At 70.9% G+C, this 55,820-nt stretch carries 56 protein-coding genes and 1 tRNA gene (2 of these 57 cut by a window edge); 32 read left to right on the top strand and 25 right to left on the bottom strand.

Translation table 11 applies throughout. From position 1 onward, the window contains the following. Together BZB76_RS13980 and BZB76_RS13975 are read right to left on the bottom strand one after the other, a co-directional pair. On the bottom strand, window positions 1-718 hold the 5' portion of the coding sequence (locus BZB76_RS13980) for a PrsW family intramembrane metalloprotease (protein ID WP_121434812.1). It extends 371 nt beyond the left edge of the window; the window shows 718 of its 1,089 coding nt (coding positions 1-718); it begins with the start codon at window positions 716-718; the stop codon falls past the left edge of the window. Then, a complete protein-coding gene (locus BZB76_RS13975) occupies window positions 715-1,275 on the bottom strand; it encodes a hypothetical protein (protein WP_121434811.1) in 561 nt (186 codons plus the stop codon). The genes BZB76_RS13980 and BZB76_RS13975 overlap by 4 nt, the downstream gene beginning before the upstream one ends. A gap of 124 nt (window positions 1,276-1,399) precedes the next feature. On the opposite strand from BZB76_RS13975, the gene BZB76_RS13970 reads away from it, so the two are divergent. The 4 genes from BZB76_RS13970 to BZB76_RS13960 all read left to right on the top strand — a co-directional run bounded on the left by BZB76_RS13970 (window position 1,400) and on the right by BZB76_RS13960 (window position 4,004). Continuing rightward, entirely contained in the window at window positions 1,400-2,197 is a 798-nt protein-coding gene (locus BZB76_RS13970; RefSeq protein WP_121434810.1) for a putative protein N(5)-glutamine methyltransferase, read from the top strand. Between the two features lie 54 nt (window positions 2,198-2,251). Then, the gene (locus BZB76_RS34770; RefSeq protein ID WP_170180633.1) at window positions 2,252-2,401 is read left to right on the top strand and encodes an LPFR motif small protein; all 150 of its coding nucleotides are present in this window, start codon (window positions 2,252-2,254) and stop codon (window positions 2,399-2,401) included. A gap of 174 nt (window positions 2,402-2,575) precedes the next feature. Beyond that, window positions 2,576-2,647, top strand: a tRNA-Gly gene (locus BZB76_RS13965). A 190-nt stretch (window positions 2,648-2,837) separates the two neighbouring features. Then, a complete protein-coding gene (locus BZB76_RS13960; protein ID WP_121434809.1) occupies window positions 2,838-4,004 on the top strand; it encodes an acyl-CoA dehydrogenase family protein in 1,167 nt (388 codons plus the stop codon). Window positions 4,005-4,007: 3 nt separating this feature from the next. Here the strand turns inward: BZB76_RS13960 and BZB76_RS13955 are convergent, their stop codons facing one another. Both BZB76_RS13955 and BZB76_RS13950 read right to left on the bottom strand, forming a co-directional pair. After that, a complete protein-coding gene (locus tag BZB76_RS13955) occupies window positions 4,008-5,420 on the bottom strand; it encodes a sensor histidine kinase (RefSeq protein WP_246006941.1) in 1,413 nt (470 codons plus the stop codon). After that, window positions 5,410-6,102 (bottom strand): response regulator transcription factor, encoded by a 693-nt coding sequence (locus BZB76_RS13950; protein WP_121434808.1) that lies wholly within the window; start codon window positions 6,100-6,102, stop codon window positions 5,410-5,412. Before BZB76_RS13950 ends, BZB76_RS13955 begins: the two co-directional genes overlap by 11 nt. Before the next feature lie 108 nt (window positions 6,103-6,210). Here BZB76_RS13950 and BZB76_RS13945 point away from each other — a divergent pair, with 108 nt between their 5' ends. Continuing rightward, on the top strand, window positions 6,211-6,645 hold the full coding sequence (locus BZB76_RS13945) for a PepSY domain-containing protein (protein ID WP_121434807.1): 435 nt from the start codon (window positions 6,211-6,213) through the stop codon (window positions 6,643-6,645). Window positions 6,646-6,740: 95 nt separating this feature from the next. Continuing rightward, a complete protein-coding gene (locus BZB76_RS13940; protein ID WP_121434806.1) occupies window positions 6,741-7,520 on the top strand; it encodes an ArsR/SmtB family transcription factor in 780 nt (259 codons plus the stop codon). Between the two features lie 37 nt (window positions 7,521-7,557). Here BZB76_RS13940 and BZB76_RS13935 read toward each other — a convergent pair whose 3' ends face one another. Next, a complete protein-coding gene (locus BZB76_RS13935) occupies window positions 7,558-7,848 on the bottom strand; it encodes a hypothetical protein (protein WP_121434805.1) in 291 nt (96 codons plus the stop codon). Between the two features lie 149 nt (window positions 7,849-7,997). Here BZB76_RS13935 and BZB76_RS13930 point away from each other — a divergent pair, with 149 nt between their 5' ends. Beyond that, window positions 7,998-8,642 carry a YdcF family protein gene (locus BZB76_RS13930; protein ID WP_170180632.1) on the top strand — a complete coding sequence of 215 codons (645 nt, stop codon included), beginning with the start codon at window positions 7,998-8,000 and terminating at the stop codon, window positions 8,640-8,642. Window positions 8,643-8,663: 21 nt separating this feature from the next. On the opposite strand, the gene BZB76_RS13925 is transcribed toward BZB76_RS13930, so the two are convergent. Further along, entirely contained in the window at window positions 8,664-8,885 is a 222-nt protein-coding gene (locus BZB76_RS13925; protein WP_121435466.1) for a DUF5999 family protein, read from the bottom strand. Window positions 8,886-9,022: 137 nt separating this feature from the next. Beyond that, on the bottom strand, window positions 9,023-9,520 hold the full coding sequence (locus BZB76_RS35280; protein ID WP_211343009.1) for a hypothetical protein: 498 nt from the start codon (window positions 9,518-9,520) through the stop codon (window positions 9,023-9,025). A 418-nt stretch (window positions 9,521-9,938) separates the two neighbouring features. On the opposite strand from BZB76_RS35280, the gene BZB76_RS13915 reads away from it, so the two are divergent. The 3 genes from BZB76_RS13915 to BZB76_RS13905 are packed head-to-tail and all read left to right on the top strand — an operon-like array spanning window position 9,939 to window position 12,551. Next, window positions 9,939-10,757: a DedA family protein gene (locus BZB76_RS13915; RefSeq protein ID WP_121434803.1), complete on the top strand. Its 819-nt coding sequence runs from the start codon at window positions 9,939-9,941 to the stop codon at window positions 10,755-10,757. Further along, window positions 10,741-11,913 (top strand): sensor histidine kinase, encoded by a 1,173-nt coding sequence (locus tag BZB76_RS13910; RefSeq protein ID WP_246006940.1) that lies wholly within the window; start codon window positions 10,741-10,743, stop codon window positions 11,911-11,913. Before BZB76_RS13915 ends, BZB76_RS13910 begins: the two co-directional genes overlap by 17 nt. Further along, window positions 11,904-12,551: a response regulator gene (locus BZB76_RS13905; protein WP_121434802.1), complete on the top strand. Its 648-nt coding sequence runs from the start codon at window positions 11,904-11,906 to the stop codon at window positions 12,549-12,551. The genes BZB76_RS13910 and BZB76_RS13905 overlap by 10 nt, the downstream gene beginning before the upstream one ends. Window positions 12,552-12,561: 10 nt before the next feature. On the opposite strand, the gene BZB76_RS13900 is transcribed toward BZB76_RS13905, so the two are convergent. Then, on the bottom strand, window positions 12,562-13,680 hold the full coding sequence (locus tag BZB76_RS13900; RefSeq protein ID WP_147449432.1) for an FAD-binding protein: 1,119 nt from the start codon (window positions 13,678-13,680) through the stop codon (window positions 12,562-12,564). 36 nt (window positions 13,681-13,716) lie between these two features. Next, the gene (locus tag BZB76_RS13895; protein ID WP_121434800.1) at window positions 13,717-14,178 is read right to left on the bottom strand and encodes a MarR family winged helix-turn-helix transcriptional regulator; all 462 of its coding nucleotides are present in this window, start codon (window positions 14,176-14,178) and stop codon (window positions 13,717-13,719) included. 137 nt (window positions 14,179-14,315) lie between these two features. Here BZB76_RS13895 and BZB76_RS13890 point away from each other — a divergent pair, with 137 nt between their 5' ends. Both BZB76_RS13890 and BZB76_RS13885 read left to right on the top strand, forming a co-directional pair. After that, a complete protein-coding gene (locus tag BZB76_RS13890; RefSeq protein WP_121434799.1) occupies window positions 14,316-14,771 on the top strand; it encodes a DoxX family protein in 456 nt (151 codons plus the stop codon). Between the two features lie 392 nt (window positions 14,772-15,163). After that, complete coding sequence (locus BZB76_RS13885; RefSeq protein ID WP_121434798.1) at window positions 15,164-16,606, top strand: alpha,alpha-trehalose-phosphate synthase (UDP-forming); 1,443 nt, start codon at window positions 15,164-15,166, stop codon at window positions 16,604-16,606. Here the strand turns inward: BZB76_RS13885 and BZB76_RS13880 are convergent. Next, window positions 16,530-17,246, bottom strand: a complete 717-nt coding sequence (locus BZB76_RS13880) for an ATP-binding protein (protein ID WP_121434797.1) — start codon at window positions 17,244-17,246, stop codon at window positions 16,530-16,532. The genes BZB76_RS13885 and BZB76_RS13880 overlap by 77 nt on opposite strands. Before the next feature lie 198 nt (window positions 17,247-17,444). Between BZB76_RS13880 and BZB76_RS13875 the strand changes: the two genes are divergently transcribed. Next, entirely contained in the window at window positions 17,445-17,675 is a 231-nt protein-coding gene (locus tag BZB76_RS13875; protein ID WP_121434796.1) for a DUF397 domain-containing protein, read from the top strand. 57 nt (window positions 17,676-17,732) lie between these two features. Beyond that, window positions 17,733-19,307 (top strand): AMP-binding protein, encoded by a 1,575-nt coding sequence (locus BZB76_RS13870; RefSeq protein ID WP_121434795.1) that lies wholly within the window; start codon window positions 17,733-17,735, stop codon window positions 19,305-19,307. A 93-nt stretch (window positions 19,308-19,400) separates the two neighbouring features. Here the strand turns inward: BZB76_RS13870 and BZB76_RS13865 are convergent, their stop codons facing one another. The 4 genes from BZB76_RS13865 to BZB76_RS13850 form a co-directional block, all read right to left on the bottom strand. Next, window positions 19,401-20,951, bottom strand: coding sequence for a DHA2 family efflux MFS transporter permease subunit (locus BZB76_RS13865; protein WP_246006939.1), 1,551 nt, complete (start codon window positions 20,949-20,951; stop codon window positions 19,401-19,403). 242 nt (window positions 20,952-21,193) lie between these two features. Further along, window positions 21,194-24,451, bottom strand: coding sequence for an NACHT domain-containing protein (locus BZB76_RS13860; protein ID WP_121434794.1), 3,258 nt, complete (start codon window positions 24,449-24,451; stop codon window positions 21,194-21,196). Window positions 24,452-24,461: 10 nt separating this feature from the next. Beyond that, the gene (locus tag BZB76_RS13855; RefSeq protein WP_121434793.1) at window positions 24,462-25,274 is read right to left on the bottom strand and encodes an SAM-dependent methyltransferase; all 813 of its coding nucleotides are present in this window, start codon (window positions 25,272-25,274) and stop codon (window positions 24,462-24,464) included. A gap of 103 nt (window positions 25,275-25,377) precedes the next feature. After that, entirely contained in the window at window positions 25,378-25,968 is a 591-nt protein-coding gene (locus BZB76_RS13850) for a TetR/AcrR family transcriptional regulator (RefSeq protein WP_121434792.1), read from the bottom strand. Between the two features lie 55 nt (window positions 25,969-26,023). Between BZB76_RS13850 and BZB76_RS13845 the strand changes: the two genes are divergently transcribed. The 3 genes from BZB76_RS13845 (at window position 26,024) to BZB76_RS13835 (ending at window position 28,831) form a co-directional block, all read left to right on the top strand. After that, the gene (locus BZB76_RS13845) at window positions 26,024-27,220 is read left to right on the top strand and encodes a metal-dependent hydrolase family protein (RefSeq protein ID WP_121434791.1); all 1,197 of its coding nucleotides are present in this window, start codon (window positions 26,024-26,026) and stop codon (window positions 27,218-27,220) included. Window positions 27,221-27,261: 41 nt separating this feature from the next. Next, window positions 27,262-28,101 carry an SAM-dependent methyltransferase gene (locus BZB76_RS13840; RefSeq protein WP_121434790.1) on the top strand — a complete coding sequence of 280 codons (840 nt, stop codon included), beginning with the start codon at window positions 27,262-27,264 and terminating at the stop codon, window positions 28,099-28,101. Between the two features lie 73 nt (window positions 28,102-28,174). After that, window positions 28,175-28,831, top strand: coding sequence for a GNAT family N-acetyltransferase (locus BZB76_RS13835; protein ID WP_121434789.1), 657 nt, complete (start codon window positions 28,175-28,177; stop codon window positions 28,829-28,831). 322 nt (window positions 28,832-29,153) lie between these two features. Here the strand turns inward: BZB76_RS13835 and BZB76_RS13830 are convergent, their stop codons facing one another. Continuing rightward, window positions 29,154-29,612: a MarR family winged helix-turn-helix transcriptional regulator gene (locus BZB76_RS13830; protein ID WP_121435463.1), complete on the bottom strand. Its 459-nt coding sequence runs from the start codon at window positions 29,610-29,612 to the stop codon at window positions 29,154-29,156. A 109-nt stretch (window positions 29,613-29,721) separates the two neighbouring features. Between BZB76_RS13830 and BZB76_RS13825 the strand changes: the two genes are divergently transcribed. Continuing rightward, window positions 29,722-30,219, top strand: coding sequence for a MarR family winged helix-turn-helix transcriptional regulator (locus BZB76_RS13825; protein ID WP_121434788.1), 498 nt, complete (start codon window positions 29,722-29,724; stop codon window positions 30,217-30,219). Between the two features lie 14 nt (window positions 30,220-30,233). On the opposite strand, the gene BZB76_RS13820 is transcribed toward BZB76_RS13825, so the two are convergent. Continuing rightward, window positions 30,234-30,638 carry a MerR family transcriptional regulator gene (locus BZB76_RS13820; RefSeq protein ID WP_121434787.1) on the bottom strand — a complete coding sequence of 135 codons (405 nt, stop codon included), beginning with the start codon at window positions 30,636-30,638 and terminating at the stop codon, window positions 30,234-30,236. Between the two features lie 160 nt (window positions 30,639-30,798). Here BZB76_RS13820 and BZB76_RS13815 point away from each other — a divergent pair, with 160 nt between their 5' ends. From BZB76_RS13815 to BZB76_RS13795, 5 genes are all read left to right on the top strand, one after another. Further along, on the top strand, window positions 30,799-33,339 hold the full coding sequence (locus BZB76_RS13815; RefSeq protein WP_246006938.1) for an MFS transporter: 2,541 nt from the start codon (window positions 30,799-30,801) through the stop codon (window positions 33,337-33,339). Next, window positions 33,339-33,584, top strand: a complete 246-nt coding sequence (locus BZB76_RS13810; protein ID WP_121434786.1) for a hypothetical protein — start codon at window positions 33,339-33,341, stop codon at window positions 33,582-33,584. The genes BZB76_RS13815 and BZB76_RS13810 overlap by 1 nt, the downstream gene beginning before the upstream one ends. A gap of 57 nt (window positions 33,585-33,641) precedes the next feature. Continuing rightward, window positions 33,642-34,118 carry a MarR family winged helix-turn-helix transcriptional regulator gene (locus BZB76_RS13805; RefSeq protein WP_121434785.1) on the top strand — a complete coding sequence of 159 codons (477 nt, stop codon included), beginning with the start codon at window positions 33,642-33,644 and terminating at the stop codon, window positions 34,116-34,118. A gap of 84 nt (window positions 34,119-34,202) precedes the next feature. Then, a complete protein-coding gene (locus tag BZB76_RS13800) occupies window positions 34,203-35,117 on the top strand; it encodes an LLM class flavin-dependent oxidoreductase (RefSeq protein ID WP_121435462.1) in 915 nt (304 codons plus the stop codon). Continuing rightward, window positions 35,114-35,920, top strand: a complete 807-nt coding sequence (locus BZB76_RS13795; RefSeq protein WP_246006937.1) for an aminoglycoside adenylyltransferase domain-containing protein — start codon at window positions 35,114-35,116, stop codon at window positions 35,918-35,920. Before BZB76_RS13800 ends, BZB76_RS13795 begins: the two co-directional genes overlap by 4 nt. Here BZB76_RS13795 and BZB76_RS13790 read toward each other — a convergent pair. Then, on the bottom strand, window positions 35,917-36,666 hold the full coding sequence (locus BZB76_RS13790) for an FkbM family methyltransferase (protein ID WP_121434783.1): 750 nt from the start codon (window positions 36,664-36,666) through the stop codon (window positions 35,917-35,919). The two genes, BZB76_RS13795 and BZB76_RS13790, sit on opposite strands and share 4 nt — an antisense overlap. Window positions 36,667-36,733: 67 nt before the next feature. On the opposite strand from BZB76_RS13790, the gene BZB76_RS13785 reads away from it, so the two are divergent. Beyond that, complete coding sequence (locus BZB76_RS13785; RefSeq protein WP_246007015.1) at window positions 36,734-37,312, top strand: class I SAM-dependent methyltransferase; 579 nt, start codon at window positions 36,734-36,736, stop codon at window positions 37,310-37,312. Here BZB76_RS13785 and BZB76_RS13780 read toward each other — a convergent pair. Continuing rightward, window positions 37,309-38,130 (bottom strand): SAM-dependent methyltransferase, encoded by an 822-nt coding sequence (locus BZB76_RS13780; protein WP_211343008.1) that lies wholly within the window; start codon window positions 38,128-38,130, stop codon window positions 37,309-37,311. The genes BZB76_RS13785 and BZB76_RS13780 overlap by 4 nt on opposite strands. Window positions 38,131-38,750: 620 nt before the next feature. Between BZB76_RS13780 and BZB76_RS13775 the strand changes: the two genes are divergently transcribed. Then, window positions 38,751-40,118: an AfsR/SARP family transcriptional regulator gene (locus tag BZB76_RS13775; RefSeq protein WP_121434780.1), complete on the top strand. Its 1,368-nt coding sequence runs from the start codon at window positions 38,751-38,753 to the stop codon at window positions 40,116-40,118. Beyond that, the gene (locus BZB76_RS13770) at window positions 40,115-41,929 is read left to right on the top strand and encodes a CATRA conflict system CASPASE/TPR repeat-associated protein (protein ID WP_121434779.1); all 1,815 of its coding nucleotides are present in this window, start codon (window positions 40,115-40,117) and stop codon (window positions 41,927-41,929) included. The genes BZB76_RS13775 and BZB76_RS13770 overlap by 4 nt, the downstream gene beginning before the upstream one ends. Before the next feature lie 23 nt (window positions 41,930-41,952). On the opposite strand, the gene BZB76_RS13765 is transcribed toward BZB76_RS13770, so the two are convergent. The 6 genes from BZB76_RS13765 to BZB76_RS13740 all read right to left on the bottom strand — a co-directional run bounded on the left by BZB76_RS13765 (window position 41,953) and on the right by BZB76_RS13740 (window position 45,145). Further along, on the bottom strand, window positions 41,953-42,933 hold the full coding sequence (locus BZB76_RS13765; protein WP_121434778.1) for an ATP-binding protein: 981 nt from the start codon (window positions 42,931-42,933) through the stop codon (window positions 41,953-41,955). An 18-nt stretch (window positions 42,934-42,951) separates the two neighbouring features. Next, on the bottom strand, window positions 42,952-43,269 hold the full coding sequence (locus BZB76_RS13760; RefSeq protein ID WP_121434777.1) for a hypothetical protein: 318 nt from the start codon (window positions 43,267-43,269) through the stop codon (window positions 42,952-42,954). Next, on the bottom strand, window positions 43,266-43,703 hold the full coding sequence (locus tag BZB76_RS13755) for a hypothetical protein (RefSeq protein ID WP_121434776.1): 438 nt from the start codon (window positions 43,701-43,703) through the stop codon (window positions 43,266-43,268). The genes BZB76_RS13760 and BZB76_RS13755 overlap by 4 nt, the downstream gene beginning before the upstream one ends. Beyond that, a complete protein-coding gene (locus tag BZB76_RS13750; RefSeq protein WP_121434775.1) occupies window positions 43,703-44,179 on the bottom strand; it encodes a hypothetical protein in 477 nt (158 codons plus the stop codon). The genes BZB76_RS13755 and BZB76_RS13750 overlap by 1 nt, the downstream gene beginning before the upstream one ends. A 10-nt stretch (window positions 44,180-44,189) precedes the next feature. Beyond that, complete coding sequence (locus BZB76_RS13745; protein ID WP_121434774.1) at window positions 44,190-44,756, bottom strand: hypothetical protein; 567 nt, start codon at window positions 44,754-44,756, stop codon at window positions 44,190-44,192. A gap of 65 nt (window positions 44,757-44,821) precedes the next feature. Then, window positions 44,822-45,145 carry a CATRA system-associated protein gene (locus tag BZB76_RS13740; RefSeq protein ID WP_121434773.1) on the bottom strand — a complete coding sequence of 108 codons (324 nt, stop codon included), beginning with the start codon at window positions 45,143-45,145 and terminating at the stop codon, window positions 44,822-44,824. 176 nt (window positions 45,146-45,321) lie between these two features. Between BZB76_RS13740 and BZB76_RS13735 the strand changes: the two genes are divergently transcribed. The 6 genes from BZB76_RS13735 to BZB76_RS13710 all read left to right on the top strand — a co-directional run bounded on the left by BZB76_RS13735 (window position 45,322) and on the right by BZB76_RS13710 (window position 55,285). After that, a complete protein-coding gene (locus BZB76_RS13735; RefSeq protein ID WP_337959757.1) occupies window positions 45,322-45,669 on the top strand; it encodes a CATRA system-associated protein in 348 nt (115 codons plus the stop codon). Continuing rightward, on the top strand, window positions 45,656-47,122 hold the full coding sequence (locus tag BZB76_RS13730) for a CATRA conflict system CASPASE/TPR repeat-associated protein (protein ID WP_121434771.1): 1,467 nt from the start codon (window positions 45,656-45,658) through the stop codon (window positions 47,120-47,122). The genes BZB76_RS13735 and BZB76_RS13730 overlap by 14 nt, the downstream gene beginning before the upstream one ends. A 7-nt stretch (window positions 47,123-47,129) precedes the next feature. Continuing rightward, on the top strand, window positions 47,130-50,057 hold the full coding sequence (locus BZB76_RS13725; protein WP_170180630.1) for a CHAT domain-containing protein: 2,928 nt from the start codon (window positions 47,130-47,132) through the stop codon (window positions 50,055-50,057). 147 nt (window positions 50,058-50,204) lie between these two features. After that, complete coding sequence (locus tag BZB76_RS13720; RefSeq protein ID WP_121434769.1) at window positions 50,205-50,645, top strand: MoaF C-terminal domain-containing protein; 441 nt, start codon at window positions 50,205-50,207, stop codon at window positions 50,643-50,645. A gap of 74 nt (window positions 50,646-50,719) precedes the next feature. After that, window positions 50,720-51,838, top strand: coding sequence for a DUF6461 domain-containing protein (locus BZB76_RS13715; RefSeq protein ID WP_121434768.1), 1,119 nt, complete (start codon window positions 50,720-50,722; stop codon window positions 51,836-51,838). A 165-nt stretch (window positions 51,839-52,003) separates the two neighbouring features. After that, a complete protein-coding gene (locus BZB76_RS13710; RefSeq protein ID WP_121434767.1) occupies window positions 52,004-55,285 on the top strand; it encodes a CHAT domain-containing protein in 3,282 nt (1,093 codons plus the stop codon). 48 nt (window positions 55,286-55,333) lie between these two features. Here BZB76_RS13710 and BZB76_RS13705 read toward each other — a convergent pair whose 3' ends face one another. After that, window positions 55,334-55,820: the 3' portion of an acyl-CoA dehydrogenase family protein gene (locus BZB76_RS13705; RefSeq protein ID WP_121434766.1), read on the bottom strand. Its footprint extends 662 nt past the window's final position; only the last 487 of its 1,149 coding nucleotides appear in the window; its start codon lies beyond the right edge, outside the window; it ends in the stop codon at window positions 55,334-55,336.

Raw genomic sequence — 55,820 nt, 5'->3', positions numbered from 1 at the left:
CCGGCAGGACGGGCGCGTCCCACCAGGAGTGCAGCGCCATCGCGACGACGAACGCCCCGGTCGCCAGGGTGACGCTCGTCCGGGACGTCCGACCGAGCAGGCAGCCGAGGCCCGCGCCGCCGATCGCCGTCATCGCCCAGTGGCTCCACCAGGCTCCGCCGACGACCCGGCCGGCGAACGAGAAGAGCGCCGCGTTCACGTCCTGCGTCCCGCCCGTCAGGATGATCGTGTTCAGGACGTAGAGGAGGTTCTCGGCGATCTGGAACCCGAGACCGGTGAGCGCGCCGTAGCCCCATCCGTCCAGCGGGCCGCGGACCGCGGTCGGCGCCATCAGCGCCAGCGTCACCACCCCGAGCAGCTTCAGGATCTCCTCGTCCACGGGCGCGGCGACGGCCGCGCCCCAGGTGCTGTTGAAGACGGGCCCGGCCGTCTTGCCGAGCACCGCCTGGAACGCCGCGTTCGTCGGCAGCGCCAGGCCGAACGCGGCGAACGCGCCCCACGCCACCGCGATCAGCGTGTACCCGATCGGACGGGTCCGGACCGGATGCAACCGGCGCAGGGCCCAGACGCCCACGACCGTCGCCGGTGTCAGCAGCACGACCCCGGTGATGACGCCGAGGGGGAACTCACGGACCGCGGCGTCCATCGTGCGCACCGCGATCCACGCCCCGACCAGGCACGCCGCCGCCCACAGCCAGAACGCCGGACGGCGGATCACGGCTCGGAGTCCGAGGATTCGGACGTCCAGGGGGCCGCGATCGTCACGGTCCGCGCCATCGCCTGGACCTGCGCGGCCACGCTCTGGAAGGAGAGCGGCGGACCGGCCGCCGTCACCGTCGCGCCCAGCGTGTCGGTGGCGTAGACGGTGGCCGTGCCGACCCGGTTCCGACCGGTGATCGTCCCGGTGAGCCCGGTCAGGCCACCCGTCGTCTCGATCGGTTCCGGCCGTTCCCCGAGCCGCATGTGGCCGCCCATCGCGATGAGACGGCCTAGCCCGTGCCACAGGTCACGGGCGTCGAACGGGGTCAGCGGGACGGCCACGCTCAGGTTGAACACGACGTCCGCGCGGGTCAACTGGGCATAGCCGCTGAGTAAGGAGTCTTCCGCTTCGAGGAACCAGCCGTCGTGCCGGACCGTGATGGTCACCGGTCGAACACCGTTGCGTTCCACGCCGATCGACACGACCGTCCCGGGCGCGAGCGGCCTGGCACCGTTTCCGAGGACCTCGTTCAATAACGGCAGACCCGCGCACAGCACCGACAGCGTCAGTGCCACGAGTCCCGTTCCCCACCATTTCACGCGCGCCACACGAACCCCCCGAATGACCCGTCCTGCGGGAATGCCCCTTGACCGGGGCGCTAAACGGCGCCGGGCGCGTACGGGTAAGGTGGGCCGACCCATGACAGCATCTCTGACCCGGCCGGTCATCGTCTCCCGGCTGCGGGCCGCGGGCTGCGTGTTCGCCGAGGACGAGGCCCGGCTCATCCTCGCCACGGCCGCCACGGCGGACGACGTGTCGGCCATGGTGGAGCGGCGCGCCGCGGGGCTGCCCCTGGAACACGTCCTCGGCCGGGCCGAGTTCTGCGGCCTCCGCGTCGCCGTGGACCCCGGCGTGTTCGTGCCCCGCCGCCGCACCGAGTTCCTCGTCCGGCACGCCGCCGCGCTCATGCCGCCGCGTCCCGTCGTGGTCGACCTGTGCTGCGGTTCCGGCGCGCTGGGAGCCGCGCTCGTCTCCGGTCCGCCCCTCCACGGAAGGGACGGGTTCACCCTGCACGCCGCCGACGTCGATCCAGCCGCCGTGCGGTGCGCCCGCCGCAACGTCGTCCCGCTCGGCGGGCACGTCCACGAGGGCGACCTGTTCGGGCCGCTGCCGGACGGGTTGCGCGGCACCGTCGACGTCCTGCTCGCGAACGTGCCGTACGTCCCGGCCGCCGAGGTCGAACTGCTGCCCGCGGAGGCACGGCTGCACGAGCCGCGCGTGGCGCTCGACGGCGGCACGGACGGTCTCGACGTCCTGCGCCGCGTGACCGCGGAGGCGGCGGCATGGCTGGCACCGGGCGGACGGCTGCTGTTCGAGACCGGCGACCGGCAGGTGCCCGCCGCGGTCGCGGCCGTCGAACGGGGCGGCCTCACCGCGACGGTGACCGTGTCCGAGGAGTTCCACGCCACAGTTGTTACGGGCACCAAGCCTGTGTAAAACCCGATATTTGGGTAAATGGCGCTCTAGGACGACCCGAAGGAGTGAATTATCATGCGCCGCATCACCGCAGCGCTCAGCGCCATCGTCAGCACCGTCGTGGGCGTGGTCACCAGCATCGTGACGCTGCCGTTCCGGGTGCTTCAGCGACTGTTCACCCCGTCGCGCCGCCGCTCGATGCGTTCCCGCCGTAGGGCGGTCTGACCTGCGGACGCCGCACCGGGACCGGACGCTGGGCAAGGTCCCGGTGCGGTCCGGGCCGGGAAAAGCAATTGCGCGTGCCCACCCTATGCCGCACCCTATGAGTAACGAGCGGCACGGCCGAACGCGGAATGGCCGCGCCAGGGCCGTCGGATGTTCTCTGACGGCTCTTCTCATGCCGCACAGGCCTAATCGGTGAGGCACCCGGCTTCCACCCGGGAGAATCGAGTTCGAGTCTCGAGTGCGGCTCTGGACTGGACTGGCGGGAGTAACGACCCCCGGCCGGTCCACCGTGTGTCCAGGCGGGCGGACGCCACCGCCCGCCGGGGGCACCCATCGGCATGCCCTCGACTTGACTCGGTCTTGTCGTCTCGCTTATTTTGGCGTTCAAATATTGGTCGTCAAAGTAACGGTCGTCGAGCGGCCGCGCGGAGGAACGATGAGCGACTTTCCCGCCTACGCCCCGTCCGAGGAGCACGAGCTGCTGCGGCGCACGGTGCGCGAGCTGGCCGACGACAAGATCGCTCCCTTCGCGGCGGACGTGGACGAGGAGTCCCGTTTCCCTCGTGAGGCCCTGGACGCGCTGGTCGCGGCCGACCTGCACGCGATCCACGTCCCCGAGGCGTACGGCGGCGCGGGCGGGGACGCGCTGGCCACGGTGATCGTGATCGAGGAGGTCGCCCGCGCGTGCGCCTCGGCCTCGCTGATCCCGGCGGTGAACAAGCTCGGCACCGTCCCGCTGCTGCTGTCGGGCTCGGAGGAGCTGAAGCGCCGCTACCTGGGGCCGGTCGCCCGCGGCGAGGCCATGTTCTCCTACGCGCTGTCGGAGGCAGACGCCGGCTCGGACGCCGCGGGCATGAAGACCCGGGCCGTGCGCGACGGTGACACCTGGGTGCTGGACGGCACCAAGATGTGGATCACCAACGCGGGGGAGTCGGAGTTCTACACGGTGATGGCGGTCACCGACCCGTCCGCCGGAGCCCGGGGCATCTCGGCGTTCGTGGTGGAGAAGAGTGACCCCGGCGTGTCGTTCGGGCCGAAGGAGCGCAAGCTCGGCATCAAGGGCTCGCCGACCCGGCAGGTGATCCTGCAGGACGTCCGCATCCCCGGCGACCGGATCATCGGCGCGGAGGGCACCGGCTTCAAGACGGCGCTGGCCACCCTCGACCACACGCGCATCACCATCGCGGCCCAGGCCCTGGGCATCGCGCAGGGCGCGCTGGACTTCGCGCTCGGCTACGTCAGGGAACGCCGCCAGTTCGGCAAGCCCATCGCCGACTTCCAGGGCGTTCAGTTCATGCTGGCCGACATGGCCATGCGGCTCGAAGGCGCCCGGCAGCTGACCTACCACGCGGCGATCAAGTCCGAACGGGCGGCGCACGGGGAACGGATCCCCGACCTGACGTTCGTGTCGTCGGCGTGCAAGACGCTGGCCTCGGACGTGGCGATGGACGTGACCACCGACGCCGTCCAACTGCTCGGCGGGTACGGCTACACCCGGGACTTCCCGGTCGAGCGGATGATGCGCGACGCCAAGATCACCCAGATCTATGAGGGCACCAACCAGATCCAGCGCATGGTCATGGCACGCCAGCTTCTCAAATGACCGTCACACGGCGGGCAGGCGCAGCTCGAAAAGCGCGCCGCCCTCGGGTGCCTCGCCGACCGTGAGGTCCCCGCCGTGCGCCCGCGCCAGTTCCCGGGCGAGGGGCAGGCCGAGGCCCGCGCCTCCCTCGTCGCGGCTGCGGGCGTCGTCCAGCCGGACGAACCGCTCGAAGATGCGTTCCCGGTCGGCGGGCGGCACGCCCGGCCCGTCGTCGGCGACCCGCAGGACCGCCGCGCCCGCCTCCGCGCCCAGTGACAGCCGTACGGCCGAACCCGCGTGCCGTTCGGCGTTGTCGAGAAGGTTGCCGACGATCCGCGCGAGCCGCCCTGGCACGCCCATGACGGTCGGATCGGCTTCGATGGACGCCTGGACGGGGACCCGGTCACCGCCCGCGCGCCGGTCGAGGACCTCCCGGACGAGGCCGCCCAGCGCGACACTCCGCTCCGGTGGACGGTCCCCCGCGTCGATGCGCGCGAGGAGCAACAGGTCGGCGGCGAGATCCTGAAGGCGCACGACGTCCTCGGTCAGACCGTCCACGTCCAGCGGCCCGGGATGCGCCGCCGCGACCTCCAGTTGCGTGCGCAGCGACGCGATCGGGCTGCGCAGCTCGTGGGAGGCGTCCGCCACGAACGCGCGCTGCCGCGCCACCGAGTCCTCCAGCGCGGCGAGCGTCTCGTTCGTCGTGACCGCCAGCCGGGCGATCTCGTCCCGCGAGTCGGGCACCGGCACCCGCCGGGCCAGGTCGCCCGCCGCGGTGATCTCGGCCAGCTCGGTCCGGACGGCCTCCACCGGCCCCAGCGCCCGCCGGGTGACCAGCCATGTCACGCCCGCGACCACGCCCAGCAGCAGCGGCAGCCCCGCGAGCAGCGCCCGGGAGACGGTGCCGACCGCGTCCCGCGCCGCGGCCAGGTCCGCGCCCGCGTACACGGTGACGGTCTCGTCCTCGGGCGTCGTCACCTCGACCGCCGCGAACCGGTACTGGGCGGTGCGTCCGTCCACGGTCGCGGTGCCGGTGAAGATGCGCGGGCCGTCGTCCGACACCTCGCCGCGTCCGGGGCCGTCGTCCGCGTCGCCGGAGTCGGAGTCGCGGTCGTCGGCCGGAGGCGGCGTCCCCTCGACGGACTCCAGGTCGTCGTTGGCCGCGCGGACGCGACCGCTCCCGTCCACCACCCGCACCGGGTGATCGTCGCCGTCCGGAAGGTCCAGAGAACGGTACGGGACGCCCGTCGCGAGCTGCGACGCGATCTCCCGCGCCGCCACCTCCGCCTCCAGATCGGTCTGACCGCCGAGGTTGGCGCGCAGCAGCAGTACCAGCGCCGTCCCGGCCGCGACCAGCGCGACCGCCACCACGGCGGTCGCGCCGAGGGTCGTCCGCGCCCGGACCGAGGTCGGACGCCGGATCCTGTCACGGATCACGCGGCACGCCTCCGTCCCTGGCCAGCCGGTATCCCGCCCCGCGCACCGTGACGATGGACCGGCGCCCGAACGGGACGTCGAGTTTGCGGCGCAGGGCGCTCACGTACACCTCGACGATGTTGGGATCGCCCTCGTAGGCGAGGTCCCACACCGCTTCGAGGATCTGCGTCTTCGACACCACCAGGCCCGCGTTCACCGCCAGATGCTCCAGCACCGCGAACTCCTTGGCGGTCAGCTCCACCTCCACCTCGCCCCGGAACACGCTGCGCGCCCCCGGGTCCACGGTGAGATCGCCCAGCACGATGGTCGGCGCCGCGCCCCGCGTCCGGCGGCGCAGCAGCGCGCGGATCCGGGCGACCAGCACCACGTACGAGAACGGCTTGGTGAGGTAGTCGTCGGCGCCCGTGTCGAGGCCCTCCGCCTCGTCGTACTCGCCGTCCTTGGCGGTCAGCATCAGGATCGGCGTCTCCTCGCCCGCGGCCCGCAGCTCCGCGCACACCCGGTAGCCGTTCATCCCGGGGAGCATGATGTCGAGGACGATCAGGTCGAACTCGCCGCCGAGCGCGCGGTCGAGTCCCTCGGCGCCGTCATGGACGGTCTCGACCACGAACCCCTCGGCCGTCAGACCCCGGGCGAGGGACGCGGCCAGGCGTTTCTCGTCCTCCACGAGCAACAGGCGCATGCCCACAGCGTGCCAAACCGTTCCTGAAGGCGGCTTCAGGTCATTTCAGGAACCGCACAGGAACCCCCGGCATCGTCGAGGGCAGAACACGACGAACTGGAGGATGTCATGAGGTTCGACACACGGCGCCTGGTCCCCGGGCGCAGGCTCTCGGGACGCGGCGTGCTGGTCGCGGTGGTCGCCGCGGGCGTCCTCGCGGGCGGGGGAGCGGCCAGCGCGTTCGCCGCCGACCCCGACGACGGTCCCCGCGGCACCACGCCGACGGCGCCCTCCACGGCGCCCACCACGGCGCCCACCACGAACGCTCCCGAACCCTCGGTCACGGCGGCGGAGGCCGCGCAGGCGGCACTCAAGGCGGTTCCGGGCGGCACGGTGACGGAGATCGAGCTGGACGACGAGAACGGCAGGACCCTCTGGGAGGTCGAGGTCACCGACCGGAACGGGGCCGAGCGCGAGCTGGTCGTGGACGCCGCGACCGCCAAGACCCAGGAGGCACCCAAGACCGACGACCGCGACGACCGCGACGACCGCGACGGCGACTGAGGGCGCTCGAGCCGCGCGGAGCGGCGCCCTTGACATGCAGCCATCCGGCTACCTAAACTTTAGGCAGCTGGATGGCTGCATTTTTGGGACGGTACATGGACATGGTCTTCAAGGCGCTCGCCGACCCGAGCCGCCGACGCCTGCTGGACAGCCTGAACGCCCGCAACGGGCAGACCCTGCGGGAACTGTGCGCCGGGCTGGACATGGCCCGGCAGTCCGTCAGCAAGCACCTGGCGGTGCTGGAGGACGCGGACCTGGTGACGACACGGCGCCGGGGACGGGAGAAGCTCCACTACCTCAACGCCGCCCCGATCAACGCGATCGCCGACCGCTGGATGAGCCGGTACGACCGGGACCGGGCGAGTGCGCTCGCCGACCTCAAGACCGCATTGGAGCAGGACGAGATGGCCGCAGACGAGTTCGTCTACACGACCTACGTCAAGACCACACCGGAGCGGCTGTGGCAGGCGCTGACCGACCCGGCCTTCACCCGCCGATACTGGGGCGTCACCTTCGAGACCGACTGGTCACCGGGCTCTTCGATCACCTGGCACGAGGAGAACGCGACGATGACCGACCCGGAACAGGTCGTCCTCGAAGCGGACCCGCCCCGCCGCCTCTCCTACACCTGGCACACGTTCACCACGGGCTGGGCGAAGGCCGTGGGCGTGGACGAGGAGAAGCGCGCCGAACTGCTGACCGAGCCCCGGTCCAAGGTGACGTTCGAGATCGAGCCGGTCGGGGAGACGGTCAAGCTCACGGTCGTCCACGAAGGGGGCGAGATCCTCCTCGGCATGTCGCGTCATGGCTGGCCTCAGGTCGTGTCCGGCCTCAAGACCCTGCTGGAGACAGGCGAGCCCCTGCCCGCGGGTTGAACCGCCCGCCGGTCGCCCCTGGGCGGGATGGTCGGGGTCAGCGGCGCAGGCCGGTGCTGCCGCCCGACTCCTCCTCGCCGTCGGTGGAGGGCTCCGGTTCGAGGTACTCGTCGTCCGGCCACAGCCTGTCGGCGAGGAAGGCGAGGTACTCCTCGTCGGCGGGGTCGAGTTCGGCCGTCATCGACTCCGGATGGACGGCGAGCGGTCCGTGCGGCGGTGGGTCGGGGCTCGGGGCGCGGGACGGGACGTGCGGCATGGGACGAAGCAGTCTCGGCAGGCAGAGGCCGAACAGGGCCGCCAGTGACACGAGGACCAGGACCGTGGTCACACCACACCGTCCTTCCGCGGTCGAGTCCGCACGATTCCTATGTAAGGAGCAAAACAGTTGAACGCTATCTGGAAGGCCGTTCGGATGGGAGTCCGACATGCTGACCGCGCGCAGGACGTCCGAAGGACATGTGGAGGACAATCGGCTTCGTGCTACCTCCTGTGGACGCGCGTGCGCGTGAACTGGCCCGGGTCGTCTGGGATCACCTCGTCCAGTCCGATCCCCTGACCAAGGCGGACGTGATCCTCGCGCTGGGCAGCCACGACACGCGGGTCGCGGCGCACGCCGCGCGGCTGTGGCACGAGGGCCGGGCGCCGCTGGTGGTCATGTCGGGCGGGCGAGGGAAGGTCACCTCGGACTGGGCGCGCACCGAGGCGAGCGTGTTCGGACGCGTCGCGCGCGAGCACGGTGTGCCGGACGACGCGCTTCTCCTGGAGGAGACGGCGACGAACACGGGGGAGAACATCACCGCGTCGCGGCGGTTGCTGGCGGAGAGGGGCATCGCGGTCGGCCGTGGGATTCTGGTCGCGAAGCCGTACATGACGCGCCGGGCGCTCGCCACGGCGCGGTGCCAGTGGCCGGACGTGGAGTGGACGGCGTCCGCGCCCGAGGTGGGGTTCGACGCGTTCGACGAGGACGAGCGTCAGTTCGTCGAGCTGATGGTGGGGGACCTGCAGCGTATGGTCGTCTACGCGGAGCGCGGCTTCCAGGTGCCGATGCCCGTACCGGACGCGGTGTGGGCGGCGTACGAGGAACTGGTGCGGCTCGGCTACGACCGGTACGTGATCAGATGATCGGCCGGGGCCGGGGCCGGCTCAGCCGGCCGGGGCGGCGGCGGTGATGGGACGGTGCGGGGCGATGACCCGCCCGTCGGGCAGCAGCTCTCCCGTGTCCTCGAAGACGACGACGCCGTTGCAGAGCAGGCTCCACCCCTGCTCGGGGTGACGGGCGACGGTGCGCGCGGCCTCGCGGTCGAGGTCGTCCGGAGTCGGACAGGTCGGCTGGTGCGGGCAACAGGTCGAGTGTTGAGCGGTCACGGGGTCCTCCACGGTGTCCTCGTGATTAAGGACATAGATTCAGCCTGCCGTGGGCCGACCGAAATATGCAAGTGGATGGGCGATTCTTTACCGTTCAATGCGTGTAAAGCCGGACAAGTCGGGCAGCCAGCGGGTTTTCACCGCAGAAGGCCCTCGCCGGGCTCGTCGCCGTGGTCCACGTCCAGCCCCACGACGGAGGCACAGCCCGTGCAGATCCACTCGGCGATGACCGCCTCCGGGTTCGTCCCGTGCGTGCGGTACGGGCGCTCCACCCGCCGACGCCGCATCCCGTGACCGCAGGACGAGTGCAGGACCCGCCCGCAGGTGGGGCACGGCCAGACGTCCTCGCAGCGCAGGTCACAGCGCGGGCACAGCGGAGACTCGTAGGGTCCGCCCGGCTCCGCGGGCTCCTGTTCGCCGAGCCACTCGTTCTCCAGGTCGAGGTACTCGTCGCCGGGCCAGTGATGGTCGGCCAGCCACGCGAGGTACTCCTCCTCGCCCGGGCCGAGGACGGCCGTCAGGGACTCGGGATGCTCGGTGTCCGAGCGGTGGGGGCGCCTGCCGTGCCGCGCCGTGGCCAGGAGCGTCAGCAGGCCGAGGAGCGCGGCCGCGGCCAGGCCTGTCGCCAGGGGCATCGCGGCGTCCTTGTGATCGTGCGGCGGGAGATCCCGATCATGAATTCACTTCGCAAAACCCTGCGAACGCTACAAGAAAGGTTCTTTACTGAAAAGTCGATCAAAATGATTCCTTACAGGGATCATGACCCTCGGGGTGTCCGAAACCACGGCCTGGCACGGTCCAGAACGGGTTCAGCCTGCGGGAACCGACGTCCGGAGCACCTCGCCGCGGCCTTCGGACGGCCCTCGTGTTTCACTCTCCGCTGAATCCGCCGCGGCCCCTTGCGCTCGGGCGCGAACTCCGCTCACGGAGTCCCGGCCCGGTGACGACCTCCCGGGGTGCGGTTTTCCGCAGGGTCGGGGTGCGGCATGCGGCCGGACGGGTGGGCGGTGTTCTCCATGGTGGCGGTGAGCACGGGTTTCTAGCGTCGTCAACATGATCGAAACAGCCGGTACGACGTCCGCAGGCGAGCCCCTCGGCGGCATCGCGGGCTGGGCGACCGACCTGATGGACACCTTGGGCGCCCCGGGCGCGGGGCTGGCGATCGCGCTGGAGAACCTCTTCCCGCCGCTGCCGAGCGAGGTGATCCTGCCCCTGGCGGGGTTCACCGCGGCGCAGGGACGGATGAGCCTCGTCGCCGCCCTCGTGTGGACGACGGTCGGCAGCGTCGTCGGAGCGCTCGCCCTCTACGGGATCGGCGCGCTGATCGGGCGCGACCGGATCCGCGCGCTCGTGGCCCGGCTCCCCCTGATCAAGCTGTCCGACCTCGACCGGACGGAGGCCTGGTTCGCGCGGCACGGCGCCAAGGCGGTGTTCTTCGGCCGCATGATCCCGATCTTCCGCAGCCTGATCTCCGTCCCGGCCGGGGTCGAGCGGATGCGGATGACGACGTTCCTGCTCTACACGGCCCTGGGCAGCCTGCTGTGGAACGCGGCGTTCGTGCTGGCCGGGTACAAGCTCGGCGACAGTTGGCGGACGGTCGAGGAGTACGTCGGCATCTACTCCAAGGGCGTCCTCGCGCTCGCCGTCCTCGCCGCCGCGGTGTTCGTCGCCGTACGTATCGTGAAGGCCCGCCGTGACGGGCGGCGAGGGGACGAGCGGCAACGGGACGAGCGGCAACGGGACGAGCGGCAACGGGACGAGCGGCGGGAGGTCCAGGGGGAGTGGTACGGGCAGCAGTGGACGGAACAGGGGCGGTGGGCGGACGGCCGTCTCGCGGAGACAGCGGAATTCCAGCGTGACCGTCCCTACTGACGTGTGGAGACCACGTCGCCTCGTCCGTGCCGCCGTGGGCCTGACGCTCGGCGCGGTCACGGCGGTCGTGGAGATCGCCCTGCTCACCGTGGCGGCGCTCCTCATGGCCTACTCGCTGGCTTTCTCGCGCGGGCAACGCACCGTCCCGGCGGTCGTCGCGGACGCCGCGCGGGCCGCCACCGAGCTGGAACGGCGGCGGCTCAGAAGGTTCCACGGCGAGGACCGGGCCGTCCGGTACGGGCCGCTGAAGGCGCTGGCGTACCTCGTCCTGCGCGTGCCGGTGGGGCTCCTCGGCGGCGTGATCCTCATCATGGTGGTCTACGGCGCGGTGATCGTGACCGCGCTGGCCGTGAGCTGGTGGATCACGGGCGACTATATGGACGGCATCCCCCCGAGCCCCCTGATCGTCGTCTACACGGCGATCCTCGGGAGCGTCCTGCTGTTCCTTGCGGTGCAGGGCCTCGTCGGGGTCGTGGCGCTGGAGAAGACGGTGGTGCGGCGCTGCCTGGGCCCGAGCCCTCTGGAGGCCTACGAGCGCCGCATCGCGCAGCTGGCAGTCACCCGCGCGGAGGTCGTGGACGCGGTGGACGACGAGCGCCGCCGCATCGAGCGGGACCTGCACGACGGCGTCCAGCAGCGCCTCGTCGCGCTCGGCATGCTGATCGGCCGCGCCCGCCGCGCGGGGGACCCCGACAGGTCGGCCGAACTGCTGCGGCAGGCCCACGAGGAGTCGCAGCGGGCCCTTGAGGACCTGCGGGAGGTCACCTGGCGCGTCTACCCGGCCGCGCTGGACCGCGAGGGGCTGCGCGTGGCGCTGGAGACCGTGGCGGAACGGTCCGCGGTGCCGGTGACGATCGACTTCGACGTGCCCGGACGGCTCCCGCACGCGGTGGAGACCGTGGCGTACTTCGTCGTCTGCGAGGCCGTCACCAACGCGGCCAAGCACTCCGGCGCCCGCCACGTGCGGGTGGAGGTCACGGGATCGGCGACACTGGTGGGCGTGCGCATCGAGGACGACGGCGGCGGCGGAGCCGACCCGGGCGGCGGCGGGCTCGCCGGGCTGGCCCGCCGGGTCGCCGCGCTGGACGGGACGTTCGGCGTCGACAGCCCGCCCGGCGGCCCGACCGTGATCACCGCGGAACTGCCGTGCGGGTGATGCTGGCCGAGGACTCGACCCTGCTCCGCGAGGGCCTGGTCCGGCTGCTCGCCGAGGAGGGGCATGTGGTGGAGGCGGCGGTCGGCGACGGGGACGCGCTGATCGCGGCGGTGGCGGCCGGTCCACCCGACGTCGTGGTGGTGGACGTGCGGATGCCGCCCACCCACACCGACGAGGGGCTGCGCGCCGCGCTGCGGATCCGGGAGCGCTGGCCGGACGTCGGCGTCCTCGTCCTGTCGCAGTACGTGGAGAAGCGCTACGCCACCGAGCTGATCACCTCGGACACCACCGGCGTCGGCTACCTGCTGAAGGACCGGGTCGCGCAGGTCGACGAGTTCCTCGACGCCCTCGACCGGGTCGGCGCGGGCGGCGCCGCGTTCGACCCCGAGGTGGTGCGCCGGCTCCTCGCCGCGCACGGGCCGCGCGCCGACCCGCTGTCCCGGCTGACCCCGAGGGAACGGGACGTCCTCGACCACATGGCGCAGGGTCATACCAACGCCTCGATCGGCAAGAACCTGCACATCTCGCAAAGTGCGGTGGAGAAGCACGTCAACGCGATCTTCGACAAGCTCGACCTGTCGCACACGACCGGCTACAGCCGCCGCGTCCTCGCCGTCCTCCGCTACCTCGGAACCTGAGTTCGACCGCTCAGGCGGGTACGGAGTCGACGGCGTAGCGGGTGCCGCCCGCGGCGCGGGCCCGGTCGAGGAGGACCCGGTTGGCGGCGAGCATCTCCGCGACCGACGCGCAGCCCGGCGACGCGGTCCGCAGGACGCTGAACAGGACGGGGTCGTCCGGCACGTCCAGCATCGGCACGCGCCCCACCCGCAGCGCCTTGACCAGTACGACGCCGCTGAGCCCGAGCCCCGACGGCGTCAGCTCCGCCAGCGTCGCCTCGATCACGGACGCGGCGCGGGTCGCGGGCAGGAAGACCATCCCCCAGGGATGCGGGCGCGCCCACTCGCCGAACGCGATCAGCTCCTCGACGTCGGGGCGCAGGCGGTCACAGAAGTCGAGATAGGACAGTTCCTCGACCTCGACGGCCTCGGGCGGGGGCGCCACGGCGCGGCCGGACCCGTCGCCGTAGCGGACGGCCTTGACCTCGTACGCCCACCCGTGCGGAGCCGGTTTCGCCTGCGCGGAGATGTGGTCGGCCCGGACGTCGCGCTGGACGCGGAGCACGTCCGCGGCGTCCCGGCACGGGATGGTGCAGCACAGCACCCGTTCCGGGGCCGGGACGAGCGGGATCGTCGCCTCGGTGATGACGCCGTGCCGGCCGAGCCCGGCGCGGACGGCGTCGAACAGTTCGGGGTGCGCGTCGGGGGAGCAGCGCACCGGTTCGCCGTCCCCGGTGACGTTCAGGGCGACGGCCAGCGCGCGCACGTTGTCCGCCTGCGTCCCGTGGACGTGGGACGTCCCGCCGACACCGCCCGCGGAGATCGTTCCGCCGACGGTCACGTCGAGGTAGTCGGTGAGGACCGGCGGGGTCAGGCCGTGCGGCAGCGTCGCGTCGAGAACTTCGCGCCAGGTCGTCCCGGCGGCGACGACCGCGTCCCGCGCGCGGACCTCGACGCCGGTGAGCCGCCGCAGATCCAGCGAGACGCCCGCGGTGAGCGACTGGCCGTAGGTGGAGTGGCCGAGGCCGCGCGGAACGACGTCCAGGCCCTGGGCGGCGGCCTCGCGGACGGCGCGGACCGCCTCCCGGGCCGACCCCGGCCGGACGACGCGGACGGGCGAACGCTCCACGATCCCGCCGAAGTCACGCATGCGCACGGCCTCCCCGGCGGTCGCCGCCACCGCGGGTCACCGCCGGCGCAACCGCTCGGCGACACGGCCGAGGGCGTCGCCGAGCAGTTCGATCTCCTCCGGGTCGAGCACCTCGATCAGCGTCTCGCGGACGACGCGGCGGTGCCCCGGCCGGACGCGGGCCAGCACTTCGGCGCCCTTGTCGGTCAGCTCCGCCCATACCGAGCGCCGGTCCGACTCGTTGCCGGTCCGGCGGACGAGTCCGGCCCGTTCGAGTCTGGTGACCTGGTAGGTGAGGCGGCTCTTGGACACCATCACCAGCCGTGCCAGGTCGGACATGCGCAGCCGGTTGCCTTCGGCCATGCTCAGCCCGACCAGCACCTCGAACTCGGCGTGGGAGAGCCCACCGTCACGTTTGAGCTGCCGCTCGATCTCGTGGTCGATCAGGTGCCCGGCGGCCAGGAAGGCGATCCAGGCCCGCATCTCCCGTGGTTCGAGAGCGTCCCCCGCGTCGTTCATGCGGTGATTCTACGTGGCCTGGTGATTCTAGTTGGTTAGAAGGCTAGTTGAAATTTCTAAATGGTCCGGATTTGAATCACCGTCTGCTAGCGTCGAAACCGTTCATATTTGAACCTTCAACAAGAGGAGACCGAGGCATGCTCCCGCTCCGCCGTCCCCCCGCACTCCCCGACGCCGGACTCCTCGTCGGCCGCCTGGCGGTCGGTGTCATCTTCGTCGCGCACGGCTGGCAGAAGGTCGCCGACACCGGCCACTCCGGAGTGGCCGCCGGGTTCGACAAGCTCGGCATTCCGCTCCCGGACGCCGCCGCCGTGTTCTGCTCCTACGTCGAGTTGATCGGCGGCATCGCGCTGATCCTGGGCCTGCTGGTCCCGGTCGCGGGCGTCCTGATCGCCCTGAACATGGCCGGCGCGTTCTGGTACGCCCACAGAGGACAGGGCCTGTTCCTCGACGAGGGCGGCTTCGAGTACGTGATGGTGCTCGGCGCCGCCGCGCTGCTGTTCGCCGCCACGGGCGCGGGCCGCTTCTCACTCGACGCCCTCCTGTGGGGTCGCCGGGAGAACGCTCCAGACCGGGAGTCCGTCGCCGCCTGACCGGCCCGACGGCTCCGGCCCGTCCGGATCGACCCACTCGCCCGGCCCGTCCGCGCTTTCCGAGCGTGGACGGGCCGTCGGCGGTTCAGGGACTGCCGCAGGGCCTCCGGAGCGCCGACGCGCCCGGCCGTCTCCTGACACTGAAGTGTGACGAAAGTCACTTATCTCGTCCGACTCACGTCTGGCGCAGGAGCCACATGACCGTCAGGTAAACAACTGTCACCAGCCTGGACAGGAATATGGTCCGCTCCAATCCTCGTAGCGGGACGCCCACCGCCCTGACACCGACCTTTTCAGGACATCTCACCTTAACGTCGAAGTGACAAGATGTTCCTTATGACCGTTTCTGGGCATGAGTGATCACTGAGAGTTCCTGGAGAGGCGGGTCTTAGGTGTCACGCGGTAGTGAGTTCGTTGTGGTGGCCAACCGGCTGCCGGTCGACCGGACCGTCGGAGCGGACGGTGTTCCGCGCTGGCGGCGCAGTCCGGGTGGACTGGTCAGCGCCATCGCGCCGGTGATGCGGCGCAGGCAGGGGACCTGGATCGGCTGGACGGGAGCGCCGGACGAGGAACTGGAGCCGTTCGAGGAGGACGGCATGGAGCTGCACCCGATCGCGCAGTCCGCGCGGGAGGTGGAGCTTTACTACGAGGGCTTCTCGAACGCCACGCTGTGGCCGCTCTACCACGACGTCGTCGCGCCGCCCGTCTACGACCGTTCGATGTGGGACGCCTACGTCCGCGTGAACCGGCGGTTCGCGGAGGCGGCGGCGAAGGTCGCGGCACGGGACGGGGTCGTCTGGGTGCAGGACTACCAGCTCCAACTCGTCCCGCGGATGCTGCGCGAGCTGCGTCCCGACCTGCGCATCGGCTTCTTCCTGCACATCCCGTTCCCGCCGCTGGAGCTGTTCTGGCAGCTTCCGTGGCGGCGGCAGATCCTGGAGGGCCTGCTCGGCGCCGACCTGGTCGGCTTCCAGCTCCCGGGCGCGGCGGCCAACTTCGTGCGGCTCTGCCGCAGGCTCCTGGAGGCCCGCTACGTCAAGCAGGACGTCTTCTGGGACGACCGGATCGTCCGGGCACGGGCGTTCCCCATCTCCGTGGACGTGGGCGAGCTCAACGACCTCGTGGGACGTCCGGACGTCCAGGAGCGGGTCCAGGAGATCCGGGCCGACCTGGGCGACGCGACCGTCCTGCTCGGCGTGGACAGGCTCGACTACACCAAGGGCATCACGCAGCGTCTCCAGGCGTTCGGGGAGCTGTTCGACGACGGCCGCCTCAAACCGGGCCAGGCCGTGTTCGTGCAGATCGCGACGCCGAGCCGGGAGCGCGTCGAGCAGTACCAGCTGCTACGGGAGGAGATCGAGCAGCAGGTCGGCCGCATCAACGGCGAGTACGGCGAGATCGGGTTTCCGGTCGTCCATTATCTGCACAGCTCCTATGACCGCGCGGAGCTGACCGCGTTGTACCTGGCAGCGGACGTGATGGTCGTGACACCGCTGCGGGACGGCATGAACCTCGTCGCGAAGGAGTACGTGGCCTGCCGCAAGGATCTGCGCGGCGCGCTCGTGCTCAGCGAGTTCACCGGTGCCGCCGCGGAGCTGAAGCGGGGCGCGTTCCAGGTCAACCCGTACGACATCGACGGGCTGAAGAGCACGCTGATGGCCGCGCTGGAGGCCGAGCCCGCCGAGCAGGCCCGGCGGATGCGCACGATGCGCCGCCGCGTGATCGAGAACGACGTGGACCGCTGGGCCCACGCGTTCCTCAGTGAGCTGGAGCGTCCTGCGGGCCGGCCGGAGCGGGACGAGCCGGAGCCGCTTCCGGTGGCGCTGGAGGGGTGAACCGCAGGTCGAAGGCCGCCCAGACGGCCTTCCCGCCGGTGGCGAGCCGCGCCCAGCCCCACGCGTCGCTGATCGCGCCGACGACCAGCAGGCCGCGGCCGCCCTCGACGAACCCGGCGGGGTCGCTCGGAACCGGCTCGGGCGCGCGTCCGCCCGGGTCGGTCACCGAGATGACCAGGCGCCTCGGGTGCCCGATCAGGACGAGTTGGATGGGGCACAGCGGCAACGGCTGGGGGAGACCCTCCATGCCGTGCCGCAGCGCGTTGGTCACCAGCTCCGACACCGCGATGACGACGTCCCCGGCGGCGCCCGCGAGGCCCCAGCCGTCCAACGTGGCGTGGGTGAACTCGCGCGCCGACCGGGGCGCGGTGATCTCGGCCGGGAACACGCGCCGCGCCATGCGCGGCGTGCCGGCGTGCGGCGCGGGCCACAGCCCGGCCAGGCCCGGCACGACGGCCGGACCGCTCGCGGACCCGGCGGCCGGACCGCCCTGAACATGGCCGGCGCCGTTCGCCGCGACATTGGGTCCGAGCCGCGCCGGAGGCGCGTCGGGCCAGGGGTGAAGGGCCGGAGCGTGCCGCGACCGACCGCTCCCCATGGCGGCGGGAGTCGCGACGTCGTGTGCCTGGTCAACGGTCATGGTCAGCAACCTCAGAGGCGTGCGGGGTGGTCACCGGCGAGCGTTCGCTATCTTGCTCCTCAAGTCGTGCAGATGCAAGACCGTCTGCATGAACCAATGCAAGAACGAATGCACGTGCATCTCGTACCATGGTGTGGGGTGGGGCGAGATCGCGGCCTCCGTTCGCGGGGGCTGGAGACGCCTGGAGGGGGCACAACGATGGACGGCCAACAGCTGCTGGACGTCTGGCGCGGCGAACTCGTCTGGCAGAAGAGTCGGCGGAGCAATCCGTCCGGCAACTGCGTCGAGATGGCCGAACTCCCCAGCGGGGAGATCGCCGTTCGCAACTCCCGTGATCCAGAGGGAGCCGTGCTCGTCTACACGCGCGAGGAGGTGGAGGCCTTCGTCGGAGGAGCCAAGGACGGCGACTTCGACCACATGCTCGTCTGACCCGCCCGAACCAGACGGGTCCTCACGCCGGTCTTCCGGCCGGTAGCGTGCGGGGGCATGCATCTTGGGCAAATCGCCGCACAGACGCCCGACAAGCCCGCCGTCGTCATGGCGGGCTCCGGGGAGGTCCTCACCTACCGGGAACTGAACGAGGAGTCCAACCGGCTCGCGCAGCTGCTCCGCGCGGAGGGGCTGCGTCCGGGGGACCATATCGCGTTCATGCTGGAGAACCACCCGCTCTTCCTGGCCATCGCGTGGGCGGCGCAGCGCTCCGGGCTCTACTACACGGCCGTCAGCACACGGCTACGGCCCGACGAGCTCGCCTACATCGTGGACAACTGCGGGGCGAAGGCCTTCATCACCAGCGCGGCGATGGAGACCGGCGAATGGCCGGTGTCGAGCGTGCCGATGCCGGACGTGCCGCTGCGCCTCATGCTCGGCGGCACGGTCCCCGGTTACGAGTCCTACGAGGAGCGCGTCGCCCGCCACCCGGCGACACCGATCGAGGACGAGCGCGAGGGCCACGACATGCTCTACTCGTCCGGGACGACGGGACGCCCCAAGGGCGTCAAGCTGCCCCTGCCCGAGGGGCCCATGGGCAGCCAGAAGATCCTCCACGGGCTCCTGTCGCTGCTGTTCCAGCCCGACGCGGACTCGGTCTACCTGTCCCCGGCGCCGCTCTACCACGCCGCGCCGCTGCGCTACTGCGTCACCATGCACCGCTTCGGCGCGACCGTCGTGGTGATGGAGAGGTTCGACCCCGAGCAGGCCCTCGCCGCGATCGAGAAGTACCGCGTCACGCACAGCCAGTGGGTGCCGACCATGTTCATCCGGATGCTCAAGCTCCCGAAGGAGACCCGTACCCGCCACGACCTGTCGAGCCTGCGCGCCGCCGTGCACGCGGCGGCGCCCTGTCCCGTTCCCGTGAAGGAACAGATGATCGAGTGGTGGGGGCCGGTGCTGCACGAGTACTACGCCGCCACCGAGGCCAACTGTTTCGTCTACACCAACTCCGAGGACTGGCTCGCCCACCGCGGGACCGTCGGCCGTCCGCTCTTAGGAGAGGTCCATGTCTGTGACGAGGAGGGCCGGGAACTCCCGCCCGGCACTCCCGGGACGCTGTACTTCGGCAACGCGCCCATCTTCGAGTACCACCGCGACGCGGTGAAGACCGCCGAGTCCCGTGACCCGTGGGGCCGCGGCTGGACGACCGTCGGCGACATCGGGTACGTGGACGAGGAAGGCTTCATCTACCTCACCGACCGCCGCGACCACGTGATCATCAGCGGTGGGGTGAACGTCTACCCGCAGGAGGCCGAGAACGTCCTCGCCGTCCATCCGAAGGTCGCCGACGTCGCCGTGTTCGGCGTTCCGGACCCCGAGATGGGCGAGGCCGTGAAGGCCGTCGTCCAGCCCATGTCCATGGACGACGCCGGCCCCGAACTGGAGGCCGAGCTGATCGACTACTGCCGGGACCGGCTCGCCGGGTACAAGTGCCCGCGAACGGTCGACTTCCGCGCCGAGCTTCCCCGGCACCCGACCGGCAAGCTCTACAAGCGGCTCCTGAAGGACGAGTACCGGTCCCGCGCGAGCGTCCCGCAACGGCCTGACAGCCCCCCAGACGGCCCCTGACGGCCCGAGAAGGGTCGAAACGAACGCAGACCCGGCCGGGTGTCCCCGGCCGGGTCTGGCATCGCTTCAGCGGCTCCCCGAGCGTCTCCGGTGTCAGTGCATCGGCATCGGCGCGTCGGTCGGGCCCGTCTCCGGCTTCCTGCGCGGCAGGAGAAGCGCGGGCAGGAACGCCAGGGCGAGCAGCCCGACCGCGTACCAGTAGGTGTGCTGGAACGCGTCCGCCATCGGCGGCGCGATCCTCTCCAGGACCGCCGGCGGCACCTCCTCCGTGCTGCCGATCTCACCGCCGCCCCCGGCCGCGAGGCCCGCGTCCGACAGCTCGGACGTGATCCGGTTCGCCAGCAGCACCGAGATCATCGCGGTGCCGATGGACGCCGACACCTGCTGGATGATGTTCAGCATCGTGCTGGCGCGCGGAACCTCGTCGTGCACGAGCGTCTGGATGGCCGCGGCCATCGTCGGCATCATCGTCATGCCCATGCCGAGACCCATCACGAACAGGACTCCGGCGAGCGTCCAGTAGCTGGAGTCCGCCTCCAGGATCGCGGCGAAGCTCCCCACCGCCGCCACCACCACGGTGACGCCGACCAGCACGACCCGTCCGGGCCCGATCCGGTCGGTGAGCTTGCCGCCGATCGGCATCGTCACCATCGCGCCGAGCCCCTGCGGGGCCAGCAGCAGCCCAGCGGTCGTGGCGCCCTCACCGCGCACCGTCTGGAAGTACAGCGGCAGCAGCAGCATCGCGCCCATGAACGCGACCATGAACAGCATCATCGTGAGGGACGCCGCCACCACCGGCCGCCGCCGCAGCAGCCGCAGGTCGATCAGCGGGTTCCGGGCGCTCAACGCCCGGACCACGAACCCGAGGACCAGCACCGCGCCGACGACGGTGAAGACCAGCGGCTCCGTCTTCAGGAAGTCCTTCACCTCCGCGCCCTTGGCCACGCCGTAGATCAGCGACGCGAGTCCGGGCGACAGCAGGATCAGGCCGAGGAAGTCGAGCCGCTCGGCCGGCTTGGGCTCGTCCTTCTTGAGGACCCTCGCCGCCAGCACCAGCGCGACGATCCCGATCGGCAGGTTGATGAAGAAGATCCACCGCCAGGAGACGTCGTCGACGAGGTAGCCGCCGAGAATCGGGCCGAGGATCGGGCCGAGCAGCATCGGCACACCGACGATGCTCATCACCTGGCCCACCCGCTGCGGCCCCGCCGCCTGCGACAGGATCGTCATCGCCGCGGGCATGATCATGCCGCCGCCGAGGCCCTGCAGGACCCGGAACACGATGAGGGACTCCGCCGACCAGGCGAGTCCGGCGAGCGTCGAGCCGACCACGAACAGCCCGATCGAGATCATGTAGAGGCGTTTGGTGCCGAACCTCGCCGACGCCCACCCCGTGAGCGGGATCACCGTGGCCAGCGCGAGCGTGTAGCCGGTCGCGACCCACTGGATCGTCGCGAGCGAGGTGTTGAATTCCCTGGCCAGGTCGTTGATGGCCACATTGACGACGGTCACGTCCAGGATCGCCATGACGGCGCCGAGGACGACGACCCCGGCCATGACGAGCACGCCGCGATCGAGTCCTCCCGCGGCGTCGGGTTCCTTGACGGGGCCGTCCGCTGTCTTGGCAGACGCGGAAGCGGTCAACTCTCATCCAATCGTCAGGGCCCGGGCACGCGGGCACGCGGGGGCCGATGAGCATGTTCAGGGGGTTACCGCCGCAAAATAGTGCAGCGACTGACACTTTCGCGAACGGTTAAACTTCGATGGTTCCTGGAGTATTCCGGCTGGGTCCGACAAATCTCCCCAGTTCAACGGTCTCCAGCTTCAGACCTCGACCACGGTCGAGGTCAACGGAGTGTGACCGACCAGACAGTCGGAAGGCCCGGCTAGGCGAACTTCAGCCGCCGCCCGAACCTCTCCGCCCCACGAACCTCCTGGCCCGCACTGATGATGATGTCGAGCCCGCGGTTGTCCGCCAGCGGCGAGAGATCCAACCCGGGGGCGGCGCCGTGCAGGCGCAGCGCCTTCAGGTTCGGTAGGGACGCAAGGGGCCGGAGGTCCGAGACGCGATCGCAACCGTTGAGGAACAGCCTTCTCAGCTTGGTGAGGGACTGGAGCGGCTCGAGGTCGTCGACGCGGGTGCCCGACAGATCCAGAGTGTCAAGGGTGGGCAGAGTGCCGAGGACGTCGAAGTCGGTGACGTGCGGGCAGTACGCGACATAGAGCTCGGTCAGCGGGAGGCCGGTGAGAGGGCGAAGACTCCCCACCCATTCGCTGGAACTTGCATACAGGCCGCGAAGACCGGGGACCGCCGCCCGGATCTCCGCCAAGCCCTCGGCGAGGTTCGTGCTGGTGAGGGCGAGAGTCTCGAGCGCTCCGATGGGAGGGAGCGAGGTGAGTGTCCTCAATTGGGTCGGATGAGACAGCCACAGCGTGGTCAACTCGGTCTGGCGTGCCAAGGGTGAGTAGTCGGTCACCTGGTCACAGTCGGAGAGGTAGACCCGGTCCAACCGTGGCAGGTCGTCGAGGAAGCCGAGGTCGCTCAGATGCGGGGTCCCGATGCTGAGGACTCGCAGGGCTGGAAGGGGCGGTAGAAGTGACAGATCCGCCAACGATGCGTCCCCGAAGAGAGTGAGACCCCTGAGTGTTTGCGCGTGCGCGGCGAGGAACTCGAAGTCATCGATCCTTTCCAGGGAGACGATGAGGTGAGAGAGCGGCGGGACCCTGTCGAGTGATCGAAGCTGTCGCGGACTGCGGTTCACCTGGAGTTCGGCGCCCGGTGGGTAACGAGAGAGGACGCGTTCGGCGAAGTCGTCGGGGTCGAAGTAGTTCCATGCCTCGGCCAGGCGGCCCTGCCTCCGCGAATTGGATTCGGACGCATAGCGCGCCAGCACGTCCAGGGCACCCGGTCCGTTGATCAGGCAGGCCGTCTGGATCGTCGCCGAGGCGGAGGTCCAGTTGAGCCCGTCCAGAGACTCGGGTAGTCGGGCGAGCACCGGTTCACCGGCCGTGGCGAGGGAGCGGGCCGAGGCGTCGTCGCGGGGCGGGATCAGATCGTCCAGACACTGGTCGAGGTCGGCGCGAAGGTCGTCCGGCACGGCCGGGAGCGTCTCCAGGCAGGCGACGGCCACCAGTTTCAGGACGCGGGCACGGCGCTTCTCGGCACGGGCACGGTCCAGAATGCCGGTGAGGAGTTCACGCCTCAGGGGTTCGTTGGCGTGACCGGCGGCCATGATGACGGTCTCCCGCCACGTATCGCGGTGCGCGTACCGGACGAGGAGGTCCATGTCACCGAGGTCGGCGGCCTGTTTGGCGGTGAGGTACTCCTGGACGGTCCGGTGCACGAAGTCGATGCGTCCCGGTACGGGTTCGCGGAGGACGCCACTGCGCTGGAGCAGTTCGTCCAGAACCGTGCCCGGTGGCACACGGACCTGCGGCATCGCGGCGAGCCGGTCGGCGACGAGCCGTTCCACCATCGCCTTCGGCAGCTCGACACGGGCGCTCGTCGAGAGGTGCCAGGCGATGTCCTGCAGGATGCGGATCTTCTGGTCGCGTTCGAGGGTGCTCGGGATGCCGCGCTTGATGTCGCGCGTCTCCAGGAGCATGTCGAGCGCCGCGCCGTAGAGGCCCATGCGGTTGCGCGGCAGCGCCTCACGGTCGAGGTTGAGCGCGCACAGCATCGCGGCGAGCAGCGGACTCGACGCCAACGTCCGCAGGGCCGGGGCCGCCTCAAGCCGTGCCAGCAGTCGTGCCTCGTAGGACGGGAGACGTTCCGGAGGGCAGGGCAGATCAGGGCAGTCGCGGACGGCGTTGTACCAGTGCCGCACGAGTTTCCGCACGTCGGCCGGGCCGAGTTGTTCGAGGAAGGCCGTGCCGAACCCTTCGGCCCTCAGCCAGTCGTACCCGGCGGCCGCCGGACGGGAGGTGACGACGATCCGGATGTCCCGGAACTGGGCGACGAGGTCCTTGAGCCACGATCTCACCGCCTGCCGTTGGGCGGTCGTGACCTCGTCCACGCCGTCCACGAGCAGCAGCGCCCGCCCGGACGCCAGGCGCCGGTGCGCCCAACCACGCGGCATGATCCCGGCGAGGTTGCCCGCGGCGTCGTCGATGAACTCCTCGGGACGCGGCAGTGATCCGCCCGCGTGGCTGCGCAACTTGATGAGGAACGGAACACAGCCGTTCCAGTCGTCCAATGAACCATTGAACGAGCCGCGCGCAGCCGTGATCGCGAGCCAGCGCAGGAGAGTGCTCTTGCCACCGCCCGCCTCGCCGCGCAGCAGCATCAGGCGCTTGTCGGCGAGCGCGGCCTCCACCCGCACGGTGCTCGGCGCGGTCTCGTCCTGCCACTCGTTGATGGGTACGGCCTGCGCGGCCTTGGGACGGCTGACGCGTCTGCGCTCGTCGGAGACGTTCAGGCTGATGTACGCCACACTCAACGTCGTCTGCGGACGGGTGAAGCGCTCGAACCGGACGCCGAACAGTTCGAGCGTGTCGAGCGACTCGCTGATCGAGGCCAGGTAGCGGCGGGTGAACTCGTCGTCCTCCGACTCGCCCTCCGGCGCGTCGAGCGTCCGCACCGGCAGACGCGCCAGCACGGAGGCGACCTGGTCGGACAGGCCGCTCAGCCGTCCCAGCGTCTCGACCGACGCCCGTGCCCCGAACTGGGGCAGGTGGACGATGATGCGGGCGAGGCAGTCGCAGCACTCGTCCAGCGTCACCTCATAGAGCCGCGCTCCCGCCTCACCCAACTCGAACTCGGCCCGGCGGCTCGGCATCCGCGACCGGAGCCCCCGCGCCAGCTTCACCGGATCGACATCGGCGGCGAACAAGGCCTCGTCCGAGAGATCGGCTCCCTCGAGCGTCCGGGTGACCTCGTGAAGCGTGGCCTCCCGGTCGCCGTCGTCGAGTCCCCGGAACTCGTGCCCGGCGAAGGTGAGGATCCGTTCCGCGACCGACTCGGCCATGACGTCGAGTTGCCGCTGGACGCGCCGCCGCTTGATCTCGTCCGGCAACCCGGTCTTGATCAGCTCGACGAGGTCCTTCCCGGCGGCGTCCCTGGTGGTGTGTCCGGCGAGCCACCGCCCCACGGCCAGCTGCGCGACCGATCCGCCGACTCGTAGGGCCGCGACCTCGACCGACACGGCTCCCCTTTCAGTCGAGGGCGCCGACGCCACAGAAATGCGGAACCTCTGGCTCCTGCCACGGTGAAGGATCGGGGCGCCACCGGGAGCACGACACGACCCCGGGTTCCAGTATCCGCGTTCCCGACAGGAGCCGCTCGATCCGTTCGGGTGACCGGGCGCAAATGGGTGTGCCGCCGCGTTCCATCACTTCGCGTACTGCCTGCCGCATGGCTTCGCCGTCCAGTTCCTCGGTGGTGGCGTCGCACGTGTGGGAGATGACGAGGTAACTGCCGGGGGCCAGCGCTTCCAGCAGTTCCGAGACGATGCTCTGTGCCTCCTCGTCGTCCAGGATGTGGTTCAACACTCCCAGCAACATCAGCCCGACCGGCTTTCTGAAGTCGAGCGTCCGCGCGGCGCCGGACAGGACCGGCCCCGTGTCACGGATGTCGGCCTCGATGTAGTCGCACGCGCCTTCGGCGGTACTGGTCAGCAGGGCCCGCGCGTGCGCGAGCACCAGCGGGTCGTTGTCGACGTACACGATGCGGGACGACGGCGCCACCCGCTGCGCGACCTCGTGGGTGTTGTCGACGGTGGGAAGCCCGGTTCCGAGGTCGAGGAACTGCCGTATCCCGTTCGAGACGAGGAAACGCACCGCGCGGCCCAGAAAGGCGCGGTCGTGTTTGGCGGACGCGGCGATGCCGGGCAGGAGTCGCAGCACCGCGTCACCGGCCTCGCGGTCCACGGGATAGTTGTCCTTGCCGCCCAGCCAGTAATCCCAGACTCGGGCCGAGTGCGGCACGCTCGTGTCGATGTCGGGGACCGGACGCGGCTCGTTCGGCATGGGCGGATTCCCCTTCTCCAGTGGACGAATGCGTCAATCATTCACTAATCGGAGCGAGCCGTGGGGTCAATCGCCGAGCGAAGCGGCGGCGTCCTCTGAGATGTCAGGATCCGGCCAGCGACGACGGCCGACGCGAACGCGGACCGACGACGCTCATGACGAGCGCCGAGAACTGCCCGGACGGGTCGAACGCCGGATTCTGATCGGCGAGTTGGTGCAGGACGACACCCGTCCAGTGGTTCATGAGGATCGGCGCGTGGCGTTCGGGGTCGGTCGATCCGGCGACCCGCAGCCAGTTGGTGAACCAGGTGTTGACGCGGGCGCCGGTTTCGGTCAGCCGCGCCCGCAGCGACGGCTGCAGACCCGCCTCGACGAGGATGGCGTACCGGGCCATGGTCAAGGTCCGATGCGGCCCTGTCGCCTCCCGCGCGAGAACGGTCAGAACATGAGCCAATTCCTGGGGCGTGCTGGGCGCGACGCGCGCGGCGACGTCGTCCCAGTAAGTGCGCTCCCGGGTCGCGAACCGTTCGACGACGGCGCTGAGCAGCGCGTCCCGAGTGCGGAAATGATTGGACGCGGAACCGACCGGCAACCCGGCGGCGGCGTCGACACCACGGTGGGTGAGTTCGCGCATTCCTCGCTCACCGAGCAAGGAGATCGCCGCATCGAGCAACTCTTCACGTCGTTTCGACACATCCGCAAAACTACAACCGTAGTGCCCGAAACTACAAACGTTGTAACCTCGCTTCATGCAGGCCTATCGCGCTGACATCGCGTTCGACGGCCACGGGCCGCTCCCGGACGGCGCCCTCGTCCTGGTCGAGGAGGGCGCCATCGTGGGAGTCGAATCGGGCGGGGCACCCGCGCCGGACGGCTGCGAAGTGATCCACATCCCGGGGACCACGCTGCTTCCCGGCCTCATCGACGCCCACAGCCACCTGTGCGGCAACAGCGAACCCGACGCGCTCGACCGGCTGCCCGGTCTCTCCGAGGACGAGCTCGACGCGGCCGTCGACGCGGCGCTCGCCGCGCAGCTCGCCGCCGGGGTCACGGCGGTCCGTGACGTCGGCGACCACCAGTGGCGGGTCGTGGAACGGCATCACGACCGTCCGGACGGCCCGACCGTCGTCGCGTCCGGCCCGCCGGTCACGAGCGTGGGCGGTCACTGCGCCTCCATGGGCGGTGAGGCGCGCGGCATCGAGGAACTGCGCCGGGCCGTCCGGGAACGCGCCGACCGCGGCGCCGACCTCATCAAGATCATGGCGACCGGCGGGGTGATGACGCCCGCCACCGACATCCGCGCCTGCCAGTTCGAGACCGCGGAACTCAGAGCCGTCGTCGAGGAGGCGCACCGGCTCGGGCTGCCCGTCACCGCGCACGCGCACGCCCTCACCGGGGTGGAGAACTGCGTCGCCGCGGGCGTGGACGGCATCGAGCACTGCAGTTGCATCACCGAGGACGGCATCCACACGCCGCCCGAACTCGCCGAGGCGATCGCCGCGGCGGGGATCATGGTCTGCCCGACCCTCGGCCACGACCAGAGCCGTCTCACCGAGCCGCCCCCGGCCGTGGCGGCACTGATCGAACGGATCGGCATCTCCGTCGAGGCCAGGCACGCCCAGGTCGCGGACCTGTACCGGGGCGGCGTGACACTGGTCAGCGGCGTCGACTCCGGGATCAACCCGATCAAACCGCATGGCAACCTGCCCCAGGCGGTCATCGACCTCGTCAGCTCCGGCGTCCCCCCGACGACCGCCCTCGCGTCGGCGACGGGCCTCGCCGCCCAGGCCTGCGGCCTGGCGGACCGGACGGGACGCCTCCGCCCCGGCCTCGACGCCGACCTGCTCCTCGTCGACGGCGACCCCACCACCGACATCACCGCGATCCGGAACATCCGCGTCGTCGTCTCCCGGGGCCGTTCCACGCACTCCCCGTCCGAAACGTAGGTTCCCTCCGACACGGCCGAGGCCATTTCGAGGAGCTGACAATGCCCCCATCCGGCGCCACTTACGACGACGCGTCCGGGCAGCCCGCGGAGCACGTCCCGGCACGGCTGCGCACGGACATTCCCTCGCCTGCGCGAACATGGAATTACTGGCTGGGCGGCAAGGACAACTACGAGGTCGACCGGAAAATCGGTGACGCCACGGCCGCGCTGAACCCGGACCTGATCCCGCTCGCGCGCCAGTCCCGCAGGTTCCTGATCCGCGTCGTGAACCACCTGGCGTCCGAGGCCGGAATCCGCAATTTCCTCGACATCGGCGCGGGACTTCCCATCGAGCCCAACACCCACGAGGTCGCGCAGCGGGTCGCCCCCGACGCCCGCGTTCTCTACGTCGACAACGACCCCATGGTGCGCGCGCACGCACACGCTCTGATGCGCGGAACCACCCCGGAGGGCACCACCGACTTTCTCGACGCCGACTATCACGATCCCCGGCGGATTCTCGCGGCGGCGGCCGACGTCCTGAACTTCGACGAGCCGATCGCGGTGATGTTCATGGGCGTCATGGGTTTCTGCCAGGAATATGAGACCGCCAAGCAGATCGTGTCCGAAACCATGGCTGGCGTCCCCTCGGGCAGCCACCTCGTCCTCTGGGACTGTACCGACACCTCGGAGCTCGCCAGACAAAGCACGGAGCAGTACGCCGAGTCGGGAACGCTTCCCTACATACTCCGCAGCGTCGAACAACTGGACGCGCTTTTCGACGGCCTGGAGAAAGTCGACCCGGGAATGGTGTCCATCTCCCAGTGGCGCCCGAACCCAACGCAGGGCGACGACCCCACTCACGTAGACGGCTACGGCGCCGTGGCCCGCAAACCCTGACCCGAACTCCCCGGCTCCACAGTGACGGGAAAATCGCTTGGATGGCCGACGACCACCCGACAATACTGCGGGCATGGGGCGACTTACCGACCACTTCCCGCTCCTCGGATTGAGGCTGAGCACCCCGAGGGTCGAACTGCGGTTGCCGTCACCGGATGAACTGGCAGCCCTGGCGGAACTGGCGGCCGAAGGCATCCACGATCCCGAGACGATGCCGTTCGCGGTCCCGTGGACCGACCGGCCGCCCGCCGATGTCGCACGGAGCGTCGTCCAGCACCACTGGCTCCAGCTGGGCACCTGGGAGCCCCGAGACTGGACGCTCAACCTCACGGTGTTCCACGACGGTGTCCCCGTCGGGTCGCAGAGCCTCGACGCGCGTGACCTGGCGATCACCCGGGAGGTCGGCACCGGCTCGTGGCTCGGGCGACGCCACCAGGGCCAGGGCATCGGAACCGAGATGCGGGCCGCGGTGCTGCACCTGGCCTTTACCGGCCTGGGAGCCGAGGACGCGACCTCTGCCGCATTCGAGGAGAACCTCGCGTCCCAGGCGGTCTCCCGCAAACTCGGCTACCGGTCCGACGGCCTCCACCGTCGGGTCGTCCGCGGTGGCCGGGTCACCGACCACCGCCTCCGCCTCAGCCGCGCGGACTGGGAGCGGCACCGCACCACCCCGGTCACCGTGCACGGCCTTGCGCCGTGCCTGCCACTGCTCGGCGTTCCCGCCAAGTGACGGCGCTCCTCGGACGAGAGCCGGAGAGCGCAGCCGGTCTACTCGATACCGCCGCCGAGGTTGAACCAGGACGACCAGCCTTCACTCGCCCTTCACCGCAGCTGGTAGAGGTTGTTGTGCGCACCACGGACGAACACGTGCAACTCCTGCCCACCGGGCCGCCAGGCCGCTTCCGTGCCAGACGAACACTTCGACCCGGTTAAAACCGCGCCACGTCGTACTCGGGCCGGTCGTTAGTCCGCCGCCGAGATCGAACCACTGCGACCCGTCCTCGCTCGCTCCCCCAAGACATATAGGACTCGGGTCGTGATCATCCATCGCTTCAGAGTCGGCTTTCGGGGCTTTGTCGACCGGCCAGGATCGTGTTGGCTCGGTCCAGGATGGTGCTGAGGACGCGGCCTGCGGTGGCGAGGTCCTCGGTCGGCTGGTCGCCCCACAGTTCCTGGGTGATCGGGTCCAGGGTGGTGCGGACCTGTGTCCAGCGTTCCTGTCCTTCGTCGGTGACCTGCACGCGGCCGTCGCCCTCACGCAGAATCCCCGCGGCGGTCAGCTCGGTGATGCGTTCGGCCACCGACGCCTGACTGAACCGTGTGGCGCCGCTGACCCGGCGGATGAGTTCGGCCCGGTCGACCGCACCGCCGCCGACCACGGTCAGCGTGAGGGTCACCCACTGGGGTTCGGTGATGCCGGTTCCGGCGAGTTGCCGGGTAAGGATCGCGTTGAGCGCCTTCTCGGTCTGGCCGATGAGCGCCGTACCGAAGGGCTGGATCGTCGTCGTCACGAGGGCCTCCAAGTCCGTTCCGAAGACTAACGTTAGTCCTTCTAACGTTTGTGATATGAACGAAGTTACATCGTTAGTCCGACTAACGCAACACGGTAGGATCGGCATCATGACCAGCAGAGCCGAAGCCGCGGACATGCCCGACGACGGCGAGTTCAGGACGCCGGAGAGGCTGCGTCGACGGGCCAGTCGGCTGCTGTCACACGTGTCCGCGCGGTCGGACCGACTGGTGACCGAGGGGCTGGCCAGGGCGGACGCCCACAGGTGGCACTACGCCGTGCTCGCCTCGTTGGAGGAGTACGGCCCGGGCAGCCAGGCCACGCTGAGCCGACGCACCGGCATCTACCGCAGCGACATGGTCGGCGTCCTCAACGAACTGGCCGAACGCGGCCTCGTCGAGCGGGCGCCCGATCCCGGCGACCGCCGCCGCAACGTCATCACGATCACCACCCAGGGGCGCCGGCGGTTGCGCCGTCTCGACAAGGTCCTGGACGACCTGCACGAGGAGTTGCTCGCCCCGCTGCTCCCCGCCGAACGCGACCAGTTCGTGCGTCTGCTCACCCGCCTACTTGACCACCACACGCAGCAGGCGACGCCGTCCTCCTGAGCCAGGGAAGCGCGCTAGGAGAACGGCAGCGGGCAGGACGGTTGCCGCGCGCATGCCAGCAGGTCGTCGCATCCGGTGTTGACCGCTTCGTGCAGGGTGGATCGCACGGTCTGCAGGTCGGTGATGTGCTGCTCGATCTCCAGCAGCTTCTCCCGCGCCCGGTTCCGGAGACCGGGGTGACCGTGCCGGGTGGTCTTCAGGAGGTCGGCGATCTCGTCCAGGGTGAATCCGAGTCGCTGTGCGGTCTTGATCGCTCTCAAGACGGTGATCGTCTCGGCCGGGTAGAGCCGGTGGCCGCCCAGCGTGCGTTCCGGTTCGGTGAGCAGGCCGCGGCGCTCGTAGTACCGCAGGGTCTGCGGGTTCACCCCGGCGGCCTCGGCGACCTGGCCGGACCGCAACCCCTGCTGTTCACCGTTCATCGGAGCGTCCACCCGCGTTCTCGGGCTCGGCCATCGTGCCTCGCCCCGGCTTCTGTCCAACGGCCGATGCGTCGACGGTAATCCCGCATGTGTGATTCGCGGGCCAGGGGTAAAAGCGAGATCACGGTGATCCACTGGTGACCATGGGGGACTGCCCGACATGAGCGACGACATGCGACTCGGGACGGTGACGACGCGGATTCCCGCGCGCATGGACCGGTTGCCGTGGTCGCGGTTCCATTGGATGGTCGTCATCGGGCTCGGCACGGTCTGGATCCTCGACGGCCTTGAGGTGACGATCGTCGGGTCGGTCGCCGCGCGGCTCACCGAGGACGGCAGCGGCATCGCCCTGTCACCGGCCGACATCGGGTACGCGGCGGCGATCTACGTCGCGGGCGCGTGTACCGGCGCCTTGCTGTTCGGTCAGCTCACCGACAGATTCGGCCGGAAGAAACTGTTCATTCTCACATTGGCCGTCTATGTGGTGGCGACGGTGGCGACCGCGTTCGCGTTCGCGCCGTGGTACTTCTTCATCTGCCGGTTCGTCACCGGGATGGGCATCGGCGGCGAGTACGCGGCGATCAACTCGGCGATCGACGAGCTGATCCCGGCCCGTGCCCGTGGCCGGGTCGACATCATCATCAACGGCAGCTACTGGGTGGGGGCCGCGCTCGGCGCCCTCGCCGCCGTGCTGCTCCTGAATGAAGGGATCTTCCCGGCCGACTTCGGGTGGCGGTTGGCGTTCGGGGCGGGCGGGCTGCTCGGCCTCGTCATCATGTTCGTGCGGCGGCACGTCCCGGAGAGTCCACGGTGGCTGTTCATCCACGGGCGGGACGAGGAGGCCGAACGGATCGTCGACGGGATCGAACGCGACATCCGCGAGGAGACCCGCCAGGAACTGGAGGAGCCGGGCGAGAGCATCACCGTGCGGCAGCGCAAGACCATCTCGTTCAAGGAGATCGGCGGGGTCGCTTTCAAGCACTACACGACGCGCGCGGTCCTCGGCCTCGCGCTGTTCGTGGGCCAGGCGTTCCTGTACAACGCCGTGACGTTCGACCTCGGCACCATCCTGAGCGAGTACTTCGCGGTGGCGTCCGCGACGGTGCCGTACTTCTTCGCCATGTTCGCGCTCGGCAACTTCCTCGGCCCCCTGCTGCTCGGCCGGCTGTTCGACACGGTGGGGCGCAAGCCGATGATCGCGGGTACGTATCTCGCCGCGTCGGCGTTCACCGTCCTGCTCGGCGTCCTGCTGATGGGCGACGGTCTGACGCGGTGGACGTTCATGGCGTTGATCGGCGTGACGTTCTTCTTCGCCTCGGCGGGCGCGAGCTCCGCCTACCTGACGGTCAGCGAGATCTTCCCGATGGAGACGCGGGCGCTGGCCATCGCGTTCTTCTACGCCATCGGCACGGCCGTCGGCGGCATCACCGGCCCGCTCCTGTTCGGCCGGCTGATCGACAGCGGAAACGTGGACCTCGTCGCGATCGGGTTCTTCGTCGGCGCCGCGATCATGACGCTCGGCGGTATCGCCGAGATCTTCTACGGTGTGCGGGCAGAGAAGGCTTCGCTGGAGAACATCGCCAAACCGCTCACCGCCGCGGAGGCCGAGGAGGAGGAACCGGCCGTGCCGGGGCGCCGGGACGCGTTGGAGGCGCGGCGCCATGCCGAGGAGCGGCGGGCGCTCGCGGCTGAGCACCGCGCCGCCGTCCACGAGCTGAGACCGCGGGCGGACGAGGGCGACCGCGACGCGGCAGAACGGCTGCGGGTGGAGGAGGTCCTCGCGCAGACCGCCGAATGGGACGCCGAGCGGCTGCTGGAGGAGGCGACCGCCCATGACGAGCGGGCCGCCGCCGAACGCGCCGCCACCGACGACGAACGCCGCAGCGCCCTGGAGAGCGCCGCCGCGGCGGACGAGCGCGCCCGCGCGTTGCGGGAGCGAACGGCGGCCCTGACCGCCGCCGACCAGCAGGACGCGGAGACGCACGCCGCCCTCGCCTCCGCCGCCGCGGAACGGGCCCGGGCCCGGGAACAGAACGTGATGGCCGCGCAGGCCCGTGCCAGGGCGGCGCAGGCCGAGGGCGCGGAGGCGGAGGTCGCCCGCCGCCAGGCCGAGACCTTCGACGAGTGGGAGAAGATGCACGCCGAGCTGGCGTTGGCGTACGCGGCGCGGGCCGACCGCGACGAGGACGAGGCCGACCGGCACGATCGGGAGGCCGCCGCCCACCGGCTGCGCGCCGAGGCCGCGGCCGACCGGATGGAGGCCGCGCAGCACCGTTCCGCCGCCGCGTCCCTCGCGGAGGAGGCGGGCGCGGCGGCACGGACACGGCCGGCGGACCGGGAACGCGACGAACGCATCCGGGAACGCGTCCTGCGCCGCGAGCGGATGAGACCCACCGGGTGGCGCCGCGTCCTTCCCGGCCCCGGCGAGACGTTCTACTCCCCGGGGATGCTCGGGACGGCGAGCCGCTGGTCGTCCGACGTCGACATCGCCCTGGACCGCGAGGTCAACGCCATCGCGCGGGCCCTCGAGGAACACGGCCCGACCACCCGCCGCCGGCTCGCCGAACTGGTCGGCGCCCGCTTCTGGGGCCCTGGACGGTTCCGTTCCGCGCTCCGCGAGGCCGTCCACGAAGGAGTCGCCCAGCCCCAGGCGCGCAACAGGTACGCGCCGCCGTCCAGACCCACCGACACGGAGCAGTGATGCTGCGCTGCCGCCTCCTCGGCCATGACATGCGCTTCTCCGCCGAAGGCACCACGATGCGCTGGCGCTGCTCGCGGGACTGCGGAGCCGGGGGAGCGAAGGACTACCCGACCCCGTCCGACGCCCAACGCTACGCCCGCGCCTTCGACCGGAAGGACCGCGAGGACATCGGACGGCGCGCCCCGCTCGTCGGCCTCTTCCCCCTCCGCATCATCCGCGCCCTCCGCGCCCGGAGAACAGACTGACCCAAGGCGTTAGTTCGTTGTGCGAACTTCCGTGGGCGGTCGCTGTAGCCTGGACGCGTGGGTGAGCAGAAGGAGACGCGGTCGGGCGTCGTCGGCGCGTTGGTTCAGGCCGCGTTCCTGGTGAATGCCGTCTATGCCGAATCGGCCCGGAACCATGGGCTCACGTCGCAGCAGGGTGTGCTGCTGTGCGTGCTGATGGCGCGGCCTCGGGGGATGAGCGAGCTCGGGACGATGCTGGGGCTGGCCAAGTCGAGCCTCACCGGCCTGGTCGACCGCACGGAGCGCAACGGCCTGGTGCGCCGCGAGCCCGACCCGGAGGATCTGCGGGCGGTGCGGGTCGCGTTGACGCCGGAGGGTCGCGCGCTCATCGACGCGTTCTATCCCGAGACCTGTCGCCGGGTGGAGAAACTGGCCGCCGGGCTCAGCCGCGCGGAACGCGACGCGCTCGCCGGTGCGCTCGGCCGGCTCGTGGCCGACAACGAGGTCCCCGTGGTCTTCATGGAGCCGGGGGAGGGGACGTTCCCCGCACACTGATTCCGCACCCTGAGACGGTCAATTGAAGTTCGTTGCACGAACTAATATAGTTCGTGCAACGAACTTCAATCGTTGGGAGTGCTCATGCGTGACCATGGAGTCGTCTTCGGGTTCGGCGCCCACGGAGGCGTCGACGCGACGCCCGAGTTCCTTCGCCTCGCGCGGCAGGCGGACCGTGACGGTCTCGATCACTTCTCGCTCTCGGACCATCCCTACCTCGGCGGACACCTCGACGCCTACGCCGCCATCGGGTTCGTCCTCGGCGGGACGCGGACCATCGCCGGCATCGCCAACGTCACCAACCTGCCGACCCGGCCCGCTCCCATGCTGGCCCGGACGGTCACGTCCCTGTCGGCCCTGTCCGAGGGCCGTATCGTTCTCGGCATGGGCGCGGGCGGGCTCTGGGACCGCATCACCGACATGGGTGTGCCGCGCCTCACCCCGGGTGAGGCCGTGAACGCGTTCGAGGAGGCGATCGTCCTGATCAGGAAGCTGTCGGGTGGCGGCCCGCCCGTCACCCACCGGGGCCGCCACTACCGGGTGGACGAGATCGAACCCGCCCCCGTCACCGCGCCGCCCGTGTGGACCGGATCGGTCGGGCCGCGGTCGCTGGCCGCGACCGGGCGGGTCGCGGACGGCTGGATCCCCGGCCACGCCGCCGACTGGCTCAGCGACCGGTACCGGACGTCCCGGCCGATCATCGACGAGGCCGCGACCGCCGCGGGACGCGACCCCCGGGAGATCCGCACGGTCTACAACCTTCCGGGCCGCGTCACCGACCGGCCGCTCACCGCCCCACGTGACCCTGCCGGACGCTGGATCGGCGGCTCCGTCGACCAATGGGTCGACGAACTCACCCGGGCCGTCCTGGACCACGGCGCCTCCGGCTTCACCCTGTTCTCCACCGGCGGTGGCGCCCCGGACGACGTCACCCTCGGCCGCTGGGCCGCGGAGATCGCACCCGCGGTCCGCGAGGCGACCGCGAAGGAGGAACGTTGAGCATCGCAACGATGGAACGCACCGCACGGCGATACCTCGGGGTCGCCGACCGGCTGCTGCCCGGCCGGATCAGCGGCTTCTACGTGGTGGGGTCCGCCGCGTTAGGGGCGTGGCGGCCGGGCCGCAGCGACATCGACTTCGTCGCCGTTGTGCCCGGTCGTCTCACGGACGGCGAGGTGCGTCGCCTCCGGGCGCTGCACGTCCTGGGCAACACCGAGGCCCTCGGCCGGGCGGTGCTGCGGGCCCGGCCCACCATTCCCGAGACGATGAACGGTGTCTTCGTGGACGCCGGCGACCTCGGCAAGCCGGTCACGGCGATCCGCCCGCTGGCCTCGCACAGCGGCCCGTCCTTCCACCACGGTCGTGCCTTCGACGTGAACCCGGTGACGTGGAAGCTGCTCCGCGAAGGGGCCATCACACTCCGTGGCCCGGCCCCCGAGGATCTTCCGCTCGAGCCAGAGCCGGGACGGCTGCGTCCCTGGACGCTGGGACAGTTGCGGGGCCACTGGCGGAGTCTCGCCGTCCGCACCCTGTCGCCGCGCCCGCCGCGCAAACCGCTCCAGCCGCCGGAACGCCTGGCTCTGACATACCTGCTCGGGCCGCCCCGCCTGCACCACACCGTCGCGACGGGGGAGATCCTCAGCAAGGAGGAGGCGGGCGAGTACGCCCTGGACGTCTTCGCGCCGCGCTGGCACGACCTCGTCCGCGACGCCCTCGCCCACCGGCGCGGTGACCCGGTTCCGGCCGTGTCCCCGCGACGGGTCGGGGAGTTCATGCTCGAAGTGATCGACGACGTCGACTAGCGGAGGCGGGCGTAGACATCGCCGGAGCGGCCGCGGGGACGGATCCGTTCGAGGCCCTTCTCCAGGGCGGCCGCGTCCAGCCAGTGCTCGCTCGCGAACCGCATCGTCTCGATGGGCGAGTAGTTGTAGACGTACCCACCGGCCGATGCGCCGAGCCGCTCCACGAGGCGCAACGACTCCAGGCTCGCCTCGTGCGCCGACGGGACGTACTCGAACGACAACGCGGGCACGGCACGCGTCAACCCGGCCAGGACGTCCGACTCGAAGCCCTCGACGTCGATCTTGCAGAAGGCCGGGACGCCGTGGGCCGCGATCAGGTCGTCCAGGGTCGTGACGTCCACCTCGACGGCGCGGTCCCACCGGACCCAGGCGAAATTGCGGTCCGTCGTGACCGACTCGATCCAGTCGGGCGACATCGACGAGACCGTCGGCGTCGCCGACGACAACGCCAGCCGGGCCCGGCCCGGACGCGTCCCCACCGCGCCCGGCACGATCGCGACGTCGGCGTCGTGTCCGTAGAGGAGGCGCAGAACGCGCAGGCAGTCGGGCTGCGGCTCCACCGCGACCACCCGCGCCCCGAGCCCGCGCCACACGTGCACCCGTCCGCCCACATGGGCGCCGACGTCGAACGCGACGTCCCCCGGCCCGAGGAACTCACCGTAGAGGCGCGACGCGCGCCGGTGCTTGCCCGGGACGCCGTAGTACATGGCGAGCGACCGGGCGATCCCGTAGGCGCGCAGCAGCATCCGCCGACACTACCGCGCCACCCGGATTTCCCGTGTCACCTTGGGGAACGTCCCCGGTGTGAAGACCATGCCGTGGACCTCCGAGCGGGGCACCCGCTCCCCGTTCGCCGTACCGCGCGGGCTGCGCGGGCGCCTCGCCGGACGCCTCATGCTGCGGATGAACCGCCAGGACGAGGTCGCCGAACTGCTCGACGTCCGGCCGGGGCAGGCCGTTCTGGAGATCGGCTACGGGCCGGGCGGCCTGGTCCGGCGCCTCACCCGGACGGCCGGACGGGTCAGCGGCGTCGACCCGTCACCCGAGATGCGCGACATGGCCCGCGGACAGGCGCCGGACGCCGACCTCCGCCTCGGCACCGCCGACGACACGGGATTCGGCGACGCCGAGTTCGACCGCGTCGTCACCGTCAACACGGTGGGGCTGTGGCCGTCCCTGGACGGCGGCCTGGACGAGCTGCGCCGCGTCACCCGCCCCGGCGGCCGGGTGGTGATCGCCTGGCACGGCGGCGGGCGGCCCCAGCGGGGCACGCGGCGCTTCCGGCTCCCCGACGACCAGCTCCGCCGTATCGAGGACGGGCTACGCCGCCGCTTCTCCGACGTCACACGGCACGAACTGTCCGACCTGACGGCGTTCGCGGCCCGCCGCTAGGGCTTGCGGGCCAGCCCGCCGTAGATGGAGACCTGCGTGTCGTCGATCTTCTTGGCCTCGTCGTCCGGGCGCCAGTGGTGGACGGGAACCACCCCCGGATCGGTCAGCTCCAGACCGTCGAAGAAGCCGGTGATCTGCGCCGTCGTGCGGCCCTTCGACCTGATCCCGTGCTCGTTGTGCTTGGCGACGGCGGCTCGGACCGGTCCAGCGGCACTCTCGATGTTGATCGTGGAGAGGGCGAGGTAACTGCCGGGCGGCAGCGGCTCCATCAGCCGCCGGACGATGCGGCGCGCCTCGTCGTCGTCCTGGACGAAGTGGATGACGGTGAGCAGGCACAGCGCCACCGGCCGGGTCATGTCGAAGCTCTCCCGCACCTCCGGCGCGTTCATGATCGCCTCAGGGTCGGCCAGATCGGCCTGGATGTAGCGGGAGCTTCCCTCCGGGGTGCTGGTGAGCAGCGCGCGGGCGTGGACGAGCACGATCGGGTCGTTGTCGACGTACACGACCCGGGAGGCGGGATCGACCCCCTGGACGACCTCGTGGAGGTTCGGCGACGTCGGCAGGCCGGTCCCGACGTCGAGGAACTGCCGCACACCGCACTCGGCGGCCAGATGGCGCGCCACCCGCACCATGAAGTTACGGCTGGCCCGCACGGACGTCGGCATGTACGGCGCGATCTTGATGACCTCTTCGGCGGCCTCCCGGTCGGCGGCGTAGTTGTCCTTCCCGCCCAGCAGGTAGTCGTAGACCCGTGCCGAATGGGCCACGTTGGTCTTCAGATCCGCCGAACGCGGTTCGCTGTCTGCTGTGTCCGGCACGGAAAAGCCCCCATCGGGTTGGTGCGGTGGCACGTGCTACATCCTAATGAGCCTGATCACCTCTGGATCACGTTTGAGTGGGTTGACGGCAGCTTGCGGTCACGATCCGACATCCGCCGCCCGCACAACAGGCTAGGACGGCCGCGGCCCGAACCCACACGCGATCAGCTCCCGCCGGGCTCGGGCCCTCGCCCGCTTCGAGAATCTCCGGCACCGGTGCGACGGTGCACGGCAGGGATGCGACGGCGCACGAGGCGCCGTACTGCGGGCAGTCCCGCCTGCGTCCTGGTGTAGCGAGGTCGTCGACGTCCACGGCGGAGTTGCGGGGAGCGCTCGTCGGTTCGACGCAGCCTCCGCCTAATTCGTCAATGAAGGGGATCAGATGTTCCTCTCTATTTCGATCACGCTGTTACGGCATCCGGTGCGGCCCCGCCGGCGAGTCCGTCTTTATCGCTTCTGAAACGCTGGAGTGGGCTCACGGCCACCATTGGCCACAATACTGTTCGCGCCGGGTGACCAGATGGTGACACGGTATGAAATGGCGTGGTCGTGCGCGGGTAGGCTTTCCTCAGCTTCCAGGGGGCGTGTGAAAAGCGCGAGATGATGACCAGGAGACCTGGATGACGCGTATACACGTGGGAGTGCTCGGGCCTGCCGTACTGAGTGTCGGCGGCCATGAGGTCGGTCTGGCGCCGCTCACCGTCAAACTGTTGGTCAGGCTTGTCGCGGCGGAAGGCGAGGCCGTTTCGGCCATGCGGTTGTACCGGGACGTCTGGAACGAGCCGGCGGCCGCGGATACCGGAGCGACCGGGCGGCTCCACCGCACCGAAGTGCAAAAACGAATTCTCGAACTGCGCCGGGCGCTGGGACGGGACGAGGCCGCCCGGGTATTGCTGACCGAGCAGGTGCTGAACGGGCGCGGTACCGAATCCGCGTACCGGCTGGTACTCGCGTCCGACCAACTCGACTGCGCCGAGTTCGGCGAGCGGGTGAACCGTGCCGCGCACGCCGCGCCCGCGACGGCGGCGGCGCTCCTGACCAGGGCGCTGGAGCTGTGGCGCGGCAGGCCCCTGCCGGAGGCGTCCGGCGCGGAGTTCGCGCGAACGATGACGCGGCGGCTGACGGCCCAGTACGACACCGCGCGCCGGGAACTGGTGCGCGTCCACCTCGAACTCGGGCATCTGGACGCGGCCCTGCCGCTCGCGGAGCGGCTCGCCGAGGAGCGGCCCGACGACGAGGAGGCCACGGGACCGCTGAGAACGATCCGGAAACGCCTGCGGGCCCGCCACGGTGACGAGGTCCTGCGCCGCGAGTTCTCCGGCCTGCGGGTGGCCGTGACCGTGAAGCGGGGCGACGTGTTCGCCGAGGACGACGCGAACCTCGTGGTCGGCTTCGGTGACACCTTCGACACCGACACCACGGACGACTTCGTCATCAGCCGCGAAAGCGTCCAAGGGCAGCTGCTGCACCGCGTCTACGGCGGCGACCGGGAACTGCTCGACAAGGAGTTGCGCAGGGGGCTGCGGCGGGTCGCGCCCACGGGCAGGGACAGCCCGAGGGACAAGCCGAGGGGCAAACGCCTGCGGTATCCGATCGGCACGGTCGTGTCGCTGCCCCTGTCGGGGCGCCGGGTCTTCGCCACCGTGCACTGCCGTCAGGGTTTCGACCTCGCCACCACCTCCACCCCGGAGGACCTGCGAACCGGCCTGGAGCGGCTGTGGGAGTCCGTCGATGTGCACGGCCTGCGGAAACCGGTGGCGACACCGCTGCTCGGGGCCGGGTTCGCCCGGTTGGACGCACTGGACCGTGAACAGATCATGATGCTGATCATCGTCACCTATCTTCGGGCGTGCCGCGTCCGGCGCGTGGCGCCCGAACTGCGGATCGTGCTGCGCCCCGAGGATCTCGCCCACGTCCGGCTGGCGGACGTCGCGCGCTTCGTCGAGGCGTTGGACAGTGACGGGGTCGCCCCCGAGGAGGACCTGTGACCGAGGCGGGCGGGCCTGTGACCGAGGTGCTGGACCAGCAGTTCGTCGTCCACCTCTACCTGCCCACCGAAGGGCCCGGCGCCGGTGCCGCGTACCGGGCCCTGACCGGAATCTGGCAGGGCTGCCGCCTGCTGTTCCACATGACCGAACCGGTGCCGGGCACCGGCCTGCCGCACGTCCTGCCGAGCGACCTGGGCGCACTGCCCGCGGACGGGGAGATCGCGGTCGTCGCGCAGGAACGTCCGGGCGCCGACTGCCAGGCGGTGCTGCGCCGCCATCACGACCTGCTGAACCTGTCCGTGGCCCTGGCGCCCGCCGAGGCCGCCGGGGACGGACACTGGTGGCGGGAACTGGACCGCCAGTGGCAGGCGATCACCGCCGAGCACGTTCCGGCGCTACTCGGCGAGGCCCGCCTGTTCCTCGCCCGGGTGGACGCGGAGGACCACGTCCGCACCGCGGCGCCGTCCCTGTACCAGCGACTCGGCGCCCTCCTGCCGGACGGCGCCCACGACCCGAACGCCGCCGACCGTGGGGTGCCGACCGGGGACGGCCTGGCCCTGTGGGAGACGGCGGCGGAGCCCGACGAGCGGCTCGTCCGCAAGTTCGTCCTGGCGATCGCTCCGGACGCAGACCCGGTCGCCAGCGCGTGGGTCTGGTCGCGCGGCGACACGGCGATCCCCCCGCTGGCCCGCTACCTGCTGCACGGCGCCAAACTTCGCTACCAGCTCCGTGTCTGGCAGCGCGACGGGCAGGCCAGGCGGCTGAAGTCCGCGCTGGACACGCTGGGCGACGAGCTGCGTCGGCTCGGCGCCGCCGAACCGGTCCTGGCGGAGCTGCTCCGGCTGCGCAGGCTGGATGCCCGGTTCCTGCTGACGGATCTGCGGGAGCTGCGCCGCTCCGTGGAGATCGCCGCCGACAACCTCGGCCGGTCCCTCGGCCCGCTCGGGCAGGGGCCGCCGATGGCGCGTGGCGCGTTCGCCGACGACGCGGCCCTGGCGCGCACGTTCCTGGAACGGCTGGACGACGAGTCCGCCTATCTTACCATCGCCGCCGACCGCGCGGAGATCGTCGACGGTCTCCACCCGGTGGAGCGTGCACCGTCCGGGAAATCCCTGGAAACCGGGCCCGGTCCCGAAGCGGTGCCGGGCGTGCCGGAACTCCGGCCCGCGCCTCGCACGGAACCGGACCCGGAGCGTTCCCCCGCCGGAAGCCGCCCCTCCACGCTCCCCGGAGCGGATCTGGTTCATGACCGGGAACGGAACGTCTTCGTCGTCTACGGCCGGGACGAACCCGCGCGTGTCGCGGTGTTTGAGTTGCTCCGCGCGCTGGGGCTGCGGCCCCTGGAGTGGGAGGACCTGGTCGCGATGACCGGCAAGTCGTCCCCGTTTCTGGGCGAGGTCATCGCGCACTCGATGCCCCTCGCCCAGGCCGTCGTGGTGCTGATGACACCCGAGGACGAGGTGCGGCTCCACCCCGATCTGTGGGAGCGGCACGACGACGGCGCCGAAACCGGCCCCGTGATGCAGGCCCGGCCCAACGTGCTGCTGGAGCTGGGGATGGCCCTGGCCGTGCACCCCGACCGGACGCTGATCCTCCTCGCCGGGGACCAGCGCCCGGTCACCGACGTCGGCGGACGCAACTATGTGCGGATCACCCGGGGCTCCGGCTTCCGGGAGAAGATCGTCAACCGGCTGCGGTTGGCGGGCTGCCCCGTCGCCGTCTCCGATCCGGGCTGGCGGTCGGCGGGCGATTTCTCCTCACTGGAGGCGCTGCGGCGCGCCCCCGAACCCCGCCGGGACGAGCTTCCGTGACCTTGCCGGGACGGTGGGATCGGTCAGGACGCTTCCGGAACGGCGTCGAGCCCGACCCGTTCCGCCGCGACCACCCGGGGCGGCTCAGAGGGGGCCTTACCGACATCGGCCCTGGCCAGCACGACGGCATCGATCTCGGCGAGCAGATCCTCGGTGCGCAGCACCCGGTCTTCCCCGGACCGGGTGACCGCCCGGGTCGCCGCCGCCTTCACGGCGTTGACCATGTCGCCACCGCTCAGCCCGTCCGACGACGCGGCCAGCGCGGTCAGGTCCAGCGGTTCGGCGCGCGGTACCTCGGCCGGCACGAGGGACGCCCACAACCTGCGGCGGGTCGGCTCGTCCGGCAGGTCGAAGCGGACGTGCACCAGGATCCGGCGGACGAACGCGGCGTCGTAGTTGCGGGGGAAGTTGGTGGTGAACACCACCAGCCCGGCGAAGTCGTCGAGCTGCGACAGCATCACCGCGCGGGACACGTTGACGCTGTGGTCGGAGCTCTGCGTCACGTTGCTGAGCCGGCTGCCGAGGATCGAGTCGGCCTCGTTGAACACCAGCACGGCCTGCCGCCGTTCCGCCTCGCGGAAGCACGCCACGATGTTCTTCGGGGTGTCGCCGACGTACTTGGACTCGATCTCGGCGTAGTTCACGTCGATGAGCGGGCTGCCGCGGCGTTCGGCGATCGCCTCCGCGGCCAGGGACTTGCCGGTCCCCGGCGGCCCGTAGAAGTTGAGCGCGGCGCCGGAGCGGTAGGGGTCGATCTTCCGCAGGTTCCATTCGCGGTAGAGGACGTCATGGTGGTCGAGCTGTGCCAGGGCCAGCTCGATCCGGTCCCGCACCGCGTCCGGGACCACCAGGTCGTCCATCGACCTTCTCGGCTTGCGGGGCGCGAACGACGGCGGTCGCCGCTCGTCCGCGCCGGTGTCGGACGGCTTGTCGGATGGCCTGTCGGACGGCTTGTCGGCCGGCCCCGTCCTCCGGCCAACGGGCACCTCGGACCAGTTGCGCATGGCGAACTCCTCGGCTTCCTAGAGGTCGTGCAGGATGTCGATCTCCACCTGGTCGTGCCGTTCCAGAAGCGCACGGACCTCGGGGACGTCGATCTGGTCGAGGGACAGCGACTCCTCGGAGATGATCTGAGGGGCGTAGGAGGTCTGGACCACGATACGGCGCCGGACCCTGACGGCCCCCTTGTCCAGAACGATCACTGCTCGCTGTAGCGCGCCCTTGTTGAGGCTGTGGGCGTTCAGCCAGTTCTCGACCGTCGTCCGGACGGTGTCCCAGAACGTGATGACCGCGCCCGCTCCCAGCGCCGCCGCCACCAGCCCGGCCACGATCCAGATCACGCGACCGCTCTCCAGCTGCGCACGGACGGGCCCGTGCCGTCCCGGAGCAGCTCGGCACGGACGGACTCCGGCACGTCGTCCCACCGCAGCGACAGCCGGGCGGTGGACCGCCGGCCGTTGTCATCGATGACGACCACGGTGGCGGCGACGGTGCCCTCGGGGCCCTTGGCGAAGCTGAGGTCGACCGCGCCGATCGCCTGGTCGATGCGCTCCCGCAGCACCGGATCGTCTCCCTCGGCGAGGGCGGCGTGCAGCGCCTCGGCGGTGACTCCGAACCGGTCGGTCCACTCGCCCGCATAGGCCTGGGCGACCACCCGGCCGAGTTCGTCGCCGCGGGGCCGGGCCGCCCACTGGCGGTGGGCCCACCACACGGCCGCTCCAACGATCGCGGCACAGACAAAGATCTTCATCTCGTCGTTCTCCGTCCAGGACATCAGTGGGCCTCGCTGAGCAGCTGGTCGCGCGTTTTGGTGACGTCGAAGGCGCTGTCGTGCAGCCCGTCCGACAGCGCCTGGGCGCGGATCTCCTCGGGGAGCTCGTCCCAGGCGAGTTTCTGCTCGGTGACGACCCTGACCACCGGCTTCTCGCCCTCCTCCAGCGTGCGGAGGTAAGAGGTGATCTGGACGGCCCACCCGGTGTCGGCCAGCTCCACGAACCTGGCCGTCTCGTGGAGTAGCACCTTGCGCAACCTCCGCCAGGCGCTGCGGACCATGCGGCGCAGGTCGACGGCGATGCCGTCGAGGTTCTGGAAGGCGAGCCGGACGGCGTCGGCCAGTTCGGGAATGTTCCGGTCGACCCAGGGCAGCAGATGCTCCCGTGTCCAACCCATGATCGCCGGCCAGAAGTACACCGCGACCGCGGCGACCGCCACCCCGACCAGGGGGGCGAGAATCAGTGCCAGGGGCGCCATGGCGTCCTCCTCAGGGCTGCGGTTTCGGTGGATAGAGCTGGTAGCGGACGGCCGGGACCTCGCCCAGCACGAGTCGTTCGCGGGCCCGGTCGGGCAGGTCCTCCCACCCGAACTGCTGGGCCACCTTCTGGGACCTGGGATCGCCCTCGCGCGACCGGTAGACGATCTCCGTGGTCCGCCGGCAGCGCCCTCCGACGGGTGCCTGGTAGGTCACCGTCGCCCACACCAGCCGGGAGCGCAGGGCCGCGAGCCGGGTGGCGTCCGGTTCGGGCTGCCCGGTGACGAGCAGGCGCGCCGACGGGTCGTCGCACAGCTCCACCAGCGCGCGGAAGGCGTCCGGGACGTCCATGCCGAAGACGTCCGCGACCTGGCTCGCGAGCGTGTCGTAGACGACCGCCACCTCTGCCGTTTCGTGTGTGGAGAGGTCTTTCTCCACTCCGCTGACCACTTGTGCCAGCAGGTCGAGGCCGTAGGCGATCGCCCGGTCCTGCGGGTCGCGGGTGTCGAGACGCCTCCGCGCGTGCTCCAGGTAGCCCTTCGCGGTGGTGAAGACGGGGCTGAGCGGTGGTTCCTTCATGGGGCCATCGGAGCATCGTCGCCGCTTCTGGCGCAGGACCCCGAATGGTTCCGGAGTGCTTCCGGTTACGACCGCCCGCGGTTCTGCGCGTCGCCGCCGGACAGCCTGTGCACGAGATGGTTGACGCGTTCCCGCACCGGTGGCGGCGCGGGGACCACCGGGGTGGCTCCGATCCTGGTGATCCGGATGGGACCGTGCAATTCGAGGTCGACGACGGCCTGCCGTACCGTCGCCAGGTCCTTCGTCTCGGCGGCCTCCGCGAGAACGTCCAGAATTTGGACGGTACTGTCCCAGCGTGCGGGCGCCAGCCTCCAATCGAGCATCTCCTGCACAATGGTGCGCGCCTCGAGGAGGACCTCGTCCCATTCTTGATCATCCGCTATTTCCATAACGGCGATTTTATCCGTGGACCGTGTCGTGCGCTCGGGCGTCTCATCGGAAAATCTGCATCGGAAGCCGATCGGAAGCGCTTCGGAAGCGACTGGATGATGCCATGGAATCGGAAATCGGTGTTCTCTTATCAAGGAACGGTATGACCGCTTCATATTCTTTGGAGGTGCCCACGATGGTGGACTTCCCGGCGGAACCGGACGATAGCCGGTCGGAGGCCCTTGAACTGCTGGCCGATGTGCGCGGCTGGCTGCTGCCGTCCCCCGCCTGGGAGGCCGTCGGGGTGGAGCTGGACGCGATGGACGCCGCGTGGAAGGCCCACGACGCGGAAGCGTTCGCCAGGACGGTGGTGACCTTGGAGAACCTGGGTCCGAGTCGAGCGAAGCTCAGGCTCACCCGGGAAGCGACCGAGCCTTGCGGACCGCCCGCTCCCGTCCTGGAACGGGTGGCACGGGCGGAGGACGACCTCGTGGAAGAGCCGGGGCGGCGAGCGGAGAGCGAGCCGCCCGGTGAGCCTCGCTGAACAGTCACTGGTCGTTCACCTCCAGGTGCACGTCACCGCCCCCGGCGCCTACCGGGGACTGCGCGACGCGTGGGACGTGTGGAGCCGCGACCTCGGCATGGACGGGCCCGCCGCCGGGACGGGGCTGCCCGGCGACCTGCCACCCGACCCGGCGGCGCTGCCCGCCCACGGCCCCGTCGCCGCGCGCCTCGCCCCGCAGGGCACCGCCCAGGTCGTCGTCCACCGGCGGCACGAACTGCTCCATGTCGCGGTGGCGCTCGGCGCGCCCGGAGAGCCGGACGTGACCTGGCCGGACCTGGACCGCCGCTGGTCGAGGACCGTCGGCGACGCGGGCACCTGGTCGGTCGGCGAGGCCCGGCTCTACCTCGCTCACGGCGCTGACGGCGGCGTCGATCCCCGCGAGCTGCGCGAAGCCCTGCCGGGCCGGCCGCCGCTCGGGCCCGCCGTGACCCTCCACCGGCCGCTCTGCACGCTCTGGGAGGTCGCGGGCGGAGCCGACGACCGTCGGCTTCGGCGCATCGTCGCCGTGTGCCCGGACGGCGGCGCCGTCGAGCGGATGGAACGCTGGCTGTGGACGAACGGGATCGCCGAACCGCCGCCGTTCGCGCGCTACCTCGCCCACACCGCCCGGATTCGCCACCAGCTGCGGCGCCTCGCGTCGGTCCCGCCCACCCCGGACGTGGCCACCGAAGTCCGAGAAGCGCTGCGCACCGGCGACACGGACCTACCCGGAAGGCGGCAGCGGCTGCTGACCATGGTGGCCGGGCCCGGCAGCATCACCCAGCAGATCATCGTCCTGCGCAGGATGGCGCGCACCGTCCAGATCGCCGCGTCGAACCTCGAGACCGAGGCGGCCCGCACCCCCGGCGCCGCCGGCGGGCTGTTCGTCGCCGACACCGCGGTGGCCCGCTGGGCCGCCGATCGGCTCGACGACGCGATCGACTACCTGGAGCTCGACCGCGACCAGGTCCGTGACGCCCTGTCCGTGCTGACCCAGCGGCTCGACGTCCTGCTCCAACGCGACCGTGAGGCCGTCCGGCGCGGCGAGGAGAAGGTGCAGCGACGGCAGGTCCGCATCGATCTGTTGCAGACCTCCGTGATCGGCGCGATCGTCGTGGCGCTCGCCGCGGTGCAGAGCCTCGGCTACAAGGTGAAGGCGCTGACCGGGCCGGCGGTCCCCGCCTTCATCGCGCTGCTCGGGGCGCTCGCGCTGTGGCTGTCGATGCTGGTCCTGGTGCTGGTCGCTCCGGGCGAGCGGTGGCCGTCCAGGCTGGGACGGCTGTCGGCCGGCCTGTTGGGGGCGACGGCGGGCTGGTTCGTCAGCGCGGCCGTCGGCGAGTGGATCCGGGGACGCGGCGTCCCGCCACCGGTCACCTGGACGGTGGCGATCAGCGGTTTCGCCGCCGGATGGGTGCTCATGCAAACCGTCGTCCGGCGCTATGAAAGGGTGTGACATCACGGTGAAGGCGACCGAGCTCGAAGGTCTGGAGAGGCGCGCCCGCGAGTTCCGCGAGCGCTACCAGCGCCACGGCGACCCGTCCGACCTGCGGACGTCCATCGAACTGAGCCGCACGCTGGTGGCGAACATTCCCACGGGCCACGAGGTGTGGCCGAGGGTCGTCAACAACCTGTGCGTCTCTCTGCGGCTCCTGTACGAGGTGAGCGGCGAGCCGGAGGTCCTGAACGAGGGCATCGACCGTGTCCGAGCCGCCGCCCGGCACCCTCTCGTCGGAGAGTTCCGCCCTTATTGCCTGCTGACGTCGACCGTCCTGTTGCGGCACGAGTTCCTGCGTGCAGGCGTCCTGGCGGTGTTCGAGGAGGCCGTCGCCGCCGGTGAGGAAGCCGTCCACACCACGGGCGAAGGCCATCCGCTCTACGGCAGTGCGCTGACCATCGTGGCCAACCTGTACATGACCGGGTTTCAGACGACGCAGGCACCGGGCCTTCTCGACAATGCCCTGGAGATGCAGCGCACGGCGACCAAGCGGATATCGGACGACGGGCTAGACCGGGCCATCGCCATGAACTCCCTGGCGAACCTCTACCGGCTGAGTCACGAGTACACAGCCGATCCCACCGCGCTGGACGAGGCCGTCCACGCGGCTCGCGAAGCGGTGGCGAACACGCCCCCGCGTAACCATTTCCGGCCCCCACACGAATGCACCCTCGCGACGGTGCTGCTCGCCCGGTACGACCTGACCGGCGAGACCATGGCCCTGCGAGAGGGCGCGGCACTGCTGAAGAACCTCGCGGACGCCGCCGACGGGGAGCGGGCCCTTTCGGCCGCCTTCTCCCAGACGCTCTGCGTGGCGCTGATGGAACTGCACCGGCGGACCGAGGATCCCGAGATACTCGACAAGGCCATCCGGGTGGGACGCGCGTTGGCGAGCGCGCAGGGACCGATGCGGTTCCATCTGATGAACACGTGCGTCCTCGCTCTCCTGGCCGCCTACGAGGAGACCGGGGAGCGAGCGCACCTGGACGAGGCCGTCACCCACGCCACCGCGATGGTCGATGAGACGGACGCGGAGCACCCGATACGGTCCACGCTGCTGACCACGCTCGGCGGCGCTCTCGTGGCCCGGTACCGGCTCGACGGCGGAGTCGCCCTGCTGGAGTCGATCGTGCGAGTGAGCAGGGAGGTGCTCGACGACCCCGGCGGCATCCAAGCCGACCAGCCCACCCGGCACCTGAATCTCGCGGACGTGCTCCTGGAGTTGTACGAGCACACGGGCCGCCGTCCGCTGCTGGACGAGGCGCGCGAACGCGCCACGACGGTGATCGGCCTGCCCCGGTCCCGTCCCTGGCAACTGGTCCAGGGGTGGCGGTTGCGCGCTCGCGCCGAACTGGAACTGGGCGAGACGGAGGAGGCGCTGAACGCCTACCGGCAGGCCGTCGCGTCGCTTCCTCGGGTCGCGCCGCGAAGCGCGGCCCGCGCCGACCGCGAACTGGGCATCGGCCGTGTCTTCGGGCTGGGCCCGGAGGCCGCCGGTGCCGCCATCGCGGCCGGACGGCCCGGGCTCGCGCTGGAACTGCTGGAACACGCGCGGGGCGTCCTGCTGAACGAGCGCCTGGCGTCCAGCGAGGCGCTGCGGCGGGTCGAAGCGATCGACCGGAGACTGGCGGAGGAGTTCCGGCGTGTGCGCGAGGACCTGGACCGTCCCGAACCCGACCTCACCGCGCGGGGTCTTCTCGGCGCCGCCGGTACGGGCACCACGTCCCCGCCTCCCGTCGACGGCGACCGGTTCGCGGCGCGCCGCCGGGAACTCGATGACCGGTGGACGAAGGTTCTGGCCGGAATTCGTGCCCTGCCGGGCCTGTCCGACTTCCTGGAACCGCCCACGGCGGAGGAACTGCGCGAGGCGGCCGCCGAGGGCCCCGTCATCATCGTCAACGTCGACTTCCGTGGCGGCCATGCCCTGATCCTGTCCGGCCCCGACGACCCGATCCACGTCGAACGGCTCGCGGGCGTCACCCCGCACACGGTCGGCGAGCAGATCGCACGGCTGCCCGACGAGACCGGTGTGGAAGACGGCGACCTGGACGACGTCCTGCGATGGTGCTGGGACCTGATCGCCGGTCCGGCGCTGGCCGCGGCGGGCATCACCACCGCGCCCGACGACCCGGAACGGCGCCCGCGAGTCTGGTGGTGCCCGACAGGCCCCGCGACCTTCCTCCCGCTGCACGCCGCCGGGCACCACGACCGGCCCGGACACTCGGTGATGGACCTGGCCGTCCCTTCGTATACGCCGACGGTGCGGGCACTCCGCCACGCCAGACGCCGCACCGTCCCCATGACCGGTGAACCCGTACCGTTGGTGGTGGCGATGCCGCGGACGCCCGGCGCGGTCCCGCTGAGTGGCGCGTCCGCCGAGGCGGAGCAGATCGTGCGGCTGGCGCCCGCCGCGAAGGTTCTGGAAGGCGACCGGGCCACGGGCCCGGCGGTGCTGGCCGCCCTTCCGCACCACGAGATCGTCCACTTCGCCTGTCACGCCGTCAGTGAGCCCGCCGACCCGGCCGCGGCCAGGCTGCAACTGTCCGACCACGACGTCCATCCCCTGGACGTGGGCGCCATCTCCCACCTCGACCTGTCGCATGCCCGCGTCGCCTATCTGTCGGCGTGCGCCACATCCTCAACGTCGGAGCGCCTTGTCGATGAGTCGGTGCACATCACGGGCGCCTTCCTGTTGGCGGGCTTCCCCGGCGTGGTGGGCACCTTGTGGCCCGTCCGGGACAGGGCGGCGGCCCGGATCGCGGCGGCCTTCTACCCGTGTCTCCTGAAAGGCACGCCTCCGGCCGCCGCCCTCCAGCGCGCGATCGACGAACGCAGAAAGCGCGTGGGGACCCCACCGGCACTATGGTGCGCCCACGTACACGTGGGCCTCTGAGAGAGCGTCCCTCCGAACGTGGGACTCCCACCGTCGGGTCGGCTATTGTTTGGTCTCAAACGAAATGGTGTCGCGTGGACGCGACGGCGAGGCGCTCGCGCCGGTCGCGGTGCCGTCACCCGGCCCGGAACCAAGGAGGTGACCCGCATGACACTCGACATGCGCTTCTTCCCCGTCCCCGACACTCATCCCGTCAGCAATGACCTCGTCGGCGTACGCGCCAACTTCCACTACGGATCCGGCAACGTGCTGCAACAGCACTACGCGGACGAGACGACCATGGTGTGGAGCGGCGTGTCCGGCGACTTCGCCGGGGTGCAGCAGACGGAGCCGACGCTACGCGTCTTCAAAATCGCGCCGGCGCTGTACTTCATCACCTGGTACGAGGCCGGAACGGTCGCCACCGCCGCACACGGCCAGATCTTCGACCAGGGTTACCCGATCGCGGTGGTCGCGGACTTCCACCGGCTGGTGGCGACCGCCGCGTACACCAACCCCCGCGAGGACGGGGGCCAGTACTTCCTCGTCGACCAGGCCACCATCGAGATCGTCGAAGACCCGCGGGGGCTCATCGCCTCGATCCGATAGCCGCGCCGCGGCTCCTGTCACAGGGCGCTGCCATGATCTACGGACCATGTCATCGATGACCCTGCGGAGGAGCCATGCTCAATGTGACGCCCGGCGATATCGAGTGGGTCGACGGCGATGAGCGACTCGGCGAGATCTTCTGTCTGACCTTTGTCAAGGACGTCGATGAGACCGAGGCGTTGACGCGCCTGGGCGCTCTCCCGGACACGCTGGGGCCCCGCGACCTGGAGGAGGCGGCCGAGGCGTACGACCGCTTCGAGACGGGCTACGAGGAGTCGGCGTTCGCGCTGAACCTCGGCGACTGGACGATGGTGGTCGAGGTGAACGGTTTCCAGGGTGGGCTCGTCGAGCAGTTGGCGGGCCTGTCGCGGGGCACCGAGGCCGTTTCGGTGCAGCGGCACGACTACGCCGACCACGGCTTCCGCTACGCGGTCGACGGCACGCTGGTCACCGGGTTCGAGCCGACCTGGCCGCGGTACCGCTGGGGAAGCGAGCCGGACCGGTTGCTCGGGAAGATGCGCGCGGCGGGCCTGGACCCGGACGCCGGCGATGAGGACGAGGACGAGTACGAGGACGAGGACGGCTCCGTGTCGGCCGCCTACGTCCCGGCCTTCTTGCTGGCGGGCCTGGTGACCGGCGCCGTCCCGCATCCCGACGCGCTGACCGGACGGCTGCTGTCCGCCGAGATCGAACCATGGTTCGGGGCGGCTTCTCCCTCGCTGTCCGCCGGGCCCACCGACCCCGCCATGATCGCGGCGCTCGACGCCGCGCCGCCGCGACTGCTCCGCGCGGTTGCCGCGGCCGAGGTCATGCGGCTTGCCACCGTCCTCGGCCTGGACGCCACTCCCGGCCTGGCGGAGGCCGTCGCCGCGGCCGAACGCGGCGAAACGGTCACCGTGTCCGCCGGCTCGGAGCTCGGCGCGCACGTCCGCTCCTGGCTGGCACGCGCACGCCAGGCGAACAGGTCACTCAACGACCCGACCGCCCGCTCCAGGATGAGCGGCGACGAGCGGACCGCCGCCTACATGGGGGCCTGGTTCGCGGACGCGTTGCGTGGCGCGTTGTGGCCTGAGCCCCACGCCGCTGCCCGTGCGGCACTTCACCCGCTCACGCAGGGCCCCGACCCGCTCCGCGACCCCGCACGGGAGAAGGCCGTCCTGCACACCCTCCGCCGTGCCCAAGACCCGGCCTGACACCGGCCCGTTCGATCGAGGAAGCGGGACGGAAGCCGATCAGAAGCGGTCCGGGACTTCCCAGGGACGCAGGCCCCCGTCTTGGATCCGAACTTGAGACCGTTCTAGGGCTCTACCGAGCCGGGCGGCCCGTCCGGCCGTGCCGGAACGGACGAGACGGAGAGTGTGACCGAGAAAGGGCCGTTGCTCGTGATGGACGCACCGTCGGGCTGGGATGCCACAGAAGACCACCTGTTGGAGTTGATCAAACGGTTCGAACGGACCGGCGACGTGGTGGTTCTCACCCAGGCGACGCGGCTGGCCGAGCGGCAGGTCACGGCGGTCTGGTCCGATGCGCTCGCGGAGGCGTCCGAGAGATACTCTGCGCTCCTACATGTGCTGTACGCACACACGGGGGACACCGCACTCCTGACCACGTCCGTGACGGCCGCGCGGAAGGCCGTCGCCGCGCTGCCCTCGCGGCACTCCGACCGGATCGATCTGCTGGCGTCGCTGGCAGCGACGCTGATGCGCCGATTCCAGGTGGAGGGGCGGCTGGACGACCTCAGAGAGTCGGCCGAACTCTCGGGCAAGGTCGTCGAGGCCACCGGCCCGGAAGACTCGCGACTGGCGAGCCGGCTGGGCGACCTCGCCGAGGCACTGCGGCTCCTGGCGCTGTTCACGGGGAACGCCGGGCGGCTGGCCGAGGCCATCGCGGCCGGGCGCCGAGCGTGCGATGTCGCGACCGAAGACGATCCCCAGAAGCCGCACTACCTGGGCGTGCTCGGGCTGGCCTTGCGCAACCACTTCGACCGCACAGCGGACGTTCCGGCTCTGTACGAGGCGGTCGCGCTGCTGCGGGACGCCGCCGAGCAGGAGCGGCGCGGCGACGACGCGCGGTCGCAGCGGCTGGCGAGCCTCGGTTCGGCGTTGATGGTGCTGGCGGAGTGGACGGGGTCCGCGGACTTGCGCGCCGAGTCGCTCGGCTTACTGCGCGAATGCGTGGCGATCACTTCTGGCACGCACCCGGACCGCGGCGAACACCTCTTGTCGCTCGGCTCCATGTTGGGGACGTCCTTCGTGCGGGAGGGCGAACTCGCTCGTCTCGACGAGGCGATCTCCGTCCTGCGGGAGGCCGTCGCAGCCGTGCCGGACGAGCATCCCCGCCGCCCGTCCTACCTCGGTGACCTGGGCCTCGCGCTGCGGCTGCGGTACGAATGGACGGGCGAGCTCGCCCCGCTCACCGAGGCCACGAGGGTGCTGGAGCGGGCGGCGAGAAGCCTGCCGTCCGGGCATGACGAAAGACCGCTAACGCTGGGCGCCCTCGGCACGGCTCTGCACCTGCTCGGCGTCCGCACGGGCGATACGGCGTCCCTGTGGGCGGCGGTCGCCGCATCGCGGGAGGCCGTCCGTGCGAGCCCCACCGGGCATCCGGACCGTCCGGGGTTGCAGGGCATGCTCGGTGGCGCGCTCCAGGTGCTCGCCGAACGCGAAGAACGATGGGACCTGCTCGATGAGGCCCTTCGCGTGGGCCGTGCGGCCGTCGACGGCGGTGACGTCGACCCCGCCAGGCAGGGCGGACGGTTGTCGAACCTCGCGAACGGCCTTCGCCTGCACGCGGCGCGCACCGGAGAGGCCGGGGCGGCGGCCGAAGCGGTCGAGATGGCGCAGCGCGCGGTCGCGGCGGTCTCCGACGAGAACCCCATGCGGGCCGCCTACCTGTTCAACCTCGGCCAGGCGCTACTCGAACTGCATCGCCTCGACCCGGCCGCCGAAACGCTGGAACGGGCACGCCGCGAACTCCACCGGGCCGCGGTCAGCGACCCCGCCGAGGCGGGGATCCGGCTGGGCGCCCACTGGAGGTCGGGCCACGCCGCGATGCTGGCGGGCGACGCCGCGGGCGCCGTGGACGCGTACGCGGAGGCGATCGCGTTGCTGCCCAGGGTCAGCCCGCGGTCGCTGGCGCGGTTCGACCGCGAACATCGGCTCGGCGACGCGACCGGGCTGACCGCGGACGCGGCCGCGGCGGCGCTCGCGGCCGGTGATCCGGAACGGGCGGTGGTGCTCCTCGAACAGGCGCGGGGGACGCTGCTCGGAGAGGCGATCGACGCGCACGCCGGGGCGAACAGGCTGAGGAGCGAGCACCCCCCGCTGGCCCGGGAGTACGACCGGCTCCGCGCGGATGTCACGGAGGTCGAGCAGGCCGCGGGCGTGCCCGAGCGCAATCCCGAGATGGCCGGGACGTTCGGTAGGCGCCTGCGCGAACTCGACGAGCGATGGGAGGCGCTGCTGCGCCGGATCCGGGCCGAACCCGGGCTGGCCGACTTCCTCCGACCGCCCACCATCTCCGATCTGCGCGCCCATGCGGCGCACGGTCCGATCGCGATCGTGAACGTCAGCGCGCACCGCAGCGACGCCGTCATCGTGACCCCCGGGCCCGGCGACCTGCGCACCACCCCCCTCGACCTGTCGCCGCAGGTCGCGTACGCGATGCTCGACGAGATCGCCGCCGTGCACGATGGCGTCGCGGACGGCTCGGTGGCGCACGCACAGGCCGTTGTACGGGTGGGCCGGGTGCTGTCGTCCCTGTGGACGGGGGTCGCCTCCCCGGTGTTGTCGGCGGCCGGGATCGACCGGGCACCCCGGTCGCCGGCGCCCGCGGCGGATCTGCCGCGCCTGTGGTGGTGCCCGATCGGGATGATGGCGCTGCTGCCCCTCCACGCCGCGGGCACGTACGCGGACGAGCACGACCCGGGAAGACCCGCGGACTCGGTCCTCGACCGGGCGGTGTCGTCCTACATCCCGCTCCTTCGAGCGCTCGGGTACGCGCGCCGGAACCGCGCGGACTCCCGGCAGGAGCCGCCGAGCGCCCTCGTCGTGGCGGTCGCCGAGGCGCCGGAGCCCCACATGGCGGCCCTGCGGACCGCGACCAAGGAAGCCGAGCGGGTCACGGCGCTGATTCCGCGGGCGGAGACCTTGAACGACGCGGACGCGACGCACGACGCGGTCCTGAGCGCCCTGCCTCGCCATCCGATCGTCCATTTCGCCTGCCATGGCCGGCCCGAGCCCAACGCGCCGTCCCGCAGCACCCTGATGCTGCTCGACCACCGCGCCGCGCCGCTGACCGTCCTCGAGGTGTCCGGGCTTCGGCTTTCCACGGCCCGACTGGCCTACCTGTCCTCGTGCAGCACCGCCTACACCGGTGTCCGCCTGGCCGACGAGGCCATTCACATCGTGGCGGCCTTCCAACTCGCCGGCTACCAGAACGTGGTCGGCGCGCTGTGGCCGATCGGAGACCCGATCGCTCTGCGCATCGCGACAGCCTTCTACCAGGGCCTGTCCCCGGGCGAGGGTCTCGCGCCCGATCCGGAGCGGTCGGCGCTCGCGCTGCACGACGCGGTCGTTCGGTTGCGCGCGAGGACCGGTAACCCCCTCGCGTGGGCGGCGCACGTCCATGCGGGGGTGTAAGGCCCGGTCGATCACCTCGAATGTCCGGCGAAACCCGGTAGGGAGCGGTCAGGACGGGGGTAGGCCGAGGGCGCGGGCGATCAGCATGCGCTGGACCTCGGAGGTGCCCTCGCCGACTTCGAGGATCTTGGCGTCCCGGTAGAAGCGGCCGACGGCGTACTCGTTCATGAAGCCGTAGCCGCCGAAGATCTGCGTGGCGTCGCGGGCGTTGTCCATGGCGGCGTTGGACGCGACCAGCTTGGCGATCGCGGCCTCCTTCTTGAACGGCTCCCCGGCCAGCAGCCGCGCGGCGGCGGCGTAGTAGGCGAGCCGGGCGGTGTGGGCGCGCGCCTCCATGTCGGCGATCTTGAACTGGAGGGCCTGGTAGCGGCCGATCTCCTTGCCGAACGCCTCCCTTTCCCGCACGTACCGCAGGGACTCGTCCACGCACCCCTGGGCGAGGCCGACCGACAGCGCCGCGATCGCGATGCGGCCCTCGTCCAGGATGCGCAGGAACTGGGCGTAGCCGCGGCCGCGCTCGCCGACGAGGTTCTCG

It is taken from the genome of Actinomadura pelletieri DSM 43383, assembly GCF_003634705.1.
In the GTDB taxonomy this organism is placed as follows: domain Bacteria; phylum Actinomycetota; class Actinomycetes; order Streptosporangiales; family Streptosporangiaceae; genus Spirillospora; species Spirillospora pelletieri.
Note: the sequence above shows the minus strand (reverse complement) of the source record. Positions and strands in the feature narration are given on the sequence as shown.

Bases quoted from the DNA above. Each gene is read 5' to 3' on its own strand.
- BZB76_RS13970 (WP_121434810.1), top strand. From the start codon at position 1,400: ATGACAGCATCTCTGACCCGGCCGGTCATCGTCTCCCGGCTGCGGGCC.
- BZB76_RS34770 (WP_170180633.1), top strand. From the start codon at position 2,252: ATGCGCCGCATCACCGCAGCGCTCAGCGCCATCGTCAGCACCGTCGTG.
- BZB76_RS13960 (WP_121434809.1), top strand. From the start codon at position 2,838: ATGAGCGACTTTCCCGCCTACGCCCCGTCCGAGGAGCACGAGCTGCTG.
- BZB76_RS13950 (WP_121434808.1), bottom strand. From the start codon at position 6,102: ATGCGCCTGTTGCTCGTGGAGGACGAGAAACGCCTGGCCGCGTCCCTC.
- BZB76_RS13945 (WP_121434807.1), top strand. From the start codon at position 6,211: ATGAGGTTCGACACACGGCGCCTGGTCCCCGGGCGCAGGCTCTCGGGA.
- BZB76_RS13940 (WP_121434806.1), top strand. From the start codon at position 6,741: ATGGACATGGTCTTCAAGGCGCTCGCCGACCCGAGCCGCCGACGCCTG.
- BZB76_RS35280 (WP_211343009.1), bottom strand. From the start codon at position 9,520: ATGCCCCTGGCGACAGGCCTGGCCGCGGCCGCGCTCCTCGGCCTGCTG.
- BZB76_RS13915 (WP_121434803.1), top strand. From the start codon at position 9,939: ATGATCGAAACAGCCGGTACGACGTCCGCAGGCGAGCCCCTCGGCGGC.
- BZB76_RS13900 (WP_147449432.1), bottom strand. From the start codon at position 13,680: ATGCGTGACTTCGGCGGGATCGTGGAGCGTTCGCCCGTCCGCGTCGTC.
- BZB76_RS13895 (WP_121434800.1), bottom strand. From the start codon at position 14,178: ATGAACGACGCGGGGGACGCTCTCGAACCACGGGAGATGCGGGCCTGG.
- BZB76_RS13890 (WP_121434799.1), top strand. From the start codon at position 14,316: ATGCTCCCGCTCCGCCGTCCCCCCGCACTCCCCGACGCCGGACTCCTC.
- BZB76_RS13880 (WP_121434797.1), bottom strand. From the start codon at position 17,246: ATGACCGTTGACCAGGCACACGACGTCGCGACTCCCGCCGCCATGGGG.
- BZB76_RS13875 (WP_121434796.1), top strand. From the start codon at position 17,445: ATGGACGGCCAACAGCTGCTGGACGTCTGGCGCGGCGAACTCGTCTGG.
- BZB76_RS13870 (WP_121434795.1), top strand. From the start codon at position 17,733: ATGCATCTTGGGCAAATCGCCGCACAGACGCCCGACAAGCCCGCCGTC.
- BZB76_RS13855 (WP_121434793.1), bottom strand. From the start codon at position 25,274: ATGCCGAACGAGCCGCGTCCGGTCCCCGACATCGACACGAGCGTGCCG.
- BZB76_RS13845 (WP_121434791.1), top strand. From the start codon at position 26,024: ATGCAGGCCTATCGCGCTGACATCGCGTTCGACGGCCACGGGCCGCTC.
- BZB76_RS13840 (WP_121434790.1), top strand. From the start codon at position 27,262: ATGCCCCCATCCGGCGCCACTTACGACGACGCGTCCGGGCAGCCCGCG.
- BZB76_RS13835 (WP_121434789.1), top strand. From the start codon at position 28,175: ATGGGGCGACTTACCGACCACTTCCCGCTCCTCGGATTGAGGCTGAGC.
- BZB76_RS13825 (WP_121434788.1), top strand. From the start codon at position 29,722: ATGACCAGCAGAGCCGAAGCCGCGGACATGCCCGACGACGGCGAGTTC.
- BZB76_RS13820 (WP_121434787.1), bottom strand. From the start codon at position 30,638: ATGAACGGTGAACAGCAGGGGTTGCGGTCCGGCCAGGTCGCCGAGGCC.
- BZB76_RS13815 (WP_246006938.1), top strand. From the start codon at position 30,799: ATGAGCGACGACATGCGACTCGGGACGGTGACGACGCGGATTCCCGCG.
- BZB76_RS13810 (WP_121434786.1), top strand. From the start codon at position 33,339: ATGCTGCGCTGCCGCCTCCTCGGCCATGACATGCGCTTCTCCGCCGAA.
- BZB76_RS13800 (WP_121435462.1), top strand. From the start codon at position 34,203: ATGCGTGACCATGGAGTCGTCTTCGGGTTCGGCGCCCACGGAGGCGTC.
- BZB76_RS13790 (WP_121434783.1), bottom strand. From the start codon at position 36,666: ATGCTGCTGCGCGCCTACGGGATCGCCCGGTCGCTCGCCATGTACTAC.
- BZB76_RS13785 (WP_246007015.1), top strand. From the start codon at position 36,734: ATGCCGTGGACCTCCGAGCGGGGCACCCGCTCCCCGTTCGCCGTACCG.
- BZB76_RS13775 (WP_121434780.1), top strand. From the start codon at position 38,751: ATGACGCGTATACACGTGGGAGTGCTCGGGCCTGCCGTACTGAGTGTC.
- BZB76_RS13765 (WP_121434778.1), bottom strand. From the start codon at position 42,933: ATGCGCAACTGGTCCGAGGTGCCCGTTGGCCGGAGGACGGGGCCGGCC.
- BZB76_RS13755 (WP_121434776.1), bottom strand. From the start codon at position 43,703: ATGTCCTGGACGGAGAACGACGAGATGAAGATCTTTGTCTGTGCCGCG.
- BZB76_RS13750 (WP_121434775.1), bottom strand. From the start codon at position 44,179: ATGGCGCCCCTGGCACTGATTCTCGCCCCCCTGGTCGGGGTGGCGGTC.
- BZB76_RS13745 (WP_121434774.1), bottom strand. From the start codon at position 44,756: ATGAAGGAACCACCGCTCAGCCCCGTCTTCACCACCGCGAAGGGCTAC.
- BZB76_RS13740 (WP_121434773.1), bottom strand. From the start codon at position 45,145: ATGGAAATAGCGGATGATCAAGAATGGGACGAGGTCCTCCTCGAGGCG.
- BZB76_RS13735 (WP_337959757.1), top strand. From the start codon at position 45,322: ATGGTGGACTTCCCGGCGGAACCGGACGATAGCCGGTCGGAGGCCCTT.
- BZB76_RS13720 (WP_121434769.1), top strand. From the start codon at position 50,205: ATGACACTCGACATGCGCTTCTTCCCCGTCCCCGACACTCATCCCGTC.
- BZB76_RS13715 (WP_121434768.1), top strand. From the start codon at position 50,720: ATGCTCAATGTGACGCCCGGCGATATCGAGTGGGTCGACGGCGATGAG.